50 protein-coding genes (1 of these 50 running past the window's edge) are annotated in these 57,671 nt (G+C 65.6%); 17 read left to right on the forward strand and 33 right to left on the reverse strand.

Annotation, left to right across the window (positions count from 1 at the left end):
• Positions 1–161 precede the first annotated feature (161 nt).
• Entirely contained in the window at positions 162–674 is a 513-nt protein-coding gene (locus ACQR1D_RS27010) for a GNAT family N-acetyltransferase (RefSeq protein ID WP_434839089.1), read from the reverse strand.
• 250 nt (positions 675–924) lie between these two features.
• On the opposite strand from ACQR1D_RS27010, the gene ACQR1D_RS27015 reads away from it, so the two are divergent.
• The 4 genes from ACQR1D_RS27015 (at position 925) to qhpR (ending at position 5,713) form a co-directional block, all read left to right on the forward strand.
• Positions 925–2,325, forward strand: coding sequence for an ethanolamine ammonia-lyase subunit EutB (locus ACQR1D_RS27015; protein WP_434839090.1), 1,401 nt, complete (start codon positions 925–927; stop codon positions 2,323–2,325).
• Positions 2,322–3,104, forward strand: a complete 783-nt coding sequence (eutC, locus tag ACQR1D_RS27020; RefSeq protein WP_315802765.1) for an ethanolamine ammonia-lyase subunit EutC — start codon at positions 2,322–2,324, stop codon at positions 3,102–3,104. The genes ACQR1D_RS27015 and eutC overlap by 4 nt, the downstream gene beginning before the upstream one ends.
• Positions 3,097–4,503, forward strand: coding sequence for an ethanolamine permease (gene eat / locus ACQR1D_RS27025; RefSeq protein WP_315802764.1), 1,407 nt, complete (start codon positions 3,097–3,099; stop codon positions 4,501–4,503). Before eutC ends, eat begins: the two co-directional genes overlap by 8 nt.
• Before the next feature lie 148 nt (positions 4,504–4,651).
• Positions 4,652–5,713, forward strand: coding sequence for an AraC-like transcriptional regulator QhpR (gene qhpR / locus ACQR1D_RS27030; protein WP_434839091.1), 1,062 nt, complete (start codon positions 4,652–4,654; stop codon positions 5,711–5,713).
• A gap of 16 nt (positions 5,714–5,729) precedes the next feature.
• Here qhpR and ACQR1D_RS27035 read toward each other — a convergent pair whose 3' ends face one another.
• The 3 genes from ACQR1D_RS27035 to ACQR1D_RS27045 form a co-directional block, all read right to left on the reverse strand.
• Positions 5,730–6,902: a M20 aminoacylase family protein gene (locus tag ACQR1D_RS27035; protein WP_434839092.1), complete on the reverse strand. Its 1,173-nt coding sequence runs from the start codon at positions 6,900–6,902 to the stop codon at positions 5,730–5,732.
• 78 nt (positions 6,903–6,980) lie between these two features.
• A complete protein-coding gene (locus ACQR1D_RS27040; RefSeq protein ID WP_315802761.1) occupies positions 6,981–7,913 on the reverse strand; it encodes a glycosyltransferase family 2 protein in 933 nt (310 codons plus the stop codon).
• A 50-nt stretch (positions 7,914–7,963) separates the two neighbouring features.
• Complete coding sequence (locus ACQR1D_RS27045; protein ID WP_316178103.1) at positions 7,964–8,485, reverse strand: NUDIX domain-containing protein; 522 nt, start codon at positions 8,483–8,485, stop codon at positions 7,964–7,966.
• Between the two features lie 131 nt (positions 8,486–8,616).
• Here ACQR1D_RS27045 and ACQR1D_RS27050 point away from each other — a divergent pair, with 131 nt between their 5' ends.
• On the forward strand, positions 8,617–9,501 hold the full coding sequence (locus ACQR1D_RS27050; RefSeq protein ID WP_434839093.1) for a metallophosphoesterase family protein: 885 nt from the start codon (positions 8,617–8,619) through the stop codon (positions 9,499–9,501).
• A 15-nt stretch (positions 9,502–9,516) separates the two neighbouring features.
• Here the strand turns inward: ACQR1D_RS27050 and ACQR1D_RS27055 are convergent, their stop codons facing one another.
• Together ACQR1D_RS27055 and ACQR1D_RS27060 are read right to left on the reverse strand one after the other, a co-directional pair.
• Positions 9,517–10,065 (reverse strand): hypothetical protein, encoded by a 549-nt coding sequence (locus ACQR1D_RS27055; protein ID WP_315802758.1) that lies wholly within the window; start codon positions 10,063–10,065, stop codon positions 9,517–9,519.
• Positions 10,066–10,299: 234 nt separating this feature from the next.
• Entirely contained in the window at positions 10,300–10,506 is a 207-nt protein-coding gene (locus ACQR1D_RS27060; protein WP_006612464.1) for a DUF4170 domain-containing protein, read from the reverse strand.
• Positions 10,507–10,701: 195 nt separating this feature from the next.
• On the opposite strand from ACQR1D_RS27060, the gene ACQR1D_RS27065 reads away from it, so the two are divergent.
• A complete protein-coding gene (locus ACQR1D_RS27065) occupies positions 10,702–12,147 on the forward strand; it encodes a helix-turn-helix domain-containing protein (RefSeq protein WP_315802757.1) in 1,446 nt (481 codons plus the stop codon).
• An 814-nt stretch (positions 12,148–12,961) separates the two neighbouring features.
• On the opposite strand, the gene arsA is transcribed toward ACQR1D_RS27065, so the two are convergent.
• Positions 12,962–14,731, reverse strand: a complete 1,770-nt coding sequence (arsA, locus tag ACQR1D_RS27070) for an arsenical pump-driving ATPase (protein ID WP_316178099.1) — start codon at positions 14,729–14,731, stop codon at positions 12,962–12,964.
• Between the two features lie 591 nt (positions 14,732–15,322).
• On the opposite strand from arsA, the gene ACQR1D_RS27075 reads away from it, so the two are divergent.
• Positions 15,323–16,828 carry a glucan biosynthesis protein G gene (locus ACQR1D_RS27075; RefSeq protein WP_434894194.1) on the forward strand — a complete coding sequence of 502 codons (1,506 nt, stop codon included), beginning with the start codon at positions 15,323–15,325 and terminating at the stop codon, positions 16,826–16,828.
• Positions 16,816–18,954, forward strand: a complete 2,139-nt coding sequence (gene mdoH, locus ACQR1D_RS27080) for a glucans biosynthesis glucosyltransferase MdoH (protein ID WP_434894193.1) — start codon at positions 16,816–16,818, stop codon at positions 18,952–18,954. The genes ACQR1D_RS27075 and mdoH overlap by 13 nt, the downstream gene beginning before the upstream one ends.
• Positions 18,955–18,961: 7 nt before the next feature.
• Here mdoH and ACQR1D_RS27085 read toward each other — a convergent pair whose 3' ends face one another.
• A complete protein-coding gene (locus ACQR1D_RS27085; RefSeq protein ID WP_434894192.1) occupies positions 18,962–20,260 on the reverse strand; it encodes a TadE/TadG family type IV pilus assembly protein in 1,299 nt (432 codons plus the stop codon).
• A 335-nt stretch (positions 20,261–20,595) separates the two neighbouring features.
• Between ACQR1D_RS27085 and ACQR1D_RS27090 the strand changes: the two genes are divergently transcribed.
• Complete coding sequence (locus tag ACQR1D_RS27090) at positions 20,596–21,018, forward strand: hypothetical protein (protein ID WP_316217346.1); 423 nt, start codon at positions 20,596–20,598, stop codon at positions 21,016–21,018.
• A 159-nt stretch (positions 21,019–21,177) separates the two neighbouring features.
• Here ACQR1D_RS27090 and ACQR1D_RS27095 read toward each other — a convergent pair whose 3' ends face one another.
• Positions 21,178–21,882 carry a hypothetical protein gene (locus tag ACQR1D_RS27095; protein ID WP_434874658.1) on the reverse strand — a complete coding sequence of 235 codons (705 nt, stop codon included), beginning with the start codon at positions 21,880–21,882 and terminating at the stop codon, positions 21,178–21,180.
• Positions 21,883–22,370: 488 nt separating this feature from the next.
• Between ACQR1D_RS27095 and pgm the strand changes: the two genes are divergently transcribed.
• Both pgm and ACQR1D_RS27105 read left to right on the forward strand, forming a co-directional pair.
• Positions 22,371–24,011 carry a phosphoglucomutase (alpha-D-glucose-1,6-bisphosphate-dependent) gene (gene pgm / locus ACQR1D_RS27100; RefSeq protein ID WP_434894191.1) on the forward strand — a complete coding sequence of 547 codons (1,641 nt, stop codon included), beginning with the start codon at positions 22,371–22,373 and terminating at the stop codon, positions 24,009–24,011.
• A gap of 245 nt (positions 24,012–24,256) precedes the next feature.
• Positions 24,257–25,492, forward strand: coding sequence for a lytic murein transglycosylase (locus ACQR1D_RS27105; RefSeq protein WP_434891014.1), 1,236 nt, complete (start codon positions 24,257–24,259; stop codon positions 25,490–25,492).
• 177 nt (positions 25,493–25,669) lie between these two features.
• Here ACQR1D_RS27105 and ACQR1D_RS27110 read toward each other — a convergent pair whose 3' ends face one another.
• A complete protein-coding gene (locus tag ACQR1D_RS27110; RefSeq protein ID WP_434839095.1) occupies positions 25,670–26,452 on the reverse strand; it encodes a sulfite exporter TauE/SafE family protein in 783 nt (260 codons plus the stop codon).
• A gap of 433 nt (positions 26,453–26,885) precedes the next feature.
• Here ACQR1D_RS27110 and ACQR1D_RS27115 point away from each other — a divergent pair, with 433 nt between their 5' ends.
• Together ACQR1D_RS27115 and ACQR1D_RS27120 are read left to right on the forward strand one after the other, a co-directional pair.
• Positions 26,886–27,389, forward strand: a complete 504-nt coding sequence (locus ACQR1D_RS27115; protein WP_316178084.1) for a DUF1993 domain-containing protein — start codon at positions 26,886–26,888, stop codon at positions 27,387–27,389.
• A gap of 168 nt (positions 27,390–27,557) precedes the next feature.
• A complete protein-coding gene (locus ACQR1D_RS27120) occupies positions 27,558–28,655 on the forward strand; it encodes an alkene reductase (protein ID WP_434839096.1) in 1,098 nt (365 codons plus the stop codon).
• A 172-nt stretch (positions 28,656–28,827) separates the two neighbouring features.
• Here ACQR1D_RS27120 and ACQR1D_RS27125 read toward each other — a convergent pair whose 3' ends face one another.
• From ACQR1D_RS27125 to ACQR1D_RS27135, 3 genes are all read right to left on the reverse strand, one after another.
• Positions 28,828–29,196: a hypothetical protein gene (locus ACQR1D_RS27125; RefSeq protein ID WP_409997934.1), complete on the reverse strand. Its 369-nt coding sequence runs from the start codon at positions 29,194–29,196 to the stop codon at positions 28,828–28,830.
• 546 nt (positions 29,197–29,742) lie between these two features.
• A complete protein-coding gene (locus tag ACQR1D_RS27130; RefSeq protein WP_434894190.1) occupies positions 29,743–32,775 on the reverse strand; it encodes an autotransporter domain-containing protein in 3,033 nt (1,010 codons plus the stop codon).
• A gap of 446 nt (positions 32,776–33,221) precedes the next feature.
• Complete coding sequence (locus ACQR1D_RS27135; protein ID WP_434839099.1) at positions 33,222–35,597, reverse strand: TonB-dependent receptor; 2,376 nt, start codon at positions 35,595–35,597, stop codon at positions 33,222–33,224.
• A gap of 310 nt (positions 35,598–35,907) precedes the next feature.
• Between ACQR1D_RS27135 and ACQR1D_RS27140 the strand changes: the two genes are divergently transcribed.
• Positions 35,908–36,540 carry a response regulator transcription factor gene (locus ACQR1D_RS27140; protein WP_434839100.1) on the forward strand — a complete coding sequence of 211 codons (633 nt, stop codon included), beginning with the start codon at positions 35,908–35,910 and terminating at the stop codon, positions 36,538–36,540.
• Positions 36,541–36,619: 79 nt separating this feature from the next.
• Here ACQR1D_RS27140 and ACQR1D_RS27145 read toward each other — a convergent pair whose 3' ends face one another.
• Both ACQR1D_RS27145 and ACQR1D_RS27150 read right to left on the reverse strand, forming a co-directional pair.
• Entirely contained in the window at positions 36,620–36,976 is a 357-nt protein-coding gene (locus ACQR1D_RS27145) for an EF-hand domain-containing protein (RefSeq protein ID WP_315802873.1), read from the reverse strand.
• Positions 36,977–37,195: 219 nt separating this feature from the next.
• The gene (locus tag ACQR1D_RS27150; RefSeq protein ID WP_434839101.1) at positions 37,196–37,564 is read right to left on the reverse strand and encodes a hypothetical protein; all 369 of its coding nucleotides are present in this window, start codon (positions 37,562–37,564) and stop codon (positions 37,196–37,198) included.
• A 369-nt stretch (positions 37,565–37,933) separates the two neighbouring features.
• On the opposite strand from ACQR1D_RS27150, the gene ACQR1D_RS27155 reads away from it, so the two are divergent.
• Complete coding sequence (locus ACQR1D_RS27155) at positions 37,934–38,776, forward strand: hypothetical protein (RefSeq protein ID WP_316217355.1); 843 nt, start codon at positions 37,934–37,936, stop codon at positions 38,774–38,776.
• Between the two features lie 48 nt (positions 38,777–38,824).
• Positions 38,825–39,166, forward strand: coding sequence for a hypothetical protein (locus ACQR1D_RS27160; protein ID WP_315717331.1), 342 nt, complete (start codon positions 38,825–38,827; stop codon positions 39,164–39,166).
• Positions 39,167–39,209: 43 nt separating this feature from the next.
• On the opposite strand, the gene ACQR1D_RS27165 is transcribed toward ACQR1D_RS27160, so the two are convergent.
• From ACQR1D_RS27165 to exbB, 3 genes are read right to left on the reverse strand one after another with little or no spacing between them, the layout of a single operon-like run.
• Positions 39,210–40,154: a TonB family protein gene (locus tag ACQR1D_RS27165; RefSeq protein ID WP_434839102.1), complete on the reverse strand. Its 945-nt coding sequence runs from the start codon at positions 40,152–40,154 to the stop codon at positions 39,210–39,212.
• Complete coding sequence (gene exbD, locus ACQR1D_RS27170; protein WP_315802739.1) at positions 40,151–40,576, reverse strand: TonB system transport protein ExbD; 426 nt, start codon at positions 40,574–40,576, stop codon at positions 40,151–40,153. The genes ACQR1D_RS27165 and exbD overlap by 4 nt, the downstream gene beginning before the upstream one ends.
• A 3-nt stretch (positions 40,577–40,579) precedes the next feature.
• The gene (gene exbB / locus ACQR1D_RS27175) at positions 40,580–41,356 is read right to left on the reverse strand and encodes a tonB-system energizer ExbB (protein WP_434839103.1); all 777 of its coding nucleotides are present in this window, start codon (positions 41,354–41,356) and stop codon (positions 40,580–40,582) included.
• A 380-nt stretch (positions 41,357–41,736) separates the two neighbouring features.
• Here exbB and ACQR1D_RS27180 point away from each other — a divergent pair, with 380 nt between their 5' ends.
• Positions 41,737–42,552 (forward strand): tetratricopeptide repeat protein, encoded by an 816-nt coding sequence (locus tag ACQR1D_RS27180; protein WP_434839104.1) that lies wholly within the window; start codon positions 41,737–41,739, stop codon positions 42,550–42,552.
• On the opposite strand, the gene ACQR1D_RS27185 is transcribed toward ACQR1D_RS27180, so the two are convergent.
• The 15 genes from ACQR1D_RS27185 to ACQR1D_RS27255 all read right to left on the reverse strand — a co-directional run.
• A complete protein-coding gene (locus tag ACQR1D_RS27185; RefSeq protein WP_434839258.1) occupies positions 42,541–43,254 on the reverse strand; it encodes a hypothetical protein in 714 nt (237 codons plus the stop codon). The two genes, ACQR1D_RS27180 and ACQR1D_RS27185, sit on opposite strands and share 12 nt — an antisense overlap.
• Before the next feature lie 166 nt (positions 43,255–43,420).
• Positions 43,421–45,217, reverse strand: coding sequence for an ABC transporter substrate-binding protein (locus tag ACQR1D_RS27190; protein WP_315802736.1), 1,797 nt, complete (start codon positions 45,215–45,217; stop codon positions 43,421–43,423).
• A 67-nt stretch (positions 45,218–45,284) separates the two neighbouring features.
• A complete protein-coding gene (locus ACQR1D_RS27195; protein ID WP_315802735.1) occupies positions 45,285–45,614 on the reverse strand; it encodes a DUF2160 domain-containing protein in 330 nt (109 codons plus the stop codon).
• 188 nt (positions 45,615–45,802) lie between these two features.
• Positions 45,803–46,609, reverse strand: a complete 807-nt coding sequence (locus ACQR1D_RS27200) for a carbohydrate ABC transporter permease (RefSeq protein WP_315802734.1) — start codon at positions 46,607–46,609, stop codon at positions 45,803–45,805.
• Positions 46,609–47,511, reverse strand: a complete 903-nt coding sequence (locus ACQR1D_RS27205; protein ID WP_434839105.1) for a carbohydrate ABC transporter permease — start codon at positions 47,509–47,511, stop codon at positions 46,609–46,611. The genes ACQR1D_RS27200 and ACQR1D_RS27205 overlap by 1 nt, the downstream gene beginning before the upstream one ends.
• A 3-nt stretch (positions 47,512–47,514) precedes the next feature.
• Positions 47,515–48,597, reverse strand: coding sequence for an ABC transporter ATP-binding protein (locus ACQR1D_RS27210; protein WP_315802732.1), 1,083 nt, complete (start codon positions 48,595–48,597; stop codon positions 47,515–47,517).
• Between the two features lie 12 nt (positions 48,598–48,609).
• Positions 48,610–49,692: an ABC transporter ATP-binding protein gene (locus ACQR1D_RS27215; RefSeq protein WP_315802731.1), complete on the reverse strand. Its 1,083-nt coding sequence runs from the start codon at positions 49,690–49,692 to the stop codon at positions 48,610–48,612.
• Entirely contained in the window at positions 49,689–51,242 is a 1,554-nt protein-coding gene (glpD, locus tag ACQR1D_RS27220; RefSeq protein ID WP_316178066.1) for a glycerol-3-phosphate dehydrogenase, read from the reverse strand. Before glpD ends, ACQR1D_RS27215 begins: the two co-directional genes overlap by 4 nt.
• Positions 51,243–51,395: 153 nt before the next feature.
• On the reverse strand, positions 51,396–52,229 hold the full coding sequence (locus ACQR1D_RS27225; RefSeq protein ID WP_316178064.1) for a DeoR/GlpR family DNA-binding transcription regulator: 834 nt from the start codon (positions 52,227–52,229) through the stop codon (positions 51,396–51,398).
• A 150-nt stretch (positions 52,230–52,379) separates the two neighbouring features.
• Positions 52,380–52,571: a hypothetical protein gene (locus tag ACQR1D_RS27230; protein ID WP_315802729.1), complete on the reverse strand. Its 192-nt coding sequence runs from the start codon at positions 52,569–52,571 to the stop codon at positions 52,380–52,382.
• A gap of 159 nt (positions 52,572–52,730) precedes the next feature.
• Positions 52,731–52,973, reverse strand: coding sequence for a hypothetical protein (locus ACQR1D_RS27235; protein WP_315802728.1), 243 nt, complete (start codon positions 52,971–52,973; stop codon positions 52,731–52,733).
• 372 nt (positions 52,974–53,345) lie between these two features.
• On the reverse strand, positions 53,346–53,765 hold the full coding sequence (locus tag ACQR1D_RS27240; RefSeq protein ID WP_315802727.1) for an acyl-CoA thioesterase: 420 nt from the start codon (positions 53,763–53,765) through the stop codon (positions 53,346–53,348).
• 52 nt (positions 53,766–53,817) lie between these two features.
• Positions 53,818–54,441, reverse strand: coding sequence for a flavin reductase family protein (locus ACQR1D_RS27245; protein WP_315802726.1), 624 nt, complete (start codon positions 54,439–54,441; stop codon positions 53,818–53,820).
• Between the two features lie 139 nt (positions 54,442–54,580).
• Complete coding sequence (locus tag ACQR1D_RS27250) at positions 54,581–55,189, reverse strand: TetR/AcrR family transcriptional regulator (RefSeq protein ID WP_315802870.1); 609 nt, start codon at positions 55,187–55,189, stop codon at positions 54,581–54,583.
• A 24-nt stretch (positions 55,190–55,213) separates the two neighbouring features.
• Positions 55,214–57,671: the 3' portion of an efflux RND transporter permease subunit gene (locus ACQR1D_RS27255; protein WP_315802725.1), read on the reverse strand. 683 nt of this gene lie beyond the right edge of the window; only the last 2,458 of its 3,141 coding nucleotides appear in the window; the start codon falls outside the window, past its right edge — the gene reads right to left on this strand; the stop codon is at positions 55,214–55,216.

Below are 57,671 nucleotides of genomic sequence, written 5' to 3' on the forward strand. Positions count from 1 at the left end.
TTCGAAAGCGATTCGTCAGTCACTCGACCGAGGAATCATCCATTTCCGGCAGCAAAATGGTAAGTTAGCGCCAATGGTGGCTGCCCCTCACCCCAACCCTCTCCCCGTGAAGAACGGGGAGAGGGAGCGCACCGTGCACGCCGTGCGAGCTTCCTCTCGACCTACTTCGCGTAATCCCAATCGGGCCGGATCGCGCCCTCGACGCCCTCGAACGCGCCCTCGATCAGCTCGTTCACCAGCAGCCGGTTGTAATCCACCGGTCCCGGCATGATCGCCCTGCCCCTCGGCACCGGCTTGAAGCCGACGCGTGTGTAGTAGGCCGCGTCGCCCACCAGCAGTATCAAGCGGTGGCCCTGCGCCCGCGCGTCCGCGACCGAACGCTCCATCAGCATGCGGCCGATGCCGTGCTTGCGGAACGGCGGCTCGACCGTCAGCGGCCCGAGCATCAGCGCCTTGGTGTCGCCGACGCAGATCGGCAGTTGCCGCACCGAGCCGACCAGCAAAGTGCCGATATGAGCGGTGAACGACAATGCGAGCAGATGATCGACATGCTCGCGTAAGCGGTAGGCGCTCAGCACGAAGCGGCCGGGGCCGAAGGTGCGCTCATGCAGCCGCTCGATCGCCTGCGCGTCGCCCGGCTTTTCGGCGGAGATCGTAATGGACAGGTCACTCATGTGGGGTGGCGAGATAGCATTCTGGAGCGGCGCGGTCCATGGGCGGGCCGTCCACGTGTTGACAGCATTCTCCTGCTCCGGGGGGCACCGATGCTAATTTTCTGAGCATTCGCGCGGCATGACCGAAGATTGTGCTAAGATGTCAAGTTTCCGGAGCTGCCCTCGCTTAACCTGTCCCAGGTCATGAGCGTTGTGGTCGCCGTCGCGGCCGCTTGGACCGCTCTGACGCAACACGAGCAGCAGGTCGAAGATGACGGGTGCGTTCAGGTCGCGCCGTCGCGGCGAAACTCATGTGTTCGATGATCTCAAGACGCTGCTGGCCTGCGCCTCGCCGCGCCGGTCCGGCGATGAGCTGGCTGGCATCGCAGCCGACAGTGCCGCGCGGCGGGTTGCAGCGCGGATGGCGCTCGCCGACGTGCCGCTGCGGCGTTTCCTCGACGAGCCGCTGATTCCCTATGAGAGCGACGAGGTCACGCGCCTCATCCTCGACAGCCACGATGCCGCCGCATTCGCGCCCGTCGCATCGCTGACCGTCGGCGAATTGCGCGAATGGCTGATGTCCTGGGAGGCGGATGCCGGCCGGCTGGCCGCCCTCGCGCCGGGACTGACGCCGGAGATGGTGGCCGCGGTCTCCAAGCTCTGCGGCAATGGCGATCTCGTCGCCGTCGCCGCCAAATGCCGGGTCGTGACCCGCTTCCGCTCCACGATCGGCCTGGAGGGGCGGCTGTCGTCGCGGCTGCAGCCGAATGATCCGACCGACGATCCCCAGGCGATCGCCGCAGGCACGCTCGACGGCCTTCTGTTCGGCATGGGCGATGCGGTGATCGGCATCAATCCCGCGACCGACAATGTCGAGGCCTGCATCCGCCTGCTTACGATGCTCGATGATCTCAGGCTCAGATTCGAGGTGCCGACGCAGTCCTGCGTGCTGAGCCACGTCACGACCTCGATCCAGGCGATCGAGAAAGGCGCGCCGCTCGATCTCGTCTTCCAGTCGATCGCCGGCACCGAGGCTGCCAATGCCGGCTTCGGCGTGACCCTGAAGCTGCTGGCCGAGGCCCAGGACGCAGCCTTGTCGCTGAAGCGCGGCACGGTCGGCAACAACGTGATGTATTTCGAGACCGGCCAGGGCGCGGCGCTGTCGGCCGACGCCCATCACGGCCTCGACCAGCAGACCGTCGAGGCCCGCGCCTATGCCGTCGCGCGCGCCTTCTCGCCACTGCTGGTCAACACCGTCGTCGGCTTCATCGGTCCTGAATATCTCTACGACGCGAAGGAGATCATCCGCGCCGGCCTCGAGGATCATTTCTGCGCCAAGCTGCTCGGCGTGCCGATGGGCTGCGATGTCTGCTACACCAACCATGCCGAAGCCGATCAGGACGACATGGACGACCTGGCGCTGCTGCTTGCGGCGGCGAACGTCAACTTCCTGATCGCGGTGCCCGGCGCCGACGACATCATGCTCAACTATCAGAGCCTGTCGCATCACGACGTGATGCGGCTGCGGCATCTGCTCGGCCGCCGCCCGGCGCCGGAGTTCGAGGCGTGGCTGGCGCGGATGGGTCTCCTCGACCACAGCGGCCGCGTGCCGCCATTGCCGGGCAGCGCGCCTTCCGTAGCCCGGCTGATCGGCCAGGGGGCGCGGGCATGAGGGACGATCCGTTCGACCTGCTGCGCAGGATGACGCGTGCCCGCGTCGCGCTCGGCCGCGCCGGCGACGGGCTTCCGACGGCGGCGAAGCTGGAATTCCAGATGGCGCATGCGCGCGCGCGCGATGCCGTATGGGGCAAGGTCGATTTCGACGGCATCGCCGGCGCGCTCGCGCCGCGCGAGGTGATCAAGGTCGCGAGCGCAGCGCCGGACCGCGCCAGCTATCTGCGCCGGCCCGATCTTGGCCGCCGTCTCGCCACGGGCGAAGCGTCGCGGCTGCCATCAGGCCCATACGATCTCGTCTTCATCATTGCTGACGGGCTGTCGGCGGATGCGGTCGAAAGCCATGCCGCCGCTGTCGTGATCGCCACCGAGGCGCGTCTGACGGGCCTGTCCATCGGACCGATCGTGCTGGCTTCGCAGGCGCGCGTGGCGCTGGGTGACGATGTCGGTGCCGCGATGCGCGCCCGGCTCGTGGCGGTCCTGATCGGCGAGCGTCCGGGTCTGTCGGCCGCGGATTCCCTCGGTGTGTATCTGACGCTGCACCCGGCCCCGGGCCTGCGCGACAGTGCCCGCAACTGCATGTCCAACATTCACGGCCACGGGCTCTCCGCCGAGCGCGCCGCCGACAAGCTGGCCTGGCTGGTGCGCGAGGCGCTGCGGATCGGCGTCACCGGCATCGGCCTCAAGGAGGCGGCGCCGGACGCCGCGATCGCGACGACACAACCAACAACACAAATCACCCATCACAAGCCGACAGGAGCGAATGGACATGAGTGACGAGGCCAAGCCGACGCTTTCGAAGAGCCTGACCGGACTCCATCTGTGGGGCATCGCGGTCGGGCTGGTGATCTCCGGCGAATATTTCGGCTGGAGCTACGGCTGGGACAAGGCCGGCACGCTCGGCTTCCTCATCACCACGATCTTCATCGCGGTGATGTATACGACCTTCATCTTCTCCTTCACCGAGCTCACCACCGCAATCCCCCATGCCGGCGGTCCGTTTGCCTATTCCTACCGAGCCTTCGGCCCGCTCGGCGGCTTCGTCGCCGGCTTCGCGACGCTGATCGAGTTCGTGTTCGCACCGCCTGCCATCGCGCTCGCCATCGGCGCCTATCTCAACGTCCAGTTTCCGGCGCTGTCGCCCAAGACCGCCGCGCTCGGCGCATATCTGGTGTTCATGGCCCTCAACATCGCAGGCGTATCGATCGCCGCAACATTCGAGCTGTTCGTCACCGTGCTGGCGATCGCCGAGCTCCTGGTGTTCATGGGCGTCGTGTCGCCCGGCTTCTCCTTCGCCAATTTCGCCGCCAACGGCTGGGCCGGCGAGAATTCGTTCTCGCTGGCGAGCATCGGCGGCATCGTCGCCGCGATCCCGTTCGCGATCTGGTTCTTCCTGGCGATCGAAGGCGCCGCCATGGCCGCGGAAGAGACCAAGAATCCGACCAAGACGATTCCGCTCGCCTACATCGCGGGGATTCTAACGCTCGTCGTGCTCGCCTTCGGCACCATGATCATGGCCGGCGGCGTCGGCGACTGGTCGAAGCTCGCCAACATCAATGATCCGCTGCCGCAGGCGATGAAGATCGTGGTCGGCGAGAACTCCGGCTGGCTGCACATGCTGGTGTGGATCGGCCTGTTCGGACTGATCGCCTCGTTCCACGGCATCATCATGGGCTACTCGCGGCAGATCTTCGCGCTGTCGCGCGCCGGCTTCCTGCCGGCCAAGCTCGCCGCGCTGCACCCGACCTGCCGCACGCCGCATTGGGCCATCCTTGCCGGCGGCGTGATCGGCATCGCCGCGATCTACTCCGACGAGCTGATTCAGTTCGCCGGACAGACGCTGACGGCGAACATCGTGACGATGAGCGTATTCGGCGCGCTCGTGATGTACATCATGAGCATGGCCGCTCTCTTCCGCCTGCGGGCCACCGAGCCCCATCTCATCAGGCCGTTCAAGGCGCCAATCTATCCCGTGCTTCCGGCCGTGGCGCTGGTCTGTGCGACGCTCTCGCTGCTCACGATGATTTGGTTCAATCTGCAGGTGTTCGCGGCCTTCGTGGTGCTGTTCGCGGCCGGCCTGCTGCTCTATCGTCTGACCGCCGGCAAGCGCAGCATGGCGGCGAACGACAGCCTGCTCGACATCGCCTTGACCGAAGCCCGCGCCATGGCCGACTGATCCGGCCGGATCGCGACAGTCTCGATCGAGGACCCTCCGCGCCATGTGATTGCGCGGAGGGGTCATGAATGGCCGCTCCGGCAGGCACGTGACTTGCATAACTACGAGGTGTGAAACAACGGCGCATTTCCTCAAAGGTGAGGATTTCATGGCACAGCATCCGACAGCCGAAAGCCAGCATCCGCGCGATCGGAGCCGCAACATTCTGGCCGCCGCGGCCACCGGCGTCGCTGATTTCATCGCCCAGACAGGCGGCCGTCCGGAAGCGGTGTTCGAGCGGATCGGCATCGATGCCAGCTGCCTCGGCGAGACCCGCCGCGCGCTCGACCTCGCCGACTATGTCGCGATGATGGAAGACGCCGCACAGGAGACCGGCAACGACAATTTCGGCCTTTGGTTCGGCCAACGCTACCAGCCGCGGATGCTCGGCCTGATCGGCGAGATCGCGCTGGCGGCGCCGACGCTGGGCTCGGCGATCGAGCATCTCGCGCTGTGGTTTCCCTGGCATCAGCAGGCGACCGAAACCCGCCTGACGCGCCACGACGGCCTTCTGCGGCTCGAATATCGCATTCTCGACGGCTCGATCGTCGATCGCCGGCAGGACGCCGAGCTGACCATGGGCATGTTCGCGAACGTCTTCCGCGCCTGCCTGCCATCGGGCTGGGCGCCCGACATGGTGCTGTTCGAACATGCCCGGCCCGCCGCCTGGCGCGACCATGAGGCAGCCTTCGATGCTGACGTCGGCTGGTCACAAGGCACCAATGCGCTGGTGTTTCGCGACCGCGGCCTGGACCGCGCGATGCCCTTGGCCAATCTTTCGCGCCTGCAGCGGCTGACGACGGATCTCGCCGGCGTCGCCGGCTCCTGCGGCACGCCGGCGTTCCTCGATCTGGTCCGTGGCGAGATCCGGCGGCGGCTGTCGGCCGGCGCGCTTCATCTCGAGGAGGTCGCCGACGCGCTGACGATGACGCCCTGGACGTTGCAGCGCCGGCTTGCCGAGTTCGGCGCCACCTTCTCCGACCTGGTCGAGGCGACGCGGCTCGACCTCGCCCGCCACTATCTGCGCCAAGCGCATCTGCCGCTCGGCGACGTCGCCTTCCTGCTCGGCTATTCCGAAGCCTCAGCCTTCTCCCGCGCGTTCTCGCGCTGGACCGGCTGCAGCCCGCGGCATTGGCGCCAACGGTCATTGCAGGCGACGGCTCGCAGCTAAAGCCGCGCCACCGGCATCAATCTGCCGGCATCGTCTTCTCGACCAGCCGCACCCAATAGGAGGCGCCATGGCCGAGGATGTTGTCGTTGAAGCGATAGGCCGGATGGTGGCAGTCCTTGCCGTCGCCCATGCCGAGGAAGACGAAGGCGCCGGGGCGGGCCTGCAGCATGAAGGCGAAGTCCTCGGCGCCCATCAGCGGCGGCGCATTGTCGACGACGCGCTCCGCTCCGACCACGTCACGCGCGACGTCGGCGGCGATCACGGTCTCGCGTGCGTGGTTCATCGTGATCGGATAGAGCCGCGTGTACTTGGTCGTCGCGGCGCCGCCATAGGTGCGGGCGATGCCGTCGGCGACCTCGGCGATGCGGCGCTCGACCAGGTCCTGCACCTCGGGATCGAGCGTGCGCACGGTGCCCTTCAGCTCGACCGTCTCGGGGATCACGTTCATCGCCTTGCCAGCCTCGACCATGCAGATCGAGATCACGGCCGATTTGACCGGGTCGACGTTGCGCGACACGATCGACTGCAGCGCGGTGATGATGTGGGCCGCGATCAGCACGCTGTCGACCGCCTTGTGAACACCGGCGCCGGCGTGGCCGCCCTTGCCGTGCACGGTGATCTCGAGCTGATCCGACGACGCCAGCATCGGACCCGGCCGCAGTGCGAACACGCCCTCCGGCACGCCCGGCGCGTTGTGCAGGCCGTAGACCTCCTGGATGCCCCAGCGGGTCATCAGCCCATCGTCGACCATCGCCTTGCCGCCGGCGCCGCCCTCCTCGGCCGGCTGGAAGATCACGATCGCCGTGCCGTCGAAATTGCGGGTGTCGGCGAGATGCTTCGCGGCGCCGAGCAGCATCGCGGTGTGGCCGTCATGGCCGCAGGCATGCATCAGGCCCGGCGTCTTCGACGCATAGGGCACGCCCGAGGCTTCCTCGATCGGCAGGGCGTCCATGTCGGCGCGCAGGCCGATGGTGCGACCTGAGCTGGTCCGACGGCCGCGGATGACACCGACCACGCCGGTGCGTCCGATGCCGGTCACCACCTCGTCACAACCGAATTCGCGCAAGCGCTCGGCGACGATGCCGGCGGTGCGGTGCACCTCGTACATCAGCTCGGGATGTTCATGGAAATCATGGCGCCAGGCGGCCATGTCGTCGGTGAGCGCGGCGATGCTGTTCAGGATGGGCATGGAGGCGGTGTTCTCGTTCGGGACGGTGACGCCCGAACCATGACCGGAACGGCGGATGGACACAAGCTCTCGCCCGCATCAGCCCTCGATCGGGGCGTGTGACAGGTACGCCAGAAGCTTCATCTCGCGGCGGCCGCGGGTGACGGTGTCGAGCACGAGGCCCGAGGAGGCCGACAGCAGCGCCATGATCATCAGGCCCATCGACAGCACCGCGGTCGGCAGCCGCGGCACCAACCCGGTCTCGATATAGGTGACGAAGATGGGAATCGCGAAGCCGATCGAGACCAGCGCGAGGAAGATGCCGATCGCACTGAAGAAGCGCAGCGGCTTCTCCGAACGATAGAGCTTCAGGATCGTGCCGAGGATGCGGAAGCCGTCGCGCCAGGTGTTGAGCTTGGAGACGGAGCCTTCGGGCCGCGCGTAGTATGGCGTCGCGAGCTCGGCGACCGGCAGCGCCAGCTCCAGCGCATGCACGGTCAGCTCGGTCTCGATCTCGAATCCGTCGGAGAGGACGGGGAAGGATTTGACGAAGCGGCGCGAGAACACGCGGTAGCCGGACAGGATGTCCTTGAAGGCCTGGCCGAACACCTCGGCAAGGAAGCTCGTCAGCATCCAGTTGCCGGTGCGATGGCCCATGCGGTAGGCGGCCTGCTCCTGGTCGACCCGCAGGCCCACCACCATGTCGAGCCGCTCGCTCACGAGACGCGCGATCATGCCGGGCGCGCTCGGCGCGTCATAGGTCGCGTCACCATCGACCAGCACGTAGATGTCGGCATCGACATCGGCGAACATGCGCCGGACGACGTGGCCCTTGCCCTGCCGCCGCTCGCTGCGCACCTCGGCGCCGGCCGCGCGCGCGACCTCGATGGTGCGGTCCTTGGAATTGTTGTCATAGACGTAGACGGTGGCCGTCGGCAGCGCCTGCTTGAAATCGCGGACCACGGTGGCGACCGCGGCCTCCTCATTGTAGCAGGGCACCAGCACGGCGATCCGCATCGAAGCTGAACTCATCGACCCCTCTCCCCCAGGGACGGGAGACTGCCCTCATTCGGTGCAGAAATTCATAATGATCCGGCGACAACGCGCTGTTCCGGCCGCCAGGTGGGAATGACCTTAACGCCGTCCAGCACCTCCCGCAGGCGGGACCGCGTGCCGAGCGTGGTTCCCTCCGGCAGCGCGTCCGGTGCGAAGAAGCCGGTCTCCACGATCTCGAGGTTCGGTTCCGGCGGCCGGTCCTGCGTGAACCTTTTGATAACGAAGACGGCGACGTGGTCGCGCGGCGAGACGTGGCTGTTGAGGAAGATGCCGTGCAGCTCCGGCTCGCCTTCGAGCGCGATCCGGCCCTCCTCGAACAGCTCCCGCGTCAGCGCCTCGATGAACGTCTCGCCGACCTCGACGCCGCCGCCCGGCAGGTGCCAGCCCGAGACATAGCCATGCCGGACCAGGAACACGCGGTTCTCGGCATCCAGCACCACGCCGCGGACGCCCAGCGTCATGCCGCGGGCGAAGCGCCAATAGAGGTGGAAGCCGCGCCGGAGCACCGGCTCGAACCGGATCCGCAGCCGGCTCAGATGTGTCGTCATCGCTGTCGTCGTCCTGGTTGTTCTTGCGCTCGCAGGCGGGGCTTGTCATGAGAGCCGGGGCATCACGAGGGATAGCACGAGATGACATCTGCTGGGCGCGCCTGCATCCGCCATCGGCACCGAGGGGCGTAATGGCTGCCTTCACCCTCGCCCACCTGTCCGACCCGCACCTCGCCCCCCAGCACAAGCCGCGCCTGTCGGAGCTCGCCGGCAAGCGCGCACTCGGCTATCTCAACTGGACGCGCAATCGCTACAAATATCACCGCCGCGACATCCTCGATCTGCTCATCTCCGATCTGCATGCGCAGATGCCGGACCAGATCGCCGTCACCGGCGATCTGGTCAATTTCGCGCTGGAATCGGAATTCCCGCTCGCCCGGGCCTGGCTGCGGACAGTCGGGCCGCCGGACAAGGTCACCGCGATTCCCGGCAATCACGACGCCTATGTGCGCTCGACGCGGCTGCGCTTCGCCGAGAGCTTTGCCGACTATTTCGGCGGCGATGCCGAGGGACCGGCTACGTTCCCGTCGCTGCGCCGGCGCGGGCCGCTCGCGCTGATCAGCCTGTCCTCTGCCGTGCCGTCGGCGCCGTTCATGGCGACGGGACGGCTCGGCAGCGCACAGCTCGCCGCGCTGGAGCAGATGCTCGAATCGCTGGCCCACGAGCAGCTGTTCCGCGTGCTGCTGGTGCATCATCCGCTGCGCTCGGCCCACCGGATGAAGCGGCTGACCGACGCCGGCAAGCTGATCGCGCTGCTCGCGCGCCACGGCGTCGAGCTGATCCTGCACGGCCACGACCACGTGCATTCGACGATCTGGATCGACGGCCCGGAGCGCAAGATCCCGGTCGTCGGCGTGCCCTCGGCGTCGTCGATGGCGCATGGCCACTATCCGGCCGCGGCCTACAACATGTTCGCCATCAGCAGCGACGGCAATCACTGGCGCTGCGACATGAGGGTGCGGGCGGTCAACGAGGCGCTGCGGGTGCGCGAGATCCGCGAGGTCCGCCTGCTTTGAGGCGCGGCCACGCCGTCAGATCTGCTGCAGGCTCGCATAGAATGCGACGCCGAACAGCGACAGCGCGCCGAGCACGAAGCCGAGCACGAACGGCCAGACCCCACCGCGCCGCCGCGGCGCCTCAGCGCTCGTCTTCGCCTGAGCCCTTGCGACGCTGAAGGCGCGCTCGCGCTCGACCATGCGGCGGGCGACGTAGTCGGTGACGGCCTTCACGATCGCCGCGATGTCGTGCGACTCGGCGAGCACGACGCGGCCGTTTCGGGTGTCCTGCACGAAGCGATACTGCCGCTTGTCACGCCCCATCACGACGTGGGCGACGACGTCGATCCACAGCCGCGGCGTCTCGCCCTGGCTGATGCCGCGATCGAACAGATCGAGCTGGCTCGGGATCTCCGCGAACAGCGGGTCCAGCGCGTCGTTGAGAATTTCGAGCCGCGCCACCTCGGCGTCGCGCAGGTCGACCACCACGCCCGTTCGGTCTGCGGCCTCGATCCGGGCCTGGCGCAGCGCCTCGCGCAGGCGCACGGGGCGGGCTTCAGTGCTGCTGTCGGCGGCCTCGGACATCGGTCACGCTTTCACGGTTCGGCCCTGGTTTCGCCAGGTTCCCACCGTGTTAACGTAGCAGTAACCCAGTATTCTGCAATCCCCTTTCATCTTCAATGGGTTATAAGCACGCTGGCGTAACCACGAAACGGACGTGGGCGGCCTCCTCCGGCATGACCCGGCTGAGACCGCCCCGTCCTTGGGCTCTTTCCTCGAGCTTAATCAAATACCCGGCAATGCATTCCTTCCCAGCGATCAGGCCGCCGGCGCGCGCTGCGGCTCCTCGACGATCGAGAAGCGGACGCCGGCCTTGTGGCGGTTCTCCTCGGACACCTCGCGCCAGCAGTCCTCGGCCTCCTTGCGCGACTTGAACGGCCCCTTCACCTGGGCCGAGCCTTCCACCAGCTTGTGGAAATTCATCGAGCCGAACTCGCCGCCGATCACCCAGAAATTGCTGGTCATGAGACCCTCCTTCAACCGTCACAACTTTGACAGTGCATTGCGAATTGCGTGACAGGAGATAAACGCGAAACCGGCAGCTTCGTATAGAGGCCTTGTTTTCGAATGGTGATGTCATGTAACATCATCACTTGTCATAAATGTCATTTTGTAAATTTTGTCACAATCCGAAGGCCGGTCGGCCATGAGGGGATCGCGATGCCCGGTGAGTCCGGAAAGAAGCTGTTCGTCGGGCCCCGCTTCCGGCGCATCCGCCAGCAGCTCGGGCTGTCCCAGACCCAGCTCGCCGAGGGCCTCGGCATCTCGCCGAGCTATGTCAACCTGATCGAGCGCAACCAGCGCCCGGTCTCGGCCCAGATCCTGCTGCGGCTGGCCGAGGCCTATGATCTCGATCTGCGCGATCTCGCCACCGCGGACGAGGACCGCTTCTTCGCCGAGCTCAACGAGATCTTCTCCGATCCGCTGTTCCGGCAGATCGAGCTGCCCAAGCAGGAGCTGCGCGACCTTGCCGAGCTCTGCCCCGGCGTCACCCATGCGCTGCAGCGGCTGTACGCGGCCTACGCCGAGGCCCGGCGCGGCGAGACCCTGGTGGCGGCGCAGATGGCCGACCGCAACGACGGCGCCCGCTTCGAAGCCAACCCGATCGAGCGGGTGCGCGACCTGATCGAGGCCAACCGCAATTATTTCGCCGAGCTCGAGCAGCAGGCCGAAGCCTTGCGCGACGCGCTCGACGTCCCGGCCGAAGGACTCTATGCCGCGCTCGCCGCGCGGCTGCGCGAAAAACATTCGGTGCAGACCCGTGTGATGCCGGTCGACGTCATGCGCGAGACCTTGCGCCGCTACGACCGCCATCGGCGTCAGCTGCTGATCTCCGAGCTGGTCGACGGGCCCGGCCGCACCTTCCAGCTCGCAGTCCAACTCGGCATGGCCGAATGCCTCCCACAGTTCGAGATCATCATCGGCCGCGCCGGCGCGCTCGACGACACCTCGCGCCGGCTCTACCGCATGACACTCGCGAGCTATTTCGCCGCCGCCGTGATGATGCCCTACGCACCGTTCCTCACTGCTGCCGAGGCGCTCAGCTACGACATCAACGTGCTGGCGCAGCGCTTCAACACCGGCTTCGAGCAGGTCTGTCACCGCCTCACCACGCTGTCGCGCCCGAACGCGCGCGGCATTCCGTTCTTCATGCTGCGCGTCGACAATGCCGGCAACGTCTCCAAGCGCTTCTCGTCGGGCACCTTCCCGTTCTCCAAGTTCGGCGGCACCTGCCCGCTGTGGAACGTGCACTCGACCTTCGACACGCCGGACCGGCTGCTGAAGCAGATCATCGAGCTGCCCGACGGCTCGCGCTATTTCTCGATTGCCCAGATGGTCCGCCGGCCGGTGGCGCCGCATCCGCTGCCGCAGCCACGCTTCGCGATCGGCCTGGGCTGCGAGATCCGCCACGCGTCGCGCCTCGTCTACGCCGCCGGCATGGATCTCGAGACGGCCGAGGGCACCCCGATCGGGGTCAACTGCCGTCTCTGCGAGCGCGAGAACTGCGCCCAGCGCGCCGAGCCGCCGATCACGCGGACGCTGATTTTGGATGAGACCACCCGGCGCGTCAGCTCGTTCGCGTTCAGCAATGCGAGGGAGTTGTGAGGGCTCCACTCTCGCCTCCGTCATTCCGGGGGCGGAGTGTGTAGCCCCGCTCTCGCAATGACACTGAAAAAACAACGCACGGACGCGAGCACACGTCACGCGGAGACACGTGAAGCTCGGATATCCGGTGCGGAGAGACATGCAGTCACCTCCTCGCGGCGCATCTGCGCCCGAGCTTTTCTGTTAGTTTGCCCACTTTGAACATAGAGGGCGCAGGGAAGACCGGGAGCTCGCCGCCCCCATGGCCCCCGTGCGGAAAAAATGCACGGGGCAGGAACCACAGGTTCGGCTGGGACATCCCGGCCTTCCCCGCGCGATGGCTTTACGGCTTACTCCGTGCTCTCCCCAGGGACCGGCTGTCTTGCCCCTGTCATCAGCGCCATCGCAGGCGCAAACTTGATCTCAGCACCGGGAGATCAGGACCACACGGCTTGACCGTGCGCATCGAACCGTTCGTCGGCACGATCGCTCGCGCTGCAGTTCGATACGCCCATCGCATCCCGCACCCAACGCTCGTGACGACCGCGAAACGCCCCTCAGATCGAGGCGGGACAAGCGGAGTGAACATCAAATTCTGAAAAATGGAAACAGCAATATTTTTGCCGATAGGACTGGACACGAGTGATCCAGCTGAACTCGCTGACGAAATCAGTCCATCGGCGCACACGGAATTGACAGCTCGACAGGCCATGAGCCGGTAGCGCGCGCCGCAAATCCAACAAATATGCGCGGCCGATTTGCCCGACGGGCGGGCGGGGTCGCGTAACAAGAGACGCGAGGGGAGGAGACCAGATCGCGCTGGAGCTGAACGTGATCAAGAACTCGGTATCGATAAGGCCTCCAGCTCCTCGATGCCGACAGGAGGCCTGCTTCGCCACCCCATGATGAAAGCGCGCTTGGCCAGGCCGTCCTGAACACGAGCGATCTGGGTCCGCTCTCTGGCAATCCGCGCTTGCAGCAGGGGATCGCGAGTTCCGGAGGCGGCGAGGCATTTGTTGATCACCCAACCGAACGGCTCGATGCCGGCGCGCCGCAGGTCCTCTTGGAGAGCGGCGGCCTCCGAAACGGGCGTCGTTTCCGGCAGGGTCACCAGGATGATCTGCGTGTAGCTGGAATCCTGCAATCGCATCAGCGGCGTGATCAGCCGGCCAGCGGCGCTCGGCTCCAATTGGCTCGTCATCTGGCGATGATAGGCCCCGGTCGCATCGAGCAGGAGCAGAGTATGACCGGTCGGCGCCGTATCGAGCACCACAAAGGCGCTCCGGGCTTCCGCAACCACGTGCGAGAAGGCATGGAAAACGGCGACTTCCTCCGTGCAGGGCGAAGCCAGGTCCTCAAGCAGGAGCGCCTTGCCCTGCTCATCCAGGTCGCGGCCACGGCTCGCCAGTATCTTCGCGACATAGCGCTCCGTCTCGCGCCGAGGATCGATCCGATCCACCGTCAGCCCGGGCATCGCGGCATCAACGACATCCGTGACGTGGGCCGCTGGATCGGTCGTGCTGAGATGGACGGCATGTCCGCGTCTCGCAAGGCCGACAGCGATGGCAGCGGCAACCGTCGTCTTCCCGACGCCGCCCTTGCCCATGACCATGATGAGGCCGCTATTGCGGTGAGCAATGTCATCGACCAAACGGTCGAGGCCCTGCAGGCCGACCGGCACTCCGACTTGCTCGCCAGTCGACGTCTCAAGCCGTGGACTGGACGACGACAACACGGCCCTGAGCGCCGCGAGACCCACAATGTCGAACCCAACCAATGGGACGTCGTCCCGCGGCAGCTTTCGCAGCGAATCCGGCATCGAGGCGAGCGCCTCATCCTGATCCCGCTCGAGTGCGCTTGCGACCGCGTCGGCAGGGTCAGTGGCGTGAAAGCGTCCGTTCACGACGAGTGTCTGATTGGAGAGGTTGAGTGCATCAAGTTCGCTCGACGTTCGCGCCGCCTCCCGGATTGCACTCCGGTCGGCGCGGGTCACCAGGACCACGGTCGTCCGCCGAGGATCGCCCAGCGCTTGAAGCGCTTGTCGAAAACGATCCTCCTGCATCTTCAAACCCGAATGTGGGCCGAGGCACGATGCTCCGCGGTCGTTGTCCTTCAGGAAACCGGTCCAAGCCTTCGGCAGGCTCAGAAGCCGCAAGGTGTGGCCGGTCGGGGCCGTATCGAAGATGATATGGTCGTAACCCGCTCTGTCCCCGTCCAGCAATCCGACGAACTCGTCGAATGCGGCAATCTCGGTGGTGCATGCGCCGGAAAGCTGCTCGCGTATGGTCGATCTCTCCTGATCCGTCACCGTGGGCTCGAGCTGTTCGAGCACGCGAGCTCGGTAGCTCTCGGCTGCGGCCTCAGGGTCGATATTCATCGCGAAGAGCCTTGCCGCGTTCGGCACCGGCACCGGGCTGTCAGTTAGTTCAACTTCCAACATCTCGTCGAGGTTCGACGCAGGATCGGTGCTGACCAGAAGAACACGCAATCCACGGTCCGCGAGACTGATGGCGGTCGCACAAGCGAGCGACGTCTTGCCCACACCGCCCTTGCCAGTGAAAAAGAGAAAGGGCGTCGGAGCGTTCAGCGCGCGCAATCGAAGCATTCAAATCCCTTCCAAGTGATCGTGTGCGGCATTGCCGACCCGGGAGTCGGTAAGATTTTTCTCGCCGGCGTTCGCTCGATTCGGTGCATGAACTTGGCGCGGAGTGCTAAACCGACTTCGACGTCCTTTCGGGTCACCAATCATGGTCCCTTTTCGTGCCTTGATCGGTTGCCGCAGACCAGTCGATTCGTAGAGCCCCGGCTGGAAACCTTGTTGCGATGGATCAACAATCGTGTTGCGGAAGCGCACCCATCGTCGGCATTGCGGCAGCCGCCGTGTGCGAGTCAGGACGTGGAAGATCCCAGCCCTGGATGTAGCCCCGCACCTTCCGGCGTAAGACACGAGAAGCAAAATTGCTGTGGCTGACGCGAGCAGGTCGAATGCTCACGTCTCGGCTCCATGTCCGTCACGCGGGACCGTCGCTCACGCTGCGTTCAGAACGCCGCGCACATGCTCTGCACGCGCCGGACGGATCGCCGTTGGCGCATTCAGCAGGTCGGAACTCCAAAGCCGCCTCTTGTTGGCTTGCGGTGGAACCGGAGGCCTCCAGAAGGGTTGCTCCGCAGTTCCACGCAACAGAGTGAGAATAAGTTGAATCGCCGTCAGTTCATTCAATCTGCGGCTGCGATCCCGGTCGCCGCGTCCCTGGCGCGGAGCGCGTCCGCAGCGCCGCCTGCGGCTCAGCCGTTCAGTGCAGCCACCGTGCGCGACCTCGCACGCGCCCTCGCGGCCAAGCCATTCGCCGCGCCGGACGACAAGCTGCCGGACGCGCTGGCGAAGCTCGACTACGATGCCTATCGTTCGATCCGCTTCCTGCCGGACCACGCGCTGTGGCGCGGCGACGACCTGCCGTTCCAGGCGCAGTTCTTCCATCGCGGCTCGATCTACAAGGACCGGGTCGACATCTACGAGGTTGCGGACGGACAGGCCAGGCCCGTGGCCTATCGTCCCGAGGACTTCGCATTCGGCCAGCAGGTCGCGGCGTTCCCGGCGGCCGACCTCGGCTTCGCCGGCTTCCGCATCCATGCGCCGATGAACCGGCCGGACTACTATGACGAGGTCTGCGTGTTCCTCGGCGCGAGCTATTTTCGCGCGGTGGCCAAGGGTGAGATCTATGGTCTCTCCGCGCGGGGACTTTCCATCGACACCGGCGAGGCGAAGGGCGAGGAATTCCCCGTCTTCAAGGCGTTCTGGCTGGAGAAGCCGACGCCGGGCGCCACCGCGATGGTGGTGCACGCGCTGCTCGACAGCAAGAGCGCGACCGGTTCCTACCGCTTCACCATTCGTCCCGGCGAGACCACCGTGTTCGACGTCGAGGCCTCGCTGTACCCGCGCGTCGAGATCGGCCATGCCGGGCTGGCGCCGATGACCAGCATGTTCTTCTTCGGACCGAACGACCGCAACGAGGCCGACGACTTCCGACCCGCGGTGCATGATTCCGACGGGCTTGCGATGTTCAACGGCAAGGGCGAGCAGCTGTGGCGTCCCTTGAGCAATCCGCGCGACCTGCAAGTCAGCGTGTTCAACGACCTCAATCCGCGCGGCTTCGGCCTGATGCAGCGCGAGCGCAGCTATGCCGCCTATCAGGATCTGGAATCGCATTTCGAACGGCGGCCGAGCCTGTGGATCGAGCCGATCGGCGACTGGGGCGAAGGCGCCGTGGTGCTGTTCGAGATTCCGACCAAGCAGGAGATCCACGACAACATCGCCGCATTCTGGCGGCCGAAGACGCCGCTCGCCGCCAAGGGCGAGCACAACATGACCTATCGCCTGCATTGGGGACAGGACGCGCCGAAGCCGCACGCGCTGGCGCGCTTCACCCGCACCGGCGTCGGCGTTCACGGCGAAGGCCGGCTGTTCGTGCTGGAGCTCGAGGGAGACGCCTTGAAGGAGCTCGATCCGGGCCAGGTGAAAGGCGTGGTCAGCGCCGACAAAGCGGAGGTGAGCAACATCGTCACGCAGCCCAACCCCGAGACGGGCGGATGGCGCCTGAGCTTCCAATGTGCCGTGAATGGCGCACCGGTCGAGTTGCGCGCGGAGCTGACCGCCAATGACAAGCTCGTCTCCGAGAGCTGGATCTACCGATGGACGCCGTAGCCTCAAGGCATATGCACGCGCCTCATCGCTCGGCGCTCACCGGCTTCCTTCCCGCAGAAGCGCCGCTCACGATGGAGCCGTCGCCGCTGCATCACGTTCCGGCGGCGCGACAGGCGGTCACGAGCGGACCGCGCATCGCGGTGCGCCGCGCGCTGATCTTCGCCGGCACGGCCGCGTTGACACTGGCGGGCTGCTATAAAATGTACGAGGTGGTGGAGGTCGGCGGCGTGACCGTGCTGGAAGGCATGGTGCTGGTGCTGTTCTCGATCCTGCTCGCCTGGATCGCTTTTGCTTTCATGTCGGCCCTGGCCGGCTTCTGCCTGATGTTCGCACGCCGTCGCGATACGATCGCCATCGATGTCGACGGCCCTCTGCCGGATCTTTCCAGCCGCACGGCGATGCTGCTGCCGACCTACAATGAGTATCCGGGTGCGGTGATGGTGCGGCTGCGCGCCATGATCGAGTCCGTGGCGGAGACCGGTCAGGCCGAGCGCTTCGACTGGTTCCTGCTCAGCGACACCACCGATCCCGACATCTGGATCGGCGAGGAGGCTGCGTTCCTGGCGCTGCGCGAGGCCTGCGGCACCGATCGCGTGTTCTACCGGCACCGCGCCGACAATGTCGCCCGCAAGGCGGGCAACATCGCCGAGTGGGTACGGCGCTTCGGCGCGGCCTATGATCACATGATCATCCTCGACGCCGACAGCCTGATGAGCGGCGCGACCGTGGTACGGCTGGCGCACGCGATGGAGCATGCCCCTCAGGCGGCGCTGATCCAGACCCTGCCCGTTATCGTCAACGGCACCAGCCTGTTCGCGCGATTGCAGCAATTCGCCGGCCGGCTCTACGGACCCGTCATCGCCGCCGGCAATGCCTGGTGGTACGGCGCAGAAGGCAATTACTGGGGCCACAACGCCATCATCCGCATCGCCGCGTTCGCGCAGGACGCGGCCTTGCCGGAGTTGCGCGGGCGAAAACCGTTCGGCGGGCATATTCTCAGCCACGACTTCATCGAGGCCGCGCTGATGCGCCGCGCCGGCTGGGGAATCTACATGACGGTCGACCTCGACGGCAGCTACGAGGAAGTGCCGCCCTCGCTGATCGATCACGCCGCGCGCGACCGACGCTGGTGCCAGGGCAATCTGCAGCATCTGGCGGTGCTGCCGGCGCGCGGCCTGCACTGGGTGTCGCGGCTGCACCTGTTGATCGGCATCGGCGCCTACATCACCGCGCCGCTCTGGTTCGCGTTCCTCGTGCTCGGCATCCTGATTTCGCTGCAGGCCAATTTCGTCCGCCCGGAATATTTCCCGAAGGGCTTTGCGCTGTTTCCGAGCTGGCCGGCGCAGGATCCGGTGCTCGCCGCCCAGGTCTTTGCCGCGACCCTCGGGCTCTTGATGGTGCCGAAGCTGCTCGCCTGCCTCGCGACCTTGTTCACGCCGGCGCGGCGCCGCGGCTTCGGCGGCGGGCTGCGCCTCTGCGTCGCGGTGTTGGCGGAGACCGTGCTGGCGGCGCTGATCGCGCCATCGATGATGATCTTCCAGTCGATCGCCGTGATCGAGATCCTGCTCGGGCGTGACGCCGGCTGGCAGGTGCAGCGCCGCAGCGACGGCGGCGTGAGCCGGCACGAGATCTACCGAAAGTTCGCGCTGCCCACCCTGTGCGGCCTCGCAATGGCTGCCAGCGCCTATGCGGTGTCGCTGCCCCTGCTCGCCTGGATGTCGCCGGTCATCGCCGGCCTCGTGCTGTCGATCCCGATCGGCGTTCTGACGGGCGGCCGTAGCGCCGGGGCCGGACTGTTCGTGACGCCCGAGGACCGGACGCCGCCGCGCGTGCTGATGCGGGCGCGGGAGCTTGCCGGTGAGCCCGAGCCTCGCCGCGAGGCCGCGCTGGTCGCGCTGCAGCGGAATGCCGAGCTGCGGCGGCAGCACGTCGATGCCCTGCCCGTGCCGCGGCGGCGCGAGCCGGGCGACATCGATGTCGAGCTGACGACGGCGAAGGCCAGGATTGCCGACGCGGCCTGCTTCAGCGACGCAATCGACTTCCTCTCCCGCCGCGAAACGCTCGCCGTGCTCAACGATCGCACCACGATCGAGCGGCTCGTCAAGCTGCCGGCCTCCGAGGCATGAGCCGGGGCTACTTGGTCAGATGCGCCGAGGCGATCGCCTGCTGGAACAGAGCGGTCAAAGCGGCGCCGATGCTGCCGCTGGAATCCACCTCGTAGTAGTAGCCGGGGCTGGCGCAAGACTTCATGATGTTGCCGATGTCGCTGCGCCACGGGGCGATGTAGGTCGTGTACCAGCTGTTGTTGGTGATCGCGAGATAGGTGGTATAGAGCACCGCGATCTTGATGCCGCGCGCCTTCAGGGAGGTGCAGGTCGCGGTGTTCAGCGGCTCCTGGCAGCGTCCGCCGGAAAGCACCGTCTTGCTGCACGTCGTCGGGTAGGAGTAGTCGGCGACGCCGTCGGCGACGAAGAACAGCCATTTCTGCGGCTTGGTCGACGAACCGTCGCCCTGCGTCGGGATCACGCCGTTCATGGCGGACATCGCGCCGTCGTAATCGGTGCACATGTCGTTGTTGTAGCCGCTATAGGGGATCGTCATCAGGTCCAGCGAGCCGACCGACGACTTCACCGACGACATGCTCGACGACAGGCTGGCGATGGTCGTGAGGCCGAGCGAGCCGCAATCGCTGCCCAGGCTGTAGACCGCCATGCGGTACTGGTTGCTGACGACCTGGCTGGCGGTCGCGGTGTCCGTGAGCGACTGCGTCGCCGACCTGACGACGTCGATTCGCATCGTCACGCCCTTCTTCTTGGCGATGGAATAATAGCTGTTGGTCTGCAGCGTCTTCTTCGTGCTCGACGTATAGGTGTCGTGGCAGGCGAAGGCGCACTTGTCGGAGGTCGCATTCTGCAGCGTCGTCATGTCGGCCGTCGTTGCGCCGAGGCCCTGCGACGGCGAGTTGTCGAGCAGAACGTAGAAGTCCATGTAGGTCGGGAACGAGGCCGAAGCCGACGACGAGGCCGAGACCGTCATGGTCGGGTAGCCGAACATGTGCATGAAGGCCGTCTTGACCACCACGCTGGCGCTGCCGGTCACGGTCCGCGCGGTGACGCTATCGCTGATATCGATGTTCAGCGAGTCCGCTGCCAGATTATGCGCCGCCATCTGGCCGTTGAACATGTTGGTCGCCGCCGTCTTGGCGTCCGACGCGGCGCCGCGCATGGCGGTATAGCCAGTCGCAGCCAGCATCGCGGCGTCCATCGAAGCCGACAGCTTCGCCTTGGCGCGCACGGCCATCGAATAGTCGATCGCCGAGCCGACGAAGGCGAGGATCGGGAGCAGGGCAAGCGCGAAGATGATCGCGATGTTGCCGCTCTGGTCACGACGGAACCGCGACAATAGCGTGAGGTATCTATTTCCGGCCAGCACGGCCACACTCCAACAAACACGGTGATGTTGCCGAGGATGTTGCGGATCAACCGTTGCATTGGAATTGATGGAATTGCAGAGAATTCGTTACGTTGCGTTTCCGATTGTCGTAAGCGGTGTCGATGCACCACTCGAAGCGACATGACCGCCATGCGGACGGTTTTCGTGGGCCGGCACGACACCGAATGACGGACGGGTCTCGTCCGCCCGCCCGCCCGATCTGCGCGGCGCCCCTCCTCTGGTACCCCGATTGCAAAGCGGCTGCGCCGATTGCATAGTCCGCGCGGTTTGCAGCGCCGGGGCGCGCTGATTCTCTGGGGGAGTTGGGGACGACGATGGCGGATGCCGATCTTGATGCCGTGATCCGGCAACTGGCCAAGCAGCAGAACAAGGCCATTCTGGCCGCGGCGAAAAAGCGCAAGGACCGCTTCAACGGCATGGCCGTCAAGGCCAAGGACAAGGACGCCAAGGAGCGCTTCAAGCTGCTCGCGCGCGAGGCGGTCGAGCAGGCCAATGCCGCCGCCCGACGGCTCCTGATCTCCGCCGACAACGTCGCGGACAGCTACGCCCGCGCGATGCGCCAGGCCGCCGCCGCGGAGCTGCCCAGGAAGCCGGAGACCAAGCAGCCGGAGAAGAAGGCCGACGGTGCGGCGGCCAAGCCGCAAGGCGGCAAGGCGACGAGCAAGGCGGCCGGGAACGATCCAGCCAAGCCCACACCGAAGAAGGCCGCGCCGAAGAAGGCCGCCAAGAAGGCTTGAGCCGGGCTCCGAACGTGGGAGCCTCCCTCCGCAAGATTGCGCCCTCGACAACAACCTTCGCCGGGCCTTTCGACTTGCCTCCGCAACAATCTGTCCGGATGACTGCATGAAGGTGCTGGTTTGGCATGTGCCAAGCAGATGTTCATACTCATCGTGAAGCTACGGCTTCAGGACGACAGAGAACAGGCGAAAGCCCGCGATCTTCGGAAACGCCTCCGCGGCCTCGGGCGAGACCAGGGCCACCACGGCCGCGCTCACCTCGCCATTGTTCAACCGGGTGATCGCGGTGGCCTGCCCTTCCAGCAGCAGCACCTCCGTCGCACCGGCCGCATTCATGGCCGCGGTGATCTTCGCGTTGGACTTGGCATAGCGCTCGTCGATCGCGATCACCTTGCCGCTGAGATCGCCTACGCCACGCACGGTGGGACGCGCCAGCAGCACAGCGACGAGAGGACTTTCGCCGGGTCCTTCGGGGACACGCAGCGCGGTCATCCGCTCGGCGAGCTCGGCGGCCACCGTCACCGCAGCCACCATGACGTCGTTCTGGACCTTGGCCGGACTCGGCGTGTCCGTCGTGGCGGCGGGGGTCTTGATCACCGGCGAAGGTGCTCCGTCAGCCGGCGCAGGCGAACCGGGCCGCGGCGTTCGCGCCGGCGCCGCGAGCGGCTTCTCGATCGGTTTGTCAACCGGCCTTTCAGTCGGCTTCTCAGCCGGCTTGGCGGTGACGATTTGCGACTTGACCCGGCGCTTTGCGGCACGGGCGTGCTTGCGCTGCAGAGCCGCGCGGCGCGCGACCGCAGGCTTGTGGATCGTGGTGATAGGCTCCAATGATTGCGGCGACTGGTCGGCGACGGGACCGTCCACGCATGGCCTTCCGCTCAGATCGACGCAAGACGATGCCACCTGCGGCGTGACCTGGTGGCTGCAGCCGGCCAGCGCCAAGGTTGAAACGACGGCCAACGCGCCGAGACAAAGCGCTCTCACTTTTCCGCTCCTGACGACTCTCCCGCGCACGAGACGCGCCTCTGCTCTGGCCTGCCATTTCAAGGGCCATCCGTTAAACTCAGACTTAAGTGCCGATCTTTGCGCGCGGACTCGATCCGGCGTGGTTAATGTCGCGCGCACAAGTCGGCGGCATTGGCCGGCCTCGACCGCGAGTCTCCGGCATTCCCCCCAGCGGATATCAAACAGGCTTCACGCCGCCGCGGGGGGCAGGCACGAATTCCGTTGATCGGATCGCCGCACGCCGCCATGTTGCGGCAGGCTCGTCGCGACGCGCCGCGTTCCCTGCGCCCGCATCGGCGGAACGAAGCGCCGCCGCAGATGTTTCTCGAACTTGCGAAGGATGCTCCATGGCCAAGACAGACCCCGCAGCCGGCAAGCCGATCGCCAATGCCGCGCTCGCCAACATTCCGCGGCTGATCACGGCCTATTATGCGCTGAAGCCCGACCCGCACGAGCCGACCCAGCGCGTCGCGTTCGGCACGTCGGGGCATCGCGGCTCGTCGTTCAAGACCAGCTTCAACGAGAACCACATTCTCGCCACCAGCCAGGCGCTCTGCGACTACCGCCGCCAGCAGGGCCTCGACGGCCCCCTCTTCGTGGGCATCGACACCCACGCGCTGGCCGAACCGGCGCTTGCCAGCGCGCTCGAAGTGTTCGGCGCCAATGGCGTCGAGGTGATGGTCGACAAGGACGGCGGCTACACGCCGACCCCGGTGATCTCGCACGCCATCATTTCCTACAACAAGGGCCGCACGGCGCATCTCGCTGACGGCGTCGTCATCACGCCGTCGCACAATCCGCCGGAGGATGGCGGCTACAAATACAATCCGCCGCATGGCGGCCCCGCCGACACCGACGCGACGGCCGAGATCGAGCGGCAGGCCAACGTGTATCTGGCCAACGACCTCGATGGCGTATCGCGCATCAGCTACAGCCAGGCCAAGCAGCGCGGCTCGGTGCACACCCACGACTACATCACGCCCTATGTCGCCGATCTCGCCAACACCGTCGATCTCGAAGCCGTCAAGTCCGCCGGCATCAAGATCGGCATCGATCCGCTCGGCGGCGCGGCGATCGCCTATTGGGCGCCGATCATCGAGCGCTACGGCCTCGACGCCACCATCGTGAACGAGCTCGTCGATCCCACCTTCCGCTTCATGACCGCGGACTGGGACGGCAAGATCCGCATGGACTGCTCCTCGCCCTATGCGATGGCGAGCCTGATCGGCATGCGCGAGCGCTTCGACGTCGCGTTTGCCAACGACACCGACGCCGACCGCCATGGCATCGTCACCCGCTCGGGCGGGCTGATGAATCCCAACCACTATCTGGCGACCGCGATCTCCTATCTGTTCGCGCACCGGCCCGACTGGCGCAGCGACGCCGCCATCGGCAAGACCATCGTGTCGAGCTCGCTGATCGATCGCGTCGCGCAGAAGCTCGGCCGCAAGCTGGTGGAGACGCCGGTCGGCTTCAAATGGTTCGTCGAAGGGCTCGGCTCCGGAAGCTTCGGCTTCGCCGGCGAGGAGAGCGCGGGCGCTTCGTTCCTGAAGCGCGACGGCACGGTGTGGACCACCGACAAGGACGGCCTGATCCTCGGGCTGCTCGCCGCCGAGATCATGGCCAGGCGCGGCCGCGATCCGAGCGAGCTCTACAAGGAGCTGACGGCAGAGCTCGGCGCGCCGGTCTATGAGCGCATCGACGTGCCGGCGAGCCCGCCGGCAAAGGCGGCGCTGAAGGCGCTGACGCCGGAAATGCTGAACCTGAAGGAGCTCGCCGGCGATCCCGTCCGCATGGTGCATACCAAGGCTCCGGGCAACGGCCAGTCGTTCGGCGGCATCAAGGTCGAGACCGACTACGGCTGGTTCGCGGCGCGCCCCTCCGGCACCGAGGACGTCAACAAGCTCTATGCCGAGAGTTTTCGCGACGCCGAGCATCTCAAGCGGATCCAGAGCGAGGCCCAGGCGGCGCTGGCGAAGGTTGGGTGAAGAGGGCGAGTAGCGAATGGGGGCTTCCTCATCCCCTATTCGCTACTCCCTATTCGCCATTCGCCCCTTTCCACCATTCGCTTCCCCCTCGCCTTTTCCTTTCCCTCCGTATCGGATATCGATGGATGGACAAGGAATTAGACAGCCATCGGTGAGACCGGATGCGAAGCTCTTCGACTGCCTTGCGCGTCACCTTCAGCGCGCTCGCAACCTCGTTCATGCTGGTTGTCAGCGCCACCGCGCAAATGGCGCCGGAGGCTGCGGCGCCGCGGCCCAAGCCGGCGCCATCGATGCGCGCCGCGGCCTGCCATAACGGCCAGAGCTTCGACCGGTTTCTCGCCGAGCTGAAGCAGCGTGCCATTGCCGAAGGCGTGTCTCAGCGCGCGATCGCGGCCGCCTCGCCCTACCTCACCTACAACCAGGGCATCGTCAATCGCGACCGCGGCCAGCGCGTGTTCGGCCAACTGTTCACCGAGTTCGCCGGCCGGATGGCCGCGCCCTACCGGATGCAGAACGGCCAGCAGCACATCAAGGCGCACGCGGCAGCGTTCGCGCGCGCCGAGAAGGAGTATGGCGTGCCCCCGGCGGTCATCGCCGCGTTCTGGGGTCTGGAGAGCGATTTCGGCGCCAACATGGGCAATTTGCCGGTGCTGCCGTCACTGGTGTCGCTGGCCTATAACTGCCGCCGCAGCGAGCGCTTCCAGAACGAGACCATCGCCGCATTGAAGGTCATCGACCGCGGCGATCTCACGCCGTCAGAGATGATCGGCTCCTGGGCTGGCGAGCTCGGCCAGACCCAGTTCCTGCCGACCCACTACGTCACCTATGCCGTCGACTATGACGGCGACGGCCGCCGCGATCTCCTGCGCAGCGCGCCCGACGTGATCGGCTCGACCGCCAACTACATCGCGACCGGACTGAAATGGCGCCGCGGCGAGCCGTGGCTGGAGGAGATCCGCGTGCCGCAGACGTTTCCCTGGGAGCAGGCCGACCTCACCGTCAAGGCGCCGCGCAGCAAATGGACCGCCCTCGGCGTGACCTATGCCGATGGCCGGCCGCTGCCGAACGATGCGCTCGAAGGCTCGGTGCTGCTGCCGATGGGCCGCAACGGCCCGGCGTTCCTGGCCTACGCCAATTTCGCCGCCTACACCGAGTGGAACAACTCGCTGATCTATTCGACCACGGCGGCCTATCTCGCCACCCGCATCGCGGGCGCAGCGCCGATGCGCAAGCCAGCCGGTCCCGTGGCGCAACTGCCGTTCAACGAGATCAAGGAGCTGCAGCAACTCCTGGTGAAGGCCGGCTTCGACGTCGGCAAGGTCGACGGCGTGCTGGGACAGCAGAGCCGGACGGCGGTCAAGACGATGCAGCTGCGGCTCGGGCTGCCGGCGGATTCCTGGCCAACGGCGGAGCTGCTCGTACGCATGCGCGGCGCGCCGCGCGCGCAGGCCGCACCAGCTTCGGCAACAGCAACGCGCTAGGTGAACCCACATCGGCGCGCGACGTCGGGCGTCGCCCAAGAGCCAAATGATCGCTCCGGATCACGACCTGTCGTCCGTCATGTCGGCCCTAGCTAGTCCGGACAGTGGACTCCCAAGGCCGGGATGCCAGGCGGCTGCCTTGGGCCAACAAGAGACATGGTAGCCGCAAGCACGGTCTTACTCGTGCCGCCAGACCTTTACCGCTGAGATCACCAAAATCGCGGCAAGTCCCGGCAGGAGAATTGCGCTCGGCACAGAGCCAAGAAGGAAGGCGCCGATGAACGTGCCAAGCATTGATCCCGCGGACATAGCGAGCATGAACGGCCAATTGGCGCGCAGTGCTGAAAAGCTTTGGTCGCGGCTGTAGCGCGCGAAACCCACCACCATCGTCGGAAGGCTTACCGCAAGCGAAAGGCTGCCCGCCAGCTTCACGTCGGCACCGAACAACAGGATCAGCGTGGGGATTAGAAACTCTCCCCCGGCAACGCCAAGCAACGACGCGACAACACCAATGGCGAAGCCCGCGACCGCGCCCGCGATAATCAAGTATGCACCGGTCAGCGGCGGCATGGTGGCCGTTGTGGCATCGTGCGCGAACAGCAGCACGCCAGCAATCACGACCAACAGAACGGCAATGATTTTGTAGAGCGTTTCGGACTTGAGGCGTGTGGCCCAAGATGCCCCGACATATGCGCCGATGAGGCTGCCAGCCAGCAAGTTGAGGATGATCGGCCAATGCGCACCAATCGCGGCGAACGGTACGGAGCGAGCCCGGAACGGCAGTGCGGTCGCCACCACGACGAGGCTGGTCGCCTTATTCAAAATCACAGCTTCGAGACCGCGAAACTTGAACGCGCTGATGAGCAGCGGCAGACGAAACTCGGCACCGCCGAGGCCGATAAGGCCGCCTAGGGTGCCAATGGCTGCACCGCTGCCGAAAGCGGCGGGATTGCTTCTCATGGGAACACGACCGAAAGGGCGCCAGAATGCGCCAAGCATCACTTGCCCATGTTCCGTCGTGGCGGGGAGCTTCACACCTGCTTACGGCAGGGCGTGGGGCTTACGGATACTAAGCCAAGTCCGAGGTGTTGGCAAACACAGTGGCCCCCAAAGTCCGTTGCCATGAGTTGGTCAATGAGGTCTCTCCGTCGGACATGCGGCCGTCCATTCCGAACGGTCGGCGGCTCGTTCGCATGCCCGCGCCCCCCGTTCTCGCGGATATCACCCCTTCCATGCGAGTGGTCGACAGAGCGGAGCTCTCGCAGGCCGCCAAGGTGAAGCGCGCGGCGGCCCCAAAATGCGAGAAAGATGCAGTTGCATTCTCTTGAACGCCGCCCCATCTCCGAGGGCGCGCGCTTTCGTCGCGACGTCTCCTGCCAAGAGAGAGCATCACATGTCCTTCTACGATTCGACCGTCCCGGCCTACCTCCAGATCCTCGGCAGCCTGTCCGGCCTGCTCAGCAAGGCCGAGGCCCATTGCGAAGCCAGGAAGATCGCCCCCGAGGTGCTGCTCGGCGCACGCCTGTATCCGGACATGCTGCCGCTCTCCAAGCAGATCCAGCTCGCCTGCGACTTCGCCGCCAAGGGGTGCGCGCGGCTGTCCCACAGCGAGATCCCCAGCACGCCCGACACCGAGACGACATTCGCCGAGCTCCGCCAGCGGCTCGCCAAGACCGTCGATTACCTCAAGGCGTTCACGCCGGCGCAGTTCGACGGGGCCGATAGCCGCGACGTGACCTTTCCGAGCGGGCCCAACACCACCCTGACCCTGAAGGGGCAGGACTTCGTTAACCGCGTCTCGTTTCCCAACTTCTATTTCCACGCTGCGATCGCTCACGGCATTCTCCGCCACAACGGCGTCGACATCGGCAAGCGGGACTTCCTGGGCGTGGCCTGATCCCCTTTCGTGTACTGCGACAGGCTGTCCAGCGGACGGCCAGTCGCGGCCGCTCCATCGCGCGGCTCGTCTGCGCCGGACGGATACCTCCCGGCATTGCGCTGTTCGCGGCAATGCACAACTGACCTGAATCCCCTCCTCCCCTCCCCCTCTTCTGGAAAAACCTCGATGAGTGCATCCAAACTGTTCGAGTCGTACAAGCTCGGTCCGATCACCCTTGCCAACCGCGTCGTGATGGCGCCGCTGACGCGCAACCGCGCCGTTGAAGGCCTCGCCGCTGGTCCGCTGACGGCCGAGTACTACGCCCAGCGCGCCTCGGCCGGCCTCCTGATCTCCGAGGCGAGCCAGGTCTCGCAGCAGGGTCAGGGCTATCAGGACACGCCCGGCATCTATTCCAAGGCGCAGATCGCCGGCTGGCGCAAGGTGACCGACGCGGTGCACGCCAAGGGCGGCCGCATCTTCATCCAGCTCTGGCATGTCGGCCGCATCTCCCATGTCTCATTGCAGCCGAACGGCGGCGCACCGGTCGCGCCGTCGGCCGTTGCCGCCAAGACCAAGACCTTCGTCGGCGGCGCCTTCACCGACGTCTCAGCGCCGCGCGCGCTCGAGCTCGGCGAAATTCCCGGCATCGTCGCGGCATTCAAGCAGGCCGCATTGAATGCCGTCGAGGCCGGCTTCGACGGCGTCGAGATCCACGGCGCCAACGGCTATCTGCTCGACCAGTTCGCCAAGGACGGCGCCAACAAGCGCACCGACGCCTATGGCGGCTCGATCGAGAACCGCGCAAAGCTGATGCTCGAGGTCGCCAAGGCCGTCTCGGAGGCGATCGGCGCCGACAAGACCGGCATCCGTCTGTCGCCGGTGACGCCGGCCAACGACATCTCGGATTCCAATCCGCAGGCGCTGTTCGACTACATCGTCGACCAGCTCGCGGCACTGAATCTGGTCTACATCCACGTGATCGAGGGGGCGACGGGCGGCCCGCGCGACGTTGCACCGTTCGACTACGCCTCGCTGCGCAAGCGCTTCAAGGGCGCCTACATCGCCAACAACGGCTATGACCTCGCGCTCGCGAACAAGCAGCTCGATGCCAACGCGGCCGACCTGATCGCCTTCGGTCGGCCGTTCATCGCCAATCCCGACTTGGTCGAGCGGCTCAAGACGGGCGCAGCTCTCAACGAGCTCGACCGCGCCACCCTCTATGGCGGCGGCGAAAAGGGCTACACCGACTATCCGACGCTGAAAGCGGCGCAAGCGGCGGAGTAATCATCATCTCGTAGGGTGGGCAAAGCGCTGCCGCCAGGCGGCGCGTGCCCACCGTGCATCCGCGCAAGCGGAGGGAATGGTGGGCACGGCGCGCAAGAGACCGCGTCTGACGCAGCATGTCGCTTGCGCGCCTTTGCCTACCCTACAGCCCTGCGATCCAGCACATCCCCACCTACATCATGCTGCCCGGCAGGAAGCAGCGCACATCGATGCGCAGGCCCGTATTCAGCTCGCGATAATACACGGGCCATACCATCGTCCGGCCGGCGCGATTGGGCTCAGTCACCACGGCCTCTTCCGGAACGACCCACCATTGGCCTTCAATGCGGACACGATAGCGGCCATCCTTCGTGTCCCAATCCGTGTCCGAGAGCGCGGTGCCATCCGCATCCGAGCAGCACGGCCCCCTGCCCGAACGCAAACTCTCGAACCAGCCCTTGAGCGGAGAATTGGCATAACGCCCGTCGAGATCGCGCGCCGTCGCATCGCCAAGCAGCAGAGAATGCGCACCTATACCGCCGGCGAGAGTCGCGACCGAGATTGTCGCTCGTACCCAACGGCGGACGTGGGGCCGGCGAACGGCATCCACCAATAATGAGACGATCGATACAAGGCTTGAAGATCTACGACTCATGTGCACACCTCGCTGCTCGATACGATGCGCAATAGCTGGTCGGCTTCTGTGGCGGAAGTTCGTAGTTGACGGAGGCCAGCAGCAACTAATCGCGATGCTTCGTAAATTCCAAGAGCAGGCAACGATCCCGCTCACGAGGCCAGCGGGATAATTGCCCGAGACCCGGCGTGAGCAGGCCCCTCGACGATTCATGCAGGCTGCGTAGGGTGGGCAAAGCGGCCGCCCCGCAGGCGTCGCGTGCCCACCGTGCACCCGCGCAACCGGAGGGAATGGTGGGCACGGTGCGCGATGGAGTTCAGCTCGCGGCATGCAGTGTCGCGCGCGCCTTTGTTCACCCCACGGCAGCGGAGACGCGTCGCGCCGCGCGCTGCGACGATGCAGCGACAAAAAGGCCGGGATTGCTCCCGGCCTCTTCGACGTCGTGCTTCGCAGGCTCTGCCAAAGGCGGACTCTTCAGAACTCCGCCCGCACCTTCAGCACCGCCGACTGCTCGAGATACTGGCTGCCGACCACGGCGTTGTAGCCCAGCGAGATCGACTGACGCTCGCCGAATGCCACCAGCTTGAGCGCGGCGCCCAGCTCGGCCAGGTTGCGTTCGGGCGACGGTCCGACGGCGAAGAAGGTCGCGCCGCCGCCGGCGAAGCTTGCGGTCACGTTCTGCGCGGTGTTGCCGAACTCGTGCCGCCATGCCGCCAGCGTCTCCAGGCCGAAGCCGTAGGTCGAGGTCACCAGCAACGGAACCGAGGCGCGGAGGCCGAGGTTCGAGCGCACCGAATTGGTGGTCTGCTTGGCGATCGCGAGCGCAGCACCTGCGGTGCTGGTCTCGGTGTAGGCCTGCTGATCGAGGCGGGCATAGGTCACGCCGGCAAACGGCGTCAGCACGGCCTGATCCACCTTCACGGGCAGACCGAATTCACCGCGGAGCAGCGTCAGCCACCCCTTGTGGCTGCCGGAGGCGGTATCGGTGAAGCCCGCGAAGTTGATGCGGCGCGTGGTGGTGTAGTCGACCAGCGCGACGCCGGCGGAGCCGTTGACGTACCAGGACGGCTGGACATAGGCACCGTACACCGTGCCCTGATAGTGCTGCATCCCGACCGCATCGCCGGCGGCGGTCCGATCGTCCATCGCGCTGGTGGCATAGCCGAACGCGGCACCGACGCGGAAGGCACCATCGATCCGCTGATCGATGCCGGCAACGAGCCCCCCGGTATTGCCGCTGTAGCCGGCAACACCGGCCACGTCGCGCTGCGACGCATTGGTGCCGATCAGGCTGCCCCAGACGGTGCGTTCCGGTTCGGGCGCGATGGCCGGAGCCAGCGCTGCCTTCACCGTCGGACGGGCCTTGGTCGCATTGAAGGCCATCAGCATCGAGGTGAGCGGATCGGTGTCGTCGGCGAACGCCGAGGCGACGCGCGAATTGGGCGATGCGGCCGCGGCCGTCAGCCGGTTGTCGATCTGGTTCTGGAACAGCGATGCGGTGCTGAGCGGCACCTGGACCTGGGCGCCGTTCACGAACGGACGCAACTGATCGCCGGCGCTGCGCACCTCCCTGTCGGTGCCGAGGCTCTGCACCGCGCCGCCGAGCGCCTGCACCTGCGCGTTGCTGCCGCTGTAGCCAAGCAATCCGTTCAGCGCGGCGAGGCTGGAGGGCGAGATGCCGGCGATGGTCGCGGGCGACCGCACGGATGCATTCAGCAGCAGAGCCCCGGTGGACGTATCGGCCGTGAAACCGACCAGCGCGCCGGAGAAATCGACGTCGAGCGGCGTCGCCGACACCACCGTCGCGACGCGGTAGACATCGCCATGGCGCACGATGCCCTGAAGCGTCGGCGCGACCGTGCCCGCGCCCGCAAAGGTCACCGCGCCCGTGATGTTGCCGATCCTGGTCGACGGCGCCGCCGCGGTGCCGCCAGATCCGAAGATCGTGGTCCGCAGCACGGCGCCATCGACGAGCTGCACGCCGGCCCCGCCGCTCACGGTGACCTGCGACTTCATCAGGTCCAGCATGCCGAAATTGACGATGCTGGCGAGGCTTGTCACGCCGTCGAGCGTCAGCGAATTGCTGCCGAGGCCGTTCTGCGCGACGACGTTGCCGCTGAAGCCGGTGCCCTTGAGCAGGATGGCATTCGTGGCGCCATCCTCGTCGTTGATGGTGATGTCTCCGCCGAGCGTGCCCGTGTTGACCAGATTGAATGTGCGGGCGCCGAAGAACGTCGCCGCCTGGTTGTTGCTGGCGGCGCAGAGCGGGTCCGTGGTGTTGGTGCCGGCCGTCGGACAGGCGTTGCCGTTGGCATCCATGCCCGAGCCGGAACTGCTATAGGTGCCGGCGACGGTACCCGCGGTCGCCTTGGCAAAGGAGCCGCGCGAGGCGCTCTGGTCGACCGAGATCGATCCCGAGATCGTGCCGCTGTTGGTGATGTCATGCTCGCCCGAGCCGAGATAGAGGTTACCCTGGATCAGGCCGGCATTGGCGATGACGCTGTCGCGCGGGCCAGAGTTCGAACCGCTGCCAGTCAGCGGGAAGGTCGATCCTGCGGCGAGACCGGCGGCGGTGGTCAGCGGATTGGTATCGAGCGCCAGGATGTCGCCCTTGATCACGCCGCTGGCATTGTTGGTCAGCGTCAGCGCCTTGGTCTCCGTCACCGTCACGTTGCCGCTGGAGTCGAACTTGTAGAGCGGCGAATCCGGATTGCTGCCGGGGATGGTATCGAACTCGGCGCCGGCGAACGCTGCGATCGCCCAGTGACCGTCGTAGAAGCGGCTCGCCGCCGTCCAGCTCGTGTTGGCGATGGTGCCGGAGTTGGTGATCGAGGTGTCGGCCCGGCCGTAATAGGCAGCGGCATAGTTGCCGGTCGCCGAGATCGTACCGCCGGCGCGGTTGTTCACCACGAAGCTGTTGGTGTTGTCGTCGGAATAGAGCGCCGAGATGACCGCGAGGTTGGTGCCGTTGTACCGGCCTGTCGCCGTAGCGCCGATCGAAACGCTCAGCTTGCTCGCATCGAACGCGCCGAAGACATTCTGGGTGACGGCGAGCGTCCCGGTGTTGTTGACGGTGAACTTGTTGACCTGGCTGTCGGCGACGACGACGTGAAGCCGGCCGGCGCTGAGCTGGCTGGTGGTGAGGCTCAGCCAGCCGGCATTGTTGATGATGACGTTGTTGACCGCCGGATCCTCGGCATTGGAGAAATTGGCCGCGATCATGCCGCGATCGGCCAGGCCGGTCTGGGTGTTCGTAGTGAGATTGCGAACGGCCGTGGAGTCCAGCGTGACGATCGTCGTGGGAGGGTTGGGATTGTAGCCGGTCGCTGGAAAGACCGGGTTCGCCGGCGTATAAGAATTGCTGCCGCTCGAGGGCGTCGCTGTTGCCGCAGCGGCGTCGTACACGGTGATCGCGGAGGAGATGCTCCCGCTGCAGGTGACCGTGACACCCGGCGTCGTGCACTCGGCCCTTGCCTCGCCGACGACCATCCATGTCGACAACAACACGAAACTAGCGGCAGCCGCCTCGCTGCGCTTTTTGCTTTTTGATTTCACCTGACGCCCCACGTTACGCAATACACGGCTTCTTGTTGATGACCGATTGCATCGAAACGTTGGCAGGAACCAGCAAGGCGAACTTTTCTATGAACGCACGGGACATTGTCCAGCTAACAGCGGAATTAGTCCCATAGTAATTCGATTAATCATCATAAGCGGCTTCGCTTGAAGCACCGCTCTCCCGCCAGGTCTGAAACTTGACGACGAGGACGGCAGACCGCTCCACCGCGAAGGACATCGCAGAGATGAACTCCGCGCTCGCGGTTCCGGCACCTGCAAGACCCCGACCAGCAAATGAAAAGGCCGGGATTTCTCCCGGCCTTCTTGCCACGGTGGGGGCTGCCGTGGCGCGGCGCGGATGCGCCTATGCGTCGCTGGTCGTCCGTGGCTGAGGCTCAGAACTTCGCCCGGATGCCGGCATAGGCCGCGAGCGGCATTCCCGGCACCATGCTGCGGGGATCGTTCAACGCGAACGCCGTTCCGCCGCCGGCGGTGTTGAAGCCGGCAGGGTCGAACACGGTGCCCGCCGAGTAGTAGCGCTGGTTGAACAGGTTCTGGATCAGGCCGAACACCTCGACGTTCTTGGTCACCTGATAGGACGTGTTGACGTTCACGACCCAGTAGGCCGGAACCTTCGGATAGACGTTGGTTTCGTCGTGCAACAGGTACTGGCTGCCGACATAGTTGACGCTGGCGCCTACCTTCCAGGCGTCGGTCACGGCATATTCGGCGCCGAGCTTCAGGCGATGCGCCGGAATGCCGGGAATGTGGTTGCCTGAGACGACGCCGACCGGCACCCGGAGGAACGGATCGTTGACGTCGAAGGCGCTGCGGAATGTGGCGTCGATGAAGGTGTAGTTGGCGTAGGCGGTCCAGCGGTTCCAGGTCAGGTCCACCTTGGCCTCGACACCCTGGCGCAGGGTGGTGCCGGCGTTCTTGAAGTAGCCGCGCACCGGGTTGAGCGGATCGACCACTTGCAGGATGTCGTCGGAATTCTCGGTCCGGAACAGGCTGAGCCCCCAGCGCAGCCGCCAGCCATCATCGACCGCCACCGACTTGATCGGCGCCTTGCGGTAGGCCGGCGGATCGGCGGCGTAGGCCGAGCGGCCGCCGGAGATCTCACCGCGCAGGCCGCCTTCGACGGTGCGCGACACCACCTGCTTGAGCGGCGGATCGGCGATCAGGAAGTTGTCGATCAGGCAGGGATTGGCAGGATCGGAGCAACCGAGCTCGAGCGGGGTCGGGGCGCGGTTGGCTTCGGAGTAGCCCGCGTAGGCGGTCATATCAGGCGTGATCTTGTAGGTCAGGCCGACCACCGGGTTGAAACGCTGAAAGTTGTTGTTGCTGTTCAACAGCGGCGCGAATCCGGTCTGGTCGCGCAAGTTGATCTGGGCCCAGTTGAAGCGGCCGCCGGCCGTCAAGGCGAGCTGCGAGGTGATGTCGAAGGTGTTGGTCGCGTAGACGCCGAGATAGGTGTTCTTGGCATTCAGGTTGACCGGGGCGAGGCCCGCATTGGGCTGGTCGATATAAACGCCGAGGCCGGTGACGAACAGGTTGTTGTCGATGGTGCCGAGCTCGGAGGTCGCCTGGAAGTTGGTGTTGCCGTGGTCGACGCTGGCGCCGACGACGAAATGGTTGTCATGGCCGAAGAGCTGCGTGGTCGAGGTCGCCTGCAGCGAGCCGCCGTAGCTGTCGGTCTTGACGGTGTTGCGGTCGATCTGGCCCAGCGCCGTGTCGGCGGCGAGCGTGTTGGCAATCGGACCGTTGCGGTTGATGTCCCACGGGGTGCCTGCGGCGTCCTGAAGGACGAACACGCCACCCCCGTCCTCGACCTCGGTGCCGTTGCCGTCAACACGCGAGGACTTGTAGTTGCGGTAGTAGCCGTTGGCCTGGACCGACAGCGTGTCGGTGGGCGCCCACTTCAGGCTCGCCTGCACCATCTGCATCTGCAGGCGCAGCGACTGCGGCCAGGTGTAGACGCTCGACCAGCGCTGGTTCAGCATCTCGATCGGCGTCGCCGCGACCGAGCCGAGCTTGTTGTCGGCGCCGGTGAAGGAGAGGTGGAATTCGGTGTTGTCGCCGCGCGCGCCGAAATCGGCATACATGCGCCGGATCTGCGAGGCCGACGAATAGTCGCGCCAGCCGCGGTCATAGGCGCCTTCCGCGGCAATGTATGTCGAATAGGTGCCATTGTTCCAGCCGTATTGCGCGCCCGACTGGATCCGGCCGAACGAGCCGCCGAACAGCTGCGCTTCGCCGCCCTGGTAGTTGAAGCCGTTCTTCATCTCGATCGAGAGCGCGCCGCCGGTGGCGTTGAGGCCGAACAGCGGGTTGTTCGGCATCAGCGTCATGCGCGCGATCGCCATTTCCGGGATCAGGTCCCAGTTGACGACGTCGCCGAAGGCCTCGTTGATGCGGGTGCCGTTCTGGTAGACGGCGATGCCCTGCGGCGTCCCGAGCACCGGCGAGGCGGTCTGGCCGCGGTAGTTCAGGTCGCGCTGAAACGCGTTGCCGGTCTGGTCGCTGAGCGAGACGCCGGGCACCGATTGCAGGATGCCGTCGAGCAGCGTCGGCGCGCGGCTGTGGTCGAGCTCCCGCGCTCCGATGGTTTCGACATTGGATGGAATCTTGTCCTTCGCAATCTCGCTGCCCTGAACGGGCGAGACGCCGACCACCTCGATGGTCTGCAGGGTTTGCTGCGCGAACGCAGCCGTAGGCAGCAACGCACACGTCGCGAGAAGCGCGCTCTTCAGCGCCGGCAGTCTGGTCAAGACGTCCCCCAGTTTCTTGTCGACCGGTTCCGGCAACAGCCCACGCCCCTGAGCCCCACCCGCACCAGAACTGGTCGATTTACCCGTTTACGAACCTTAACATTCGTAAACAGCCGTCCAGTTCGTCGCAACGGGCAATATTCTTCGGCCCCTAGGGACAATCTTCCCGGATCCGGAAAGTGGAGATCAATTCGCCGGGCTCTCTCCCAGACTCGGCCGCACTGTTGCACCCGATCCTGGTTTGCAAGGGAGCTCATTGGTAGAGGGAAGCATCGGCGCCGTCGGCGCCATAGGGGCAAGACGACGTCGGATGTATCGCGTTCTTCTCGTCGACGACCACCCGGTCGTGATCACGGCCTGCCGCTGGCTGCTGAACGAAGCCGGGATCCGCTCGCTGTCCGAGGCACACGATGCCGACAGCGGGTACGACGCCTATGTCCGTGACCGGCCGGACGTCGCGATCGTCGATCTGCGTCTGCACGGGCAGGAGCTCGGCGGCATCCGTCTGATCGAACGCATGCGGTCGCACGATCCCCGCGCCCGGATCCTGGTCTTCAGCATGCATGCCGATCCGCGCATCGTCCGCTCGGCGATCGACGCCGGCGCCAGCGGCTATCTGCTGAAGGACGCGCCGCCGCACGAGCTGCCCAGGGCGTTGGAGCAGGTGCGCGCCGGCGGCACCTATCTCGATCCGCAGCTCGCCACCCGCATCGCCCTGCTCCGCGCCGACCCCGACGGCATGGCTGCCCCTGCGCTGACCCCGCGCGAGCGCCAGGCGCTGGCGCTGCTGGCCGAGGCGAAATCCTATCAGGCGATCGCCGACCATCTCGGCATCAGCTACAAGACCGTCATCAACCTGACCTACCGGCTGCGGCAGAAGCTCGGGGCCCGCAGCCTGCCCGACCTGGTTCGTCTCGCAGTGGAAATGTCCCGCCCGAGCTGAAACGCGAGGGGCCTGCGACAGTCTCCCGTCGCAGGCCCCGTGAGTCCATGTCCTGGTCGCGTCCGATACGGACGGCGCCTCACTTCAGCAGCTTGGCGACCGACTTCAGCTCTTTCGAATCGAGCGTGCCGTCGTTGTCAGGATCGGCCGCCTTGAAGCGGCCTTCCACCAGCGCGAGATACTCGTCCTTGGTCAGCGTGCCGTCATTGTCCGGATCCGCGGCCTTGAGATCCTTGGCCGAAACGCGGCCGCGCAGCTCCTTGGCGTCGAGCGTGCCGTCATGGTCGCGATCGAGACGATCGAACAGCGCGCCGGCGGCCGTGCGGACCTCGCTCATGTCGGCGGTGCCGTCCTTGTCGGGGTCGATCGCGGTCAGCAGCTTGGAAGGGGCCGGTGCACTGACAGCCATCGTCGACGTGCCGACGATCGCGGCCATGCCGACGGCAGCGGCCGTCATCATCAGTTTCCAATTCATCGAATTGATCCTTTGTCTCCGCCGTCCGAGGCGCGGCGATGAAGGGCACGAAAACAACGTATGCGAGCGTCGCTGGTTTCATCGGCAACGCGCCACACATCGCTTTGACGTATGGGAGGCCCTGTCATTTCGCAAGTGCAAGAACGCGACGCCCGGGAAATTCCCGCAAGAGCGTCGGGACTAGAACCTCGGTCCGTGCAGGAAATATCTCCCCGGACGGTCGCGACGCGGACCGCTATCGTGGTCGAAGGTGCCTCCCTCCGCCTCGGCCCGGGCGTTGGCGACGTGGCGTCTGCGCTTGGCGACATGCCTTGCGGTTTTGGCATCGCTCCCCGACAATGCGTGTTGGGCTTGCCCAACCTGACTTCTCTTGCCGGCGTGGGTTTGACTCCACCAGGCTTCCAATTGGTCCCGCAGCGTCTCCTCCGCGAAGGCGCGTCCGTCCAGCAGCAGCGTGGGCAGGAGGAGCGCGACGATCAGCCCCAGCCGCATCAGCTGAGTGGACGAGCGGCGACGATGACCGGGTGTGCGAAGCACGGGCGTGTCCATTCTCTGGCTGATCCGGCGATCAGCAATGCATGCTGCAACCGATGTTTTCCTCGCTCTATGACCTCAATGTGTTTGCAACACGCCACATTCATCACCGTGTTGAGATTCACTCGCGAAATGGCCGCCATATTGTCTCGGTCAAAATGTCCCGTTCGACTTGCCAAAACATCCCTATTCCTCACCGAAACAGGAAAGGCCGGAGCAAATGCGGCATTCAACGACTGATCGTTTCCCGATCGCGTCATCTTTCAGCCGACAGGCCCGCATGTTTTCGCCCCGCCGACTCGCTAGCTCATCAGTTGAAGGGAGCGCGGGGACATGCAGCCGAACGGCATCGCCAGGAGTGCAAAAAGACGATCGCGATTGTACATGGCTGCCGGTGCTCTCGTGCTCGCGCCGTTCGGCGCAGCGGCCGAGGAGATCCAGGGCAATGACCCCGCCTCGCCCGGACATTTCCAGGTCGAGCAGCGCTTCGGCTATCTGACGACTTTCAATCCGCAACAGAACGGCGGACGCCGCGTGCCGCAGCGTGCGGTCACCGGCGAGACCGAGATCGGCTACTCGCCGACCGAATGGTACGAGATCGCGTTGACCTCGCCCTACGCCTTTGCCCGCACCAATGTGCCGATGGCGCTGGGCAACGTGATGGACAACGGCGTGCCCGGCTATTCATTCCAGTCCGGCGGCGTCACCATTCGCCAGACCTTCATCCAGGGCGACCGGCTCGAGCGCACCGTCTTCCTCGGCCTGGTGTCACGCACCATCCTGGCGCCGCAGGGCGGCCTGACGCCCGATCTGTGGGTCGCCAACAAGGCCGGCGCCGGCCAGCCCGGCGCGCCGCGCTTCGTGCAGGAGGCCACGCCGCGGGTGGCGCAGATGTTCACGCCGATCATCGGCGTCAACCTGCCCAACGACTATCAGCTCATCTTCAACGCCAACATGACCTTCGGCATCGACGGCGCCGGCTCGGCGTTCGAGCCGTCGGTGCGCTTCGTCAAGCGCCTCAGCGACCGCTGGACCGTCGGCATCGAGCATTTCTCCAATCTCGGACCGTTCGGCTACATCCTGCCCTGGAATCAGCAGATGCAGACGCTCTACGCAGTCGCCGACACCCGCTTCAAGGGCTTCGAGCTCAGCTTCGGCCTCGGCTACGGCCTGACCAACGCCTCGCGTGGCCTCGCCGTCAAGACCAGCATCGGCAAGGATTTCTGATCCGCGCGCCTTCATCCCGTGACCAATCATAAGAAAAGGACACTCGTCATGCGTCGCCTCGTCACCGCCTGCGCGCTTCTCATGCTGGCCGGCTCCGCCGCGTCCGCCGAGGACGGCCCGCGCTTTCTCAATCGCACCGGCCAGACCATCGTGAAGATGTACCTGGCGGCCGCGGGCACCAAGACCTGGGGCGCCGACCAGTGCAAGAACGACGACGAGGGCGAGGTCGACCACAACGAGCGCATGACCTTGGTCGGCGTGAAGTCCGGCCGCTACGACATCAAGCTGTCCGAAAAGGGCGGCCGCACCTGCGTCGCCAAGAACATCGAGCTCAAGGAAGGCGCGCAGTTCGTCGTGCGCGATACGGATCTGACCGAGTGCAGCAAATAAGCGGCACGCGGCGGCACCGGTATCGCCCTGGATGGCGCCGCGTTCAGCGCGGCCTCAGATGCAGCGGCACCGTGCGCGAGACCTGCGCCTGAGCCATCGCCGGCGGAAAACGCGGAAACGGCGCGGCGCGCTCGATGATGCCCATCGCCGCGCGGTCCAGCGCCGGTGAGCCCGAGCTGCCGGCGAGCCGCCGCGACAGCAGCCGTCCGTTACGATCGATCACGACGTTCAGCATGACGGTGCCGCTCGCGCCATTGCCGTCGGAGGGATAGGCCGCGGCGCGGCGGATCTGCGCCACCACCTCGGCGTTCCAACTGGCCTGGCCCTCGCGCGCCCCGACGCTGTCCTCGCCGGGATTGGGCGCCGACGCGACACGTGAAGGCCGGGCCGCCGGCGCCGCAGCCGGCTTCGGCGGCGCGGACTTCCTCTCGGCCTTCTTCGTTTCCTTCTTCTCGACCGGCTTGCGCTCGACACGCTCGGGCACGGGAACGGGCTTCGGCTCCGGCGGCTTCGCCTCGATCGGTTTTGGTGGTGGCGGCGGCGGCAGAACGACATCGTCCGCACGCGGCGGCTCGGGCGCGAGGGCGACCTGCGGCGCGGGCTCCGGCGAGGGAATGACATCCGGCTCTAGGTCAGGCTGGGCCACGACCTGCGGCTCCGGCTCGGAGGGAGCCGGCGGGACAGGCTCAGCGACGGCCTCACGCGCGACCGGCTCGTCCTTCACCTGCTCTTCCTTCGGCGGCTCCGCCGGCGGCGGCTCGGACGCCGGCGCATCCTGCGCCGTCGGCGCCGGCTCGCTCACCACCGCCGGGGTGAACACGACGTCGAAGGCCGGCGCCTGGGCACGCCCCTGCGGCGCGGGGCGCAGCAGCAGATAGCCGACGGCGAGCCCGACATGCAGCGCGGCCACCACCAGCGCAGCGATGGTCCACAGCGTCCGCTCACGGCGCTGCTCGTGTTCGAACGGATCGAGCGTCAGGACGCTCACTGCGCGCCCCGGTCTTCCAGTGCGACGAGTGCGACCTTGGTATAGCCGGCGCGGCGCAACGTGTTCATCAGCGCCATCACCTCGCCATAGGGCAGCGTCTGATCGGCGCGCAGCAGCACGCGCTGCTCATGATCGGACTTGGTGGCGGCATCGAGCGAGGCGGCGATGTCGGCCTGCGCCACGCTCTGGTCGCCGACGGCGAGCGAGCGGTCGGCCTTGAAGGTGACGAAGACCGGCGTCTCCGCGCGCGGCTGCGGCTCGGCCGAGATCGCCGGCAGGTTGACCGGGACGTCGACCGTGGCGAGCGGCGCGGCGACCATGAAGATGATCAGGAGCACCAGCATGACGTCGATGAACGGCGTCACGTTGATGTCGTGCGTCTCCTCGAACTCGTCGGTGCGCCGGGCGAGCTTGACGGCCATGGCTCACTCCGCCGGATTGGCGATCGACAGCATCGGCGCCTCGACCGCGCGGATGGTGCTGCGCCGCGCCTCGGCGGGCCCCGCATGCTGCCGGTCGAGATCGCGGCTGAGCAGCCGCATCACCGCCACCGATGCATCGGCGATGACGGCGCGATAGCCGCCGGTGGCGCGCGCGAACAGGTTGTAGATCACGACCGCGGGAATCGCGGCGGCGAGGCCGAAGGCGGTCGCGAGCAGCGCTTCCGCGATGCCCGGCGCCACCACCGCGAGGTTGGTCGTATGCGCATGCGAGATGCCGATGAAGCTGTTCATGATGCCCCAGACCGTGCCGAACAGGCCGACGAACGGGCCGACGGCGCCGACGGTGGCGAGAATGCCGATGCCGCGGCCGATGCGCGCCACCGCCGCCGCCTCGATCCGCTCGAACTGCCAGGAGACACGCTCCTTGATGCCGTCGGCAGGCAGGCCGCGCGACTTGTCGATCTCGTCGTCGGCCAGGGCGAGAAGTCGGCCGACCACACCCTCATCGGCCGAAATGCGTCCTGTCGCATCGGCCAAGGAGCGGGCCGCCATGGTGATGCCGAGCGCGCCGCGGGCCGTGCGCAGCGCCGAGCGGAGCTGAATGGTCTTGACGACCAGCACCGTCCAGGTTGCCACCGAGGCCAACGCCAAGCCGATCATCACCGACTTCACGACGATGTCGGCCTGCATGAACATGGTCCAGGGCGACAACGCCTCCGGCAGCGTGCTCGCGATATTGGCGATGTGCGCCTGATCCATGGCCGTACTCCCTGTAAGGGACCTTGGGGGTCCTCGATGCAGCCGCGGAGCCCCGTGCCGTCCACCGTTCTCCCCGGAGGGCTCTTGGTTTTGATACCCGGGCAGAGCTGCAATGGAACGGCTGCACTGTTCGCAAGCCGAGAGTGCCGCCTGTTCTCGGCAGCTTCAAGACACTTGCCTCATGGAATATGTCCCCAGGCCGATGGGAAGAATTCCCGGATGGAACGGGCGCGAGCGGTTGCTGCGCTACGGTGGTGCGCATCGGCCTCAAGTTCGCGCAGCTCGAGCCGGCGAGGGCACCGCTCGCATCACCGCGGACGATGAGTCCGGAGGCGGCACCCGAGTTCAGTTGTCCGGCCCGACCGTATATGATCGTGAATATGAGCGAGACCACCGAAGAGATCGCACGCCGCGCCACGGCCGCCTTCAACGCAGGGCGCGCGGCAGAGGCGCAACGGCTGTGCGAAACGGGCTTGAAGCAAAGTCCAGACGAACCGATGTTGAGCCATCTGCTTGCCGCAGTGCTGTTCGCGGTCGAGGACAACGCCGCAGCACGGTTGCGCATCGAGGCCAGTCTGGCCCGCCGGCCGGACCATGCCGCAGCTCGGCTGCTTGCGGCGCGCATCGCGCGGGTGGGGAAGGATTTCGAGCGCGCGCTCGCCCATGTCGACCGCGCCATCGCGCTGTCACCCCGCCGCGAGGTCTTCATCGAAAAAGCGCGCATTCTCGATCAGGCAGGAATGGCAGCCCAGGCGCGGGCAGCTTGGCTGGCGATTCTCAAGGTCATACCGGAGCACGACGAAGCGCTAGCGCGGCTCGGACGTCTTTCCTGGGAGAACGGCGACTTCGATACGGCACGGACCGTTCTCGAACGCGCAGCCAACCCGGCCGCGCCGGCCTCGGTCTGGTTCGATCTCGGCCTCGTGCGACAGGATGTTGCGGATCTCGCGGGAGCTGCCGCAGCCTATCGCCGCGTACTGGCGATAAGGCCGGATCACGCCGAAGCGGCGCTCAATCTCGGCATCGTCCTGCAGGAGAGCGGCGACCCCGACGCGGCAATGCGGGCCTATGCTTGTGCCTATCGGCTTCGCCCACAGATGTTCGGTGCCATCGCCATGGCGCTCACCTCGGCTCCGCATGGCCGACTTTGGATCGACCCTGCCGCGTTGAAGCGCGCCCTGAACTCAGCTGGTTAGGCGGCCGCGGCGTGCGCGAAATTTCTTGCGGTACACGTTTGGTGTCGCGAGCACCTCGGCGACCGTCCCGGCATACCTATCCCGCTGAGCATCGTCGAGCGGCTCGAACACGAGCTGCGGCGGCTCGCGCAATACTGCAAAGCATTGCGCCACCGGCGTTCCCCTGGCCAGGATGCCGGTGAAATCTGGATCGAGCCAGAGCGCCGGAAAATTGATGCCGCCGTCGTGGAAGCGATCCGCATCGACCAGGCCCGACAGGGTCCGGAACGGCAGGTCCTCGCGGTTGATCGGATGCGTCGCGAACAGCGACCACCCGGCTTCGCACTCGATCGTCCAGAAGGAATTGAACTTGATGGCCGCCTGCTTGTCCGACGCAAACGGCGCACCGGCCAATTGGGCCGCGACATGAAAGCTCAACGGCGCACGCGGATGTCCCTTGGTCGCCGGCGCCGGAATGTCCCATTCCCAGGCGAATGCGCCGCGCTCGACCCTGACGTCGCAGGGCAGCAGAATCGTCACGCCATAGGCCATCGCGTCGACAAAGGGGGGACACTGCTTGACCGTGCGGATGTCGCGCCCGTGAAGCTCCGAATGCGCCGAGGCCGGCATCTGGCGCAACCATTCCGGCAGCATGGTTCGGGCCGGCACCGGTCGCAGCAGGTGATCCGCAAGGACGGGGTCGCAGCGAAAGATCATGCGCATCGCAAATTCCAGAGCTCGACCCGGTCTCATCCGGGCCACTGGCATCCAGATCCGAACTCGCACGACCGAACAAGTCAACGAAAAAGAAGAAGGCCGGGATTGCTCCCGGCCTTCCAAACTCCCCGGGGACGACCGACCTGTCGCCGGTCGTCCGAAGGAGAGGTTGCTATTTCGCCTCGGCGCGCTTCGGAGGCGACGCCGGCCACGACTTGATCAGCGTGTCGTAGTCGATCGTCTCGCCCTTCGGCTTCTCGTTCGCGAGCTTGCGCTGCGGAGCGATGTTGCCGTCCTTCGCCGACTTGTTGAACCAGTACTCGGCCGACTCCTTCTTGTTCAGCTTCGGCCCGCAGTCGCCCTGGACCTTGGACTTCTCAAGACGCTCGAGCACGGAGTCCTGCGCGGCTGCGAGTGCGTCCATCGCCTGCTGCGGCGTCTTCGCACCGGACGACGCATCGCCGATGTTCTGCCACCACAGCTGCGCGAGCTTCGGATAGTCGGGCACGTTGTTGCCGGTCGGGGTCCACTGCACGCGCGCGGGCGAGCGGTAGAACTCGATCAAGCCGCCGAGCTTCGGCGCGCGCTCGGTGAACGACTTGTCCCAGATGTCCGATTCACGGATGAAGGTCAGACCGACATGGCTCTTCTTCAAGGACACCGTCTTCGAGACGATGAACTGCAGATAGAGCCAGGCCGCCTTGCGGCGATCGACCGGCGTGGACTTCAGGAGCGTCAACGATCCCACGTCCTGATAGCCGAGCTTCATGCCGTCCTTCCAGTAGGAGCCGTGCGGCGACGGAGCCATGCGCCACTTCGGCGTTCCGTCGGCGTTCATCACCGGCAGGCCGGGCTTGACCATGTCGGCGGTGAAGGCGGTGTACCAGAAGATCTGCTGAGCGATGTTGCCCTGCGACGGCACCGGGCCGGATTCCGAGAAGGTCATGCCCTGGGCCTGCGGCGGAGCATACTTCTTCATCCAGTCGAGATACTTGACGATCGAATAGACTGCGGCAGGTCCGTTGACGTCGCCGCCGCGCTCGACCGAGGAGCCGACCGGACGGCAACCTTCCATGCGGATGCCCCATTCGTCGACCGGCAGGCCGTTCGGGAGGCCCTTGTCGCCGTTACCGGCCATCGACAGCCAGGCGTCGGTGAAACGCCAGCCGAGCGAGGGATCCTTCTTGCCGTAGTCCATGTGGCCATAGACTCGGACGCCGTTGATCTCCTTGATGTCGTTGGTGAAGAACTCGGCGATGTCCTCGTAGGCCGACCAGTTCACCGGCACGCCGAGGTCGTAGCCATACTTGGCCTTGAACTTGGCCTTGTAGTCCGGGTTGGTGAACCAGTCGTAGCGGAACCAATACAGGTTGGCGAACTGCTGGTCGGGCAGCTGATACAAATGGCCGTTGGGCGCGGTGGTGAAGGACTTGCCGATGAAGTCGTTGACGTCGAGCATCGGATCGGTGACGTCCTTGGCGTCCTTCGCCATCCAGTCCGTCAGGTCGACGGCCTGGCCGTAGCGGAAGTGGGTGCCGATGAAATCGGAGTCGTTGATCCAGCCGTCATAGACATTCTTGCCGGACTGCATCTGGGTCTGGATCTTCTCGACGACGTCACCTTCCTGGATGATGTCGTGCTTGACCTTGATGCCGGTGATCTCTTCGAACGCCTTTGCCAGAGTCTTGGACTCGTATTCGTGGGTTGTCAGCGTCTCGGAGACAACGTTGATCTCCATGCCCTTGAAGGGTTCAGCGGCCTTCATGAACCACTGCATTTCCTTCATCTGGTCGTCCTTCGAGAGCGTCGACGGCTGGAACTCGCTGTCGATCCACTTCTTTGCGGCGGCCTCGTCGGCCTTTGCCGGAACGGACATCGTCATGCCCGCGGCAAACAGCGCTGCGGCGCTGGTCATCGCGAGGTAGCGGGCCTTGGTCAAGTGATGCTTCCTAGGCTTCAAGTGTCGCATGCTTTCCTCCTTGAGCGACAATATTCCAGGTCCGGGTTGCCCCCGGATCTGCCCCTTTTCACTTGCGTCAGACGGTGCGAAAGATCGCAACGGCGGACGCAAGCGAAATTGCGGTTGCGAGCCACAGGCTCGAAACCTCAAACCCTTCCTCGCCGATCGGCAAGGTCGTAATCGTGTCGGTGCCGACCAGGCCGATCCAGGCAAGATGGATGATCGCCGCCAAGATCAGCGAGATGAACAGACGATCGCCGCGCGTGGTCGGAATGCGCAGCACTCCGACCCGCTCGGCCTCGGGGTAGCGGGCCGCGAGCCAGGTCATGACGACCAGCGTGCAGGCCAGCGCGGCGAAGAAGATTGCTGTCGGCAGGGTCCATGCCATCCATGCGATGTTGTCCATGGCTCAGTGACTCCAGGCGGTAGCGGCCCCCCTCCCCCGCTTGCGCGGGAGGGGTGGGGTGGGGGCGCCGCGAGTCGAACTGCCCGAGAGGACAGAGGCCCCCACCCGCATCGCATCTGACGATGCGACGCGACCTCCCCCGCAGGCGGGAGAAGTGGAGCGGAGACTGCGGCGACATGAAATCATCATCACACCCGCCCCAGCGCGAAGCCGCGCGCGATGTAGTTGCGGACGAACCAGATCACGAGCGCGCCGGGGATGATGGTCAGCACGCCGGCGGCGGCGAGCAGGCCCCAGTCCATGCCGGCGGCAGACACGGTTCGCGTCATGATCGCCGAGATCGGCTTGGCTTCGGTCGCCGTCAGCGTGCGCGCCAGCAGGAGTTCGACCCAGGAGAACATGAAGCAGAAGAACGCCGCCACGCCGATGCCGCTGGCGATCAGCGGCACCAGGATCTTGATGAAGAAGCGCGGAAACGAGTAGCCGTCCAGAAACGCCGTCTCGTCGATCTCGCGCGGCACGGACGAGACGAAGCCCTCGAGAATCCAGACCGCGAGCGGGATGTTGAAGATGCAATGGGCCAGCGCCACCGCCCAGGGCGTATCGAATAGCCCGATCGCCGAGTAGAGATTGAAGAACGGCAGCGCATAGACCGCGGCCGGCGCCATGCGGTTCGACAGCAGCCAGAAGAACAGATGCTTGTCGCCGAGGAAGCGGTAGCGCGCAAAGGCGTAGGCCGCCGGCAGCGCTACGGCAATCGAGATCACCGTGTTGATGACGACGTATTTCAACGAGTTGATGTAGCCGGAATACCAGCTCTCGTCGGTGAAGATGCGCATGTAGTTGGCGATGGTCGGCTGATGCGGCCACAGCGTCATGGTCGAGACGATCTCGGTGTTGGTCTTGAAGCTCATGTTGACGAGCCAATAGATCGGCAACAGCAGGAAGACCAGGAACAGCGAGATGATGATTCGGCGGCCCGGAATCGTGTTCATCACGCGCCCCCTTCCACCGGCCGGCGCTCGGCGCCGGCATTGGTCATGATGGTGTAAAACACCCAGCAGACGATCAGGATGATCAGATTGTAGACCAGCGACAGCGCCGCGGCCTTGCCGAGGTCGAACTGGCCGAGCGCGATCTTGACCAGCTCGATCGAGATGAAGGTGGTGGAATTGCCCGGGCCGCCGCCGGTGACCACGAACGGCTCGGTATAGATCATGAAGCTGTCCATGAAGCGCAGCAGCACGGCGATCAGCAGCACGCGGTGCATCTTCGGCAGCTGGATCGCGGTGAACACCGCCCAGCGCGAGGCGCCGTCGATCTGGGCCGCCTGGTAGTAGGCGTCCGGGATCGATTTGAGGCCGGAGTAGCATAGGAGCGCCACCAGGCTGGTCCAGTGCCAGACATCCATCAGGATGACGGTGAACCAGGCGTCAGCCTCGTTGGAGACGTAGTTGTAGTCGAGGCCGATGGCGTTGAGCACATAGCCGAGCAGGCCGATGTCGGGACGACCGAAGATCTGCCAGATGGTTCCGACAACGTTCCACGGAATCAACAGCGGCAATGCCAGCACGACCAGTGCGAACGCCACGGTCCAGCCCTGCCGCGGCATCGCCAGCGCGATCACGATGCCGAGCGGGACCTCGATGGCGAGAATTGCGCCGGAAAAGATCAGGTTGCGCCACAGCGAGGCGAGGAAGCGGCCGCCGAGATCGGTCGAGGGATCGAGCAGCTCCTTGAACCAGCCGACACCGTTCCAGAAGAACTGGTTGTTGCCGAAGGTGTCCTGCATCGAATAGTTCACCACCGTCATCAGCGGCAGAATGGCGGAGAACGCCACCAGCAGGAACACCGGCAGCACCAGGAACCAGGCCTTGTTGTTGATGATCTTGTCCATCACTCAGGCTCCCTCGACGAGACGGCTGTCGGCATAGACGTGGACATAGGCTGGATTGAACTTCAGCCCGATCGCGGAGCCCTGCGGCGAGAAGCCGGCCGGCAGTCGCGCGGCGAACTTGACGTCGCCGACACGGACGCGCGCGAAGCGGATGCGGCCGAGATCGTCGACGCGCTCGATATTGGCATCGAGCAGGCCGGGTCCGGGCTGCGCGACATCGACGAATTCCGGACGGACGCCGATCTCGATCTTGGCTCCGGCCGGCAGCGCGTCGTAGCTGCGCGACAGCGTCAGCGTGTGACCGTCGATGCGGGCCTCGCGTCCCTTCACCTCGGCGGAGAGGATGTTCATGCCCGGCGAGCCGATGAAGTAGCCGACGAAGGTATGCGCCGGCTTGTCGAACAGCTCTGCCGGCGTGCCGCTCTGCACCACGCGGCCGTCATGCATGACGACGACGGTGTCGGCGAAGGTCAGCGCCTCGGTCTGGTCGTGGGTGACGTAGATCATCGTCAGGTCGAGCTCACGATGCAGCGCCTTCAGTTTCGAACGCAGCTGCCATTTCAGCTCGGGATCGATCACGGTCAGCGGCTCGTCGAACAAGACGGCGGCGACATCGGAGCGCACCAGGCCGCGGCCGAGCGAGATCTTCTGCTTGGCGTCGGCGGTGAGCCGTGTCGCCTTGCGGTTGAGGTCCGGAGTCAGATCGAGGAGACGCGCGATCTCGGCGACGCGCTTGTCGATCTCGGCCTTGGGCACGCCGCGGTTCTTGAGCGGAAAGGCGAGGTTCTCGCCGACCGTCATCGTGTCGTAGATCACCGGGAACTGGAACACCTGCGCGATATTGCGCTCGCGCGTCGAGGCTTTGGTGATGTCGGTGCCGTCGAACAGGATCTTGCCGTGCGAGGGCGTCAGAATGCCCGAGATCAGGTTGAGCAAGGTGGTCTTGCCGCAGCCGGACGGGCCGAGCAGCGCATAGGCGCCGCCCTGGCGCCAGGTCATCGTCACCGGCTTCAGCGCGTAGCTCTCGATATCGCCGCTGTTGCCGTTGTAGGCGTGGGCGAGATCGACGAGGTCAATGCGGGCCATGCGGCATCTCCCTCAGATCGCCGGCGCGGCGACCAGGCGGTCGCCGGCGTCGAACACGAACACATTGGACGGATCGAGCACCGCGTCGAGGATCTCGCCGGGCTCATATTCATGGACGCCGTGCAGCACGGCGACCCAGTTCATGCCGTCGCGCGTCAGATGCACGAAGCTCTCCGATCCCGTGATCTCGGTGACCGAGACGATCGCGGGAAAGGCATGGCGGCCGTGGCTGCCGTCGCCTTTGCCAAGCCCGAGCTGATGCGGGCGGAAGCCCACGCGGTAGGCGCCATCGGACAGATCGGCATAGAGGCCGACCGCCGGCGCCTTGACCCCGCCGGCATACTCCACGCTCTCGCCGCGCTTCTGGATCTCGACCGTGTTCATCGGCGGGTCCGAGAACACCTGGCCGACACGCAAGGTATCGGGTCGGCGATACACGGCCGCGGTATCGCCGGCCTGCAGCGCCTGCCCTTCCCACATGCAGATGGTGCGGCCACCGAGCAGCAGCGCCTCCGACGGCTCGGTGGTGGCGTAGACGAAGATCGCGCCCGAGGCTTCGAAGATGCGCGGCAGCTCGGTGCGCAGCTCCTCGCGCAGCTTGTAATCGAGATTGGCGAGCGGCTCGTCCAGCAGCACGAGGTCGGCCCCCTTGACCAGGGCGCGCGCGATCGCGGTGCGCTGCTGCTGGCCGCCGGAGAGCTGCAGCGGCGTGCGCTTCAGATAGGGCTCGAGCCGGAGCAGCCGCGCCGCTTCCGCCACGCGCTTCTCGATTTCCTGGCGCGACTTGCCCTGCACGCGCAGCGGCGAGGCGATGTTCTCATAGACCGTCAGCGAGGGATAGTTGATGAATTGCTGATAGACCATCGCGACCGAGCGCTGCCGCACATCGGCGCCGGTGACGTCCTTGCCGTCGACCAGCACGCGGCCGGTGGTCGGCTTGTCGAGGCCGGCGAGCAGCCGCATGATCGAGGTCTTGCCGGACAGCGTCGGCCCGAGCAGCACGCTCAGCGTGCCGCGCTGCAAGGTCAGCGAGACGTCGCGAATGGTGGTCACGCCGTCGACAATTCGGGAGACGTGATCGAGCGTGACGCTCATGCGCGTCCTCCCGCCTCACGCGCCGGCAAAGTGGAGCGCTCGCGATTGGCTGTGATCCACGCCTCGAGGGCGGCGATCTCAGCCGCAGACATCCGCAACCCCAGCTTCGATCGACGCCACACGATGTCCTCGGCCGTCAACGCCCACTCGTCCGTCATCAGGTACCTGACTTCACGCTCCGTCAAGGTGCCACCGAAGTCCTGGCCGAGATCGGCCAAAGATGTCGCACCGGCGAGCATGGCCGCAGCCCGCGTGCCGTAGGCATGGGCGATGCGCTTCGCATGTGCATCCGACAGGAACGGAAAGGTCTTGCAGAGATCCGCAATCAACGGCCCGACGGCCGAGACCTTCATGTCGCCGCCGGGCAGCGGCGCCTTGCCGGTCCAGCCTTCCTCCGCGTCGCCCCCTTTCAGATAGGGCGCAAGACGCTCCAGCGCCTCTTCCGACAGGCGCCGGTAGGTGGTGATCTTGCCACCATAGATCGACAGCAGCGGCAAGCCGCCGGGCGTATCGAGCTCGAATACGTAGTCGCGGGTCGCTGCCTTGGCCTCGCTGGCGCCGTCATCATAGAGCGGCCGCACGCCGGAATAGCTCCACACAACGTCGGCCGGCGTCACCGGCTTGGCGAGATATTCCCCGAGCGCGGCGCAGAGATAGGCGATCTCCTCGTCGGTCGCCTTCACCTTGGCCGGATCACCCTGATAGTCGCGATCGGTGGTGCCGATCAGCGTGAAATCCTGCTGATAGGGAATGGCGAAGATGATGCGGCCGTCGGCGTTCTGGAAGATGTAGGCGCGGTCGTGATCGTAGAGCTTGCGCACCACGATGTGCGAGCCCTGCACCAGCCGCACCTTCGCTTTCGCATTGACGCCGGCGCCGGTCGCCAGCACCTGCTCGACCCAGGGACCGGCGGCATTGACCAGCGCGCGCGCCTTGATGGTCTCGCGCTCGCCGGTCTGCGTGTTCTCGGTCGTGACCAGCCAGTGGCTGCCATCCTGATGGATCTCGGTCGCACGCGTGCGGGTGCGGATGACGGCGCCGCGATCGGCGGCATCCCGAGCGGTCAGCACGACCAGGCGCGCATCGTCGACGAAGCAGTCGGAATATTCGAAGCCCTTGCTGTAGCGCCCGGGGATCAAGGGGCGGCCGACCTCGTCGCTGCGCAGGTTCACCGACCGCGTCGGCGGCAGCAGCTTGCGGCCGCCGAGATGGTCATAGAGGAACAGGCCGAGGCGCAGCAGCCAGGCCGGGCGCAGCCCCGAATGATGCGGCAGCACGAAGCGCAGCGGACGGATGATATGGGGCGCGATCTGCCACAGGACTTCGCGCTCGATCAGCGCCTCGCGGACCAGCCGGAACTCGTAATATTCGAGATAGCGCAGGCCGCCATGCACGAGCTTGGTCGACCAGGACGAGGTCCCGCTCGCCAGATCGTTCATTTCACACAGGAAAACGGAATTTCCGCGTCCGGCCGCATCGCGCGCGATGCCGCAACCGTTCACGCCGCCTCCGACAATGGCGAGGTCGTAGATCCGCTCCAACAGACGCATCCCCCGGCAATCGCCTTGACTGCGGCGATTTCACTTTCGGTTTCGAGTTAAACACAAACGAAAGTGAAAGCAAATCGAAATTCGCATGTTGGGCCGCGGTTGGGCAAAAGCTGCCCAAACCGGGATCAAGGAGCCTGCGAGAGTGGCGGAAAGTCAGGCGCGGCGGAGCACGGCGGACCCCGCCGTTTCGGTTGCCTCTGCGGCGTCGTCGGCATCGTCGGCGGGCATCGCCGAGACCACCTCGATGCCGCGGCTATGGCAGAGGCTGGCCAGTCCGTCCGGCAGGGGGCGGTCGGTGACGAAGGTCTGGATCTGGCTGAGATGGGCGATGCGCACCGGCGCGCTGCGGTGGAGCTTGGTGGAATCGGCGACCAGCATCACGCTGCGGGCATTGGCGATGATGGCTTGCGCAACCTGGACCTCGCGATAGTCGAAGTCGAGCAGCGCGCCCTCCTCGTCGATCGCCGACGCGCCGATGATCGCATAGTCGACCTTGAACTGGCCGATCAGTTGCGTCGCGGTCGATCCGATGACGCCGCCGTCCGAGCGCCGCACGGTGCCGCCGGCCACGATCACCTCGATGCGCGGATGCGGATAGAGCAGCATCGCGACGTTGAGATTGTTGGTGATGACGAGCAGGTCCTGGTGCGACGACAGCGCGCTCGCCACCTCCTCCGTCGTGGTGCCGATATTGATGAACAACGAGGAGCCGTTCGGAATCCGCGCGGCTGCGACCGCACCGATCGCCTTCTTCTCGTCGGCAGCGACGAAGCGCCGCGCCTCGTAGGCGAGATTCTCGACCCCGGAGGCGATGATGGCCCCGCCATGAATGCGCGTCAGCGCGCGCTGCTCGCACAGATCGTTGAGATCCTTGCGGATGGTCTGGGCCGAGACCTCGAAGCGGCGCGCGAGATCCTCCACCATGACGCGGCCGGAGGCGCGGGCGATGTTGAGGATGTCGGTCTGGCGTTGGGACAGGACGGCCATGGCAAGCTTTCAGGACAAGCTGCACCATGGTGATGCTGATCGAGTCAAGCGTCAATCGGCGAAGCATTGGGCGCATCGCAGCAATCGCTCGCCCCGGAGCAGCTCAGACGCGGCCTTAGTCCGGCCTACGTCCACGTGCGCCGAGCTCGCTCAGGCGGCTGCGCTCAGCTCACCGGTCACGAGCCGAATCGCGGCGCGTTCGGCTTCGCGGGCATTGCGAAACACCTGGCCCTCGAGGGCATTGAAGCGATGGGACGCCGCGAAGAAGCGAAAGCCGCCGCGGTCGCGGATGACGATCCCCGCCGCCTGGGAGCTGACCTCGATGATATAGGTTTCGGACATTGCGCAATCCCGTCGTTCATTCCGGGGCGTATAACCGAGCTCCATGACGAATGTTCCGTGCAGGGAGCCCCGGCTATTCCGACGTGAATGCCAACAGGAAATTGTGTGGATGTTATGTTGGCTGCGCTGCACGCCCTCACGCCGTGACGCCTTGCCGAATCAGTGCGGATCATCCGGGACGAGCGTCGCCTTGTGCAGCGATGCATCGGCTCCGCCGAGACAGTGCTGATGCCGACCGAGCAACTGATAGATCGTGCGCAGATCCCTCAGCACCTCGACGTGATGTTCACGAAACGCGCTGAGCTGATGCTCGTAGACGCCAATCCTGCGCTCGGCATGGAGGAGCCGCTGCTGCAGCTTCTTCAGCACCTGCAAGGTCAGTTTCTCGTCGACGTCCGACATGGACTTCCTCCCACCCTGTTCGCGCAACATGCCCCCACCATTTCCCCTGTGCCGGCAATTTTTTCCGGCTGGCATTTTTTGCCTTGTTGGTCGGAAACGGACTGCCGTGATTGCTGTCCGTCCGGCGCGCCACTCGAAGCGCGCAATACGGCAAAGACGCGGCAACGCGCATCCAAGCAACCAGAACTTGCAAACATCGTAAAGACGCCTGCCCTGTGGACCGGACGTAGATCGCGCGAGATTGATCGGCGCAGACGCCGCGCGAACGTGCTCGAATGAACGCGCATCGCCGGATGCCGGTTCCTATGCCGAGCGAGCGGCATATGCCGCGCATTAACGGAGGTTATTTGCGGCCGCCGACCGCGAATGTGATCAGGTCGCGATCACGCCATCACGCTGGATCGGCTGCGGCCGGCCGCCGTCGTCGATCGAGACGTAGGTGAAATTGCCGTCGGTGACGAGGATCGGCTGCTCCTCTTTCCGGCGCAGCACCCAGGCTTCGAGACGCACCGTCATCGACGTCCGGCCGACGCGGACGAGATGTGCGTAGACCGAAACGAGATCGCCGACATAGACCGCCTTGCGGAAGTTCATCGCCTCGATCGCGACCGTCACCGTGCGCGACTTCGCGACCTTGGCGGCGAACACGCCGCCGCCGACGTCCATCTGGCTGAGCAGCCAGCCGCCGAAGATGTCGCCATTGGCGTTGGTGTCCGCCGGCATCGCCAGCGTGCGGATGCAGAGATCGCCGCGGGGCTCGGTCGGCGCGGCATGGGCGGTCGCTTCGGTCACGTCGGATGGTCTCCAATTGCGGGAGCGTTCAAGAAGGCGCCAAGCAGGGCCGTCAGTCCGGCCTCGCCATTTCGAACATCGCCTCCTGCATGATCTCGAAATAGTCGCCGCGACGGCCGGCGCGGACGATCGGATGCGCGAGCGCTGTCTGGTAGACGCCGTCCTTGATCAGCGTCTTGTCGATATGCACGCCGACCACCTCGCCGAGCGTCAGCCAGGCCTGGGCCTTGGTGCCGTCGGCGCCCTGCAGCTGGATGATCTGCGTCACCTTGCATTCGAACGCGACGGGGCTTTCGCCGACCCGCGGCACGTTGACGAACTTGCACGGCACCGGCGTCACGCCCGCGAGCTTGAACTCGTCGACCTCGCGCGCGACATGCGCGGCGGTCGCATTCATCTGCGTCGCAAGCCCGCGCGTCACCAGGTTCCAGACGAACTCGCCGGTGTCCTGGATGTTGGCAACCGAGTCCTTCCACTGCGTCGAGGAGAAGCCGATGATCGGCGGCGTGTAGTTGAACGCATTGAAAAAGCTGTAGGGCGCAAGGTTGACGTGCCCATCAGGATCACGCGACGAGATCCAGCCGATCGGACGCGGCGCGACGATGGCGTTGAAGGGATCGTGGCGCAGGCCGTGGCCGTTCTTCGGTTCGTAGAAATGCAAGTCGCGTTCGATCACGCCGTCGTCTCCTAAGCAGCAGTCATTCCGGGGCGCCTCGCGCGACAAAAATGGCGAAGCCACTTTGATCGGAAGAGGCGAACCCGGAATCTCGAGATTCCGGGTTCGATGCTTCGCATCGCCCCGGAATGACTGCAACCTAGACCGCAGCGCCCCTGGAACCAAGCCCTGCCAGCACGAAATCGATCATCTCGTCGATCGTCGGGCCTGGCTTGGTCGCGCATTGCGCGATCATCTGCGGATGGAAGAAGCGCATCATCGCGGTCGTCGCACATTTTGCCGCCAGCGTCAGGTCGGTGACCGCGAATTCGCCGGACGCCGCGCCCTGCCCGATCACGCGGCCGATGATCTCGGTGATCAGCAGCATGTGCGCCTCGCAGACGTCCCAGCTCTCCTCCATCGCCACCGCGACCATCTCGTGCAGCTTGTTGTCGCCGACATAGCGCTCGGTGTTCATGCGATGGATCGTGCCGAGCAGCTCGCGCAGCCGCGGTGCCGCCGGACCGGGCCGCTCCGCGATCGCGATGGCGGCCGCCTCGACCTGGGCCATCAGCGTGCGGGCGACCCCCCGGTGGATCGCCTTCTTCGAGTCGAAGAACCGGTAGACATTCGCCGGGCTCATGCGGAGCTCCTTGGCGATGTCGGCGACGGTCGTCTTCTGGTAGCCGATCTGTCGAAACAGGCGCTCAGCAACGACGAGAATGCGCTCGTGCGTGTCGGATTCGATATGGTCGGAAACCAGGGTCATCATGCCTGCGATCTTGTTGATCCTTCATTCGGCGGCCTCGGCCAGAGGAAGCGAAGGCCTCGGCACGTCAACGTGCTGCGCTGCGGAATGATCCGCGTCTTTCGCTCCGCGCTCGTCCAGACTCTTGCGGAACCATAGGGCATACAATCCAGGCAAGTACAGTAGCGTCAGGAAGGTTGCAACGAACAACCCGCCCATGATGGTGATCGCCATCGGGCCCCAGAACGCCGAGCGCGACAGCGGGATCATGGCCAGGATCGCCGCCAGCGCGGTCAGCACCACGGGGCGGGCGCGGCGCACCGTGGCCTCGATGATCGCGTCCTTGCGGGTCAGGCCATGGGCGACGTCGGTCTCGATCTGATCGACCAGGATCACCGCGTTGCGCATGATCATGCCGGCGAGGGCGATCAGGCCGAGCAGCGCCACGAAGCCGAACGGCGCGTTGGCGACATTCAGTCCGAGTGACGCGCCGACGATGCCGAGCGGCGCGGTCAGGAACACCAGGATCAGCCGCGAGAAACTCTGAAGCTGGATCATCAGCAGGGTCAGCATCACGATGACCATCAGCGGAAACAGCACGAAGATCGAGGCATTGCCCTTGGCTGATTCCTCGAACGCGCCGCCGGCCTCAATCCGGTAGGCGGGCTCGAGGTGGTTGCGGATATCCTGCAGCTTCGGCGAGATCTGGTTGGTGACATCAGGCGCCTGCACGCCATCCGCCACGTCGGCGCGCACCGTGATCGCCATGTCGCGGTTGCGCCGCCACAGGATCGGCTCCTCGTGGGAATATTCGATCTTGGCGATCTGCTGCAGCGGCACCGCCACGCCGTTCTTCGAGGTGATGGTGAGGTCGCCGACATGGGCGAGATCCAGCCGTTCGGACGGCGCCGCGCGGGCGACGACGCCGACCTTCTCGATGCCGTCACGAATGGTCGTGACCTGCACGCCGGAGATCAGCATCGCCAGCGACTGCGACACGTCCTGCGGGGTCAGGCCGAGCGCACGGGCACGATCCTGGTCGACGACCAGCTTGAGGTAAGGCGACTGCTCGTTCCAGTCGAGCTGCGGATCCCTGACATTCGGGTTCTGGCGCATGACGTCACGCACCTGATGGGCGATCTCGCGCACCTTGGCCGCATCCGGGCCAATGACGCGGAACTGGACGGGGAAGCCGACCGGCGGACCGAAATTGAAGCGATCGACGCGGACGCGCGCTTCGTTCAGCTCGCCGTTCGCAGCCGCGGTCTCGATCTTGGCCTTGATGCGCTCGCGCGCGGCGACGTCCTTGGCGACGATCACGATCTCGGCGAAGGCCTCGTTCGGCAGTTGCGGGTTGAGGCCGAGCCAGAAGCGCGGCGAGCCCTGCCCGACATAGGCGGTGTAGGTCTCGATGTCCTTGTCGTCCTTCAGCAGCGCCTCGGCCTCGCGCGCCGCCTTCTCGGTGACACCGAACGCGGTGCCCTCCGGCAGCCGCAACTGCAGGAACAGCTCGGGGCGTTCCGACAGCGGGAAGAACTGCTGCTGGACGTGGCCGAAGGCGACGATCGATGCCGCGAACACGCCGACCGTCGCGGCGACGGTGGTGATGCGGTGATCGACGCACCAGCGCACGATGGCGCGCAGGCCGCGATACATGCGCGTGTCGTAGACCGCGTGCTCGTCATGGCCGTGATGGGCCTTCATGTCCGGCAGCAGCTTGACGCCGATATAGGGCGTGAAGATCACCGCGACGAACCAGGACGCGACCAGCGCGATGGCGACGATCCAGAAGATGCTGCCGGCATATTCGCCGACCGCGGAATTGGCGAAGCCGATCGGCAGGAAGCCGGCGGCCGTGACCAGGGTGCCGGTCAGCATCGGGAACGCGGTGGACTCCCACGCAAACGACGCCGCGCGCATCCGGTCCCAGCCCTGCTCCATCTTCACCACCATCATCTCGACCGCGATGATGGCATCATCGACCAGAAGGCCGAGCGCAATGATGAGGGCACCAAGCGAAATGCGGTGCAGGTTCAGCCCCATGATGTTCATGACGATGAAGACGAGCCCCAGCACCAGCGGCACCGACAGCGCCACCACGATGCCGGTACGCCACCCCAGCGCCAGGAACGACACGAACAGCACGATCACCAGCGCCTCGACGAACGAATGCACGAACTCGCTGACGGCGTGCTCGACCACCTTGGGCTGGTCGGCAATCTGCTCGATCTCGATGCCCTGCGGCACGGCCTTCATGAAGTCGTCGGCCGCGGCGTGGACCTCCTTGCCGAGCTCCAGGATGTTGGCCTCCTTGGCGGTGACGACGCCGATGCCGAGCGCGGGCTTGCCCTCCTGCCGCACCTTGAAGCTCGGCGGATCGACGTAGCCGTGGGTGACGGTCGCGATATCGCCGAGCCGGAACACCCGACCGTTGCTTTCGACCGGCGTCTCCGCCACCGCCTTGGCGCCATCGAGCGCGCCGGTGACACGCAGCGGCACGCGC

The sequence above is a fragment of the Bradyrhizobium sp. HKCCYLRH2047 genome, assembly GCF_051168175.1.
Lineage (GTDB): Bacteria > Pseudomonadota > Alphaproteobacteria > Rhizobiales > Xanthobacteraceae > Bradyrhizobium.

Coding starts and splice junctions, on each gene's coding strand:
- ACQR1D_RS27230 (WP_315802729.1), bottom strand. CDS start 52,571: ATGTCCGAAACCTATATCATCGAGGTCAGCTCCCAGGCGGCGGGGATC.
- ACQR1D_RS27090 (WP_316217346.1), top strand. CDS start 20,596: ATGGCGGATGCCGATCTTGATGCCGTGATCCGGCAACTGGCCAAGCAG.
- arsA (WP_316178099.1), bottom strand. CDS start 14,731: ATGCTTCGATTGCGCGCGCTGAACGCTCCGACGCCCTTTCTCTTTTTC.
- ACQR1D_RS27185 (WP_434839258.1), bottom strand. CDS start 43,254: ATGCGCATGATCTTTCGCTGCGACCCCGTCCTTGCGGATCACCTGCTG.
- ACQR1D_RS27010 (WP_434839089.1), bottom strand. CDS start 674: ATGAGTGACCTGTCCATTACGATCTCCGCCGAAAAGCCGGGCGACGCG.
- ACQR1D_RS27045 (WP_316178103.1), bottom strand. CDS start 8,485: ATGACGACACATCTGAGCCGGCTGCGGATCCGGTTCGAGCCGGTGCTC.
- ACQR1D_RS27065 (WP_315802757.1), top strand. CDS start 10,702: ATGCCCGGTGAGTCCGGAAAGAAGCTGTTCGTCGGGCCCCGCTTCCGG.
- ACQR1D_RS27205 (WP_434839105.1), bottom strand. CDS start 47,511: ATGGACAAGATCATCAACAACAAGGCCTGGTTCCTGGTGCTGCCGGTG.
- ACQR1D_RS27035 (WP_434839092.1), bottom strand. CDS start 6,902: ATGCCCATCCTGAACAGCATCGCCGCGCTCACCGACGACATGGCCGCC.
- ACQR1D_RS27180 (WP_434839104.1), top strand. CDS start 41,737: ATGAGCGAGACCACCGAAGAGATCGCACGCCGCGCCACGGCCGCCTTC.
- ACQR1D_RS27235 (WP_315802728.1), bottom strand. CDS start 52,973: ATGTCGGACGTCGACGAGAAACTGACCTTGCAGGTGCTGAAGAAGCTG.
- ACQR1D_RS27155 (WP_316217355.1), top strand. CDS start 37,934: ATGGCTGCCGGTGCTCTCGTGCTCGCGCCGTTCGGCGCAGCGGCCGAG.
- ACQR1D_RS27140 (WP_434839100.1), top strand. CDS start 35,908: ATGTATCGCGTTCTTCTCGTCGACGACCACCCGGTCGTGATCACGGCC.
- ACQR1D_RS27105 (WP_434891014.1), top strand. CDS start 24,257: ATGGCGCCGGAGGCTGCGGCGCCGCGGCCCAAGCCGGCGCCATCGATG.
- exbD (WP_315802739.1), bottom strand. CDS start 40,576: ATGGCCGTCAAGCTCGCCCGGCGCACCGACGAGTTCGAGGAGACGCAC.
- ACQR1D_RS27215 (WP_315802731.1), bottom strand. CDS start 49,692: ATGAGCGTCACGCTCGATCACGTCTCCCGAATTGTCGACGGCGTGACC.
- ACQR1D_RS27160 (WP_315717331.1), top strand. CDS start 38,825: ATGCGTCGCCTCGTCACCGCCTGCGCGCTTCTCATGCTGGCCGGCTCC.
- eutC (WP_315802765.1), top strand. CDS start 2,322: ATGAGGGACGATCCGTTCGACCTGCTGCGCAGGATGACGCGTGCCCGC.
- qhpR (WP_434839091.1), top strand. CDS start 4,652: ATGGCACAGCATCCGACAGCCGAAAGCCAGCATCCGCGCGATCGGAGC.
- ACQR1D_RS27055 (WP_315802758.1), bottom strand. CDS start 10,065: ATGTCCGAGGCCGCCGACAGCAGCACTGAAGCCCGCCCCGTGCGCCTG.
- pgm (WP_434894191.1), top strand. CDS start 22,371: ATGGCCAAGACAGACCCCGCAGCCGGCAAGCCGATCGCCAATGCCGCG.
- ACQR1D_RS27145 (WP_315802873.1), bottom strand. CDS start 36,976: ATGGCCGCGATCGTCGGCACGTCGACGATGGCTGTCAGTGCACCGGCC.
- eat (WP_315802764.1), top strand. CDS start 3,097: ATGAGTGACGAGGCCAAGCCGACGCTTTCGAAGAGCCTGACCGGACTC.
- ACQR1D_RS27150 (WP_434839101.1), bottom strand. CDS start 37,564: ATGGACACGCCCGTGCTTCGCACACCCGGTCATCGTCGCCGCTCGTCC.
- ACQR1D_RS27190 (WP_315802736.1), bottom strand. CDS start 45,217: ATGCGACACTTGAAGCCTAGGAAGCATCACTTGACCAAGGCCCGCTAC.
- ACQR1D_RS27110 (WP_434839095.1), bottom strand. CDS start 26,452: ATGAGAAGCAATCCCGCCGCTTTCGGCAGCGGTGCAGCCATTGGCACC.
- ACQR1D_RS27195 (WP_315802735.1), bottom strand. CDS start 45,614: ATGGACAACATCGCATGGATGGCATGGACCCTGCCGACAGCAATCTTC.
- glpD (WP_316178066.1), bottom strand. CDS start 51,242: ATGCGTCTGTTGGAGCGGATCTACGACCTCGCCATTGTCGGAGGCGGC.
- ACQR1D_RS27120 (WP_434839096.1), top strand. CDS start 27,558: ATGAGTGCATCCAAACTGTTCGAGTCGTACAAGCTCGGTCCGATCACC.
- ACQR1D_RS27050 (WP_434839093.1), top strand. CDS start 8,617: ATGGCTGCCTTCACCCTCGCCCACCTGTCCGACCCGCACCTCGCCCCC.
- ACQR1D_RS27210 (WP_315802732.1), bottom strand. CDS start 48,597: ATGGCCCGCATTGACCTCGTCGATCTCGCCCACGCCTACAACGGCAAC.
- ACQR1D_RS27225 (WP_316178064.1), bottom strand. CDS start 52,229: ATGGCCGTCCTGTCCCAACGCCAGACCGACATCCTCAACATCGCCCGC.
- ACQR1D_RS27015 (WP_434839090.1), top strand. CDS start 925: ATGACGGGTGCGTTCAGGTCGCGCCGTCGCGGCGAAACTCATGTGTTC.
- ACQR1D_RS27250 (WP_315802870.1), bottom strand. CDS start 55,189: ATGACCCTGGTTTCCGACCATATCGAATCCGACACGCACGAGCGCATT.
- mdoH (WP_434894193.1), top strand. CDS start 16,816: ATGGACGCCGTAGCCTCAAGGCATATGCACGCGCCTCATCGCTCGGCG.
- ACQR1D_RS27040 (WP_315802761.1), bottom strand. CDS start 7,913: ATGAGTTCAGCTTCGATGCGGATCGCCGTGCTGGTGCCCTGCTACAAT.
- ACQR1D_RS27200 (WP_315802734.1), bottom strand. CDS start 46,609: ATGAACACGATTCCGGGCCGCCGAATCATCATCTCGCTGTTCCTGGTC.
- exbB (WP_434839103.1), bottom strand. CDS start 41,356: ATGGATCAGGCGCACATCGCCAATATCGCGAGCACGCTGCCGGAGGCG.
- ACQR1D_RS27060 (WP_006612464.1), bottom strand. CDS start 10,506: ATGACCAGCAATTTCTGGGTGATCGGCGGCGAGTTCGGCTCGATGAAT.
- ACQR1D_RS27115 (WP_316178084.1), top strand. CDS start 26,886: ATGTCCTTCTACGATTCGACCGTCCCGGCCTACCTCCAGATCCTCGGC.